This is a genomic window from Seinonella peptonophila (genome assembly GCF_900129355.1).
GTDB lineage: Bacteria > Bacillota > Bacilli > Thermoactinomycetales > Thermoactinomycetaceae > Seinonella > Seinonella peptonophila.
This window is the reverse complement of record NZ_FQVL01000002.1, coordinates 344,619-402,289: the sequence shown is the minus strand read 5'-3', so window position 1 is coordinate 402,289 and position 57,671 is coordinate 344,619. Positions and strand designations below refer to the sequence as shown.

The 57,671-nt window shown below is 40.4% G+C and carries 35 protein-coding genes (2 of these 35 cut by a window edge); 25 read left to right on the top strand and 10 right to left on the bottom strand.

The annotated features are described in order from the left end of the window. Positions 1-7,512, top strand: the 3' portion of a protein-coding gene (locus BUB71_RS06275) for a non-ribosomal peptide synthetase (RefSeq protein WP_073153963.1). It extends 90 nt beyond the left edge of the window; the window shows 7,512 of its 7,602 coding nt (coding positions 91-7,602); its start codon lies beyond the left edge, outside the window; it ends in the stop codon at positions 7,510-7,512. A gap of 15 nt (positions 7,513-7,527) precedes the next feature. Here BUB71_RS06275 and BUB71_RS06270 read toward each other — a convergent pair whose 3' ends face one another. After that, positions 7,528-7,878, bottom strand: coding sequence for a hypothetical protein (locus tag BUB71_RS06270; RefSeq protein ID WP_073153962.1), 351 nt, complete (start codon positions 7,876-7,878; stop codon positions 7,528-7,530). A 146-nt stretch (positions 7,879-8,024) separates the two neighbouring features. Between BUB71_RS06270 and BUB71_RS06265 the strand changes: the two genes are divergently transcribed. Then, positions 8,025-9,011: a hypothetical protein gene (locus BUB71_RS06265; protein ID WP_073153961.1), complete on the top strand. Its 987-nt coding sequence runs from the start codon at positions 8,025-8,027 to the stop codon at positions 9,009-9,011. Here the strand turns inward: BUB71_RS06265 and BUB71_RS06260 are convergent. Continuing rightward, positions 9,008-9,442 carry an ATP-binding protein gene (locus tag BUB71_RS06260; protein ID WP_073153960.1) on the bottom strand — a complete coding sequence of 145 codons (435 nt, stop codon included), beginning with the start codon at positions 9,440-9,442 and terminating at the stop codon, positions 9,008-9,010. The genes BUB71_RS06265 and BUB71_RS06260 overlap by 4 nt on opposite strands. Positions 9,443-9,453: 11 nt before the next feature. Continuing rightward, positions 9,454-10,194, bottom strand: a complete 741-nt coding sequence (locus tag BUB71_RS06255; RefSeq protein WP_073153959.1) for a tRNA(His) guanylyltransferase Thg1 family protein — start codon at positions 10,192-10,194, stop codon at positions 9,454-9,456. A 287-nt stretch (positions 10,195-10,481) separates the two neighbouring features. Between BUB71_RS06255 and BUB71_RS06250 the strand changes: the two genes are divergently transcribed. From BUB71_RS06250 to BUB71_RS06235, 4 genes are all read left to right on the top strand, one after another. Then, the gene (locus BUB71_RS06250; protein WP_073153958.1) at positions 10,482-10,778 is read left to right on the top strand and encodes a hypothetical protein; all 297 of its coding nucleotides are present in this window, start codon (positions 10,482-10,484) and stop codon (positions 10,776-10,778) included. 383 nt (positions 10,779-11,161) lie between these two features. Beyond that, a complete protein-coding gene (locus BUB71_RS06245) occupies positions 11,162-18,688 on the top strand; it encodes a non-ribosomal peptide synthetase (protein ID WP_073153957.1) in 7,527 nt (2,508 codons plus the stop codon). 255 nt (positions 18,689-18,943) lie between these two features. Beyond that, positions 18,944-20,776, top strand: a complete 1,833-nt coding sequence (gene asnB, locus BUB71_RS06240; protein ID WP_073153956.1) for an asparagine synthase (glutamine-hydrolyzing) — start codon at positions 18,944-18,946, stop codon at positions 20,774-20,776. 159 nt (positions 20,777-20,935) lie between these two features. Then, positions 20,936-31,480 (top strand): non-ribosomal peptide synthetase, encoded by a 10,545-nt coding sequence (locus BUB71_RS06235; protein ID WP_073153955.1) that lies wholly within the window; start codon positions 20,936-20,938, stop codon positions 31,478-31,480. Positions 31,481-31,513: 33 nt separating this feature from the next. Here BUB71_RS06235 and BUB71_RS06230 read toward each other — a convergent pair whose 3' ends face one another. Then, positions 31,514-32,395 (bottom strand): LysR family transcriptional regulator, encoded by an 882-nt coding sequence (locus BUB71_RS06230; RefSeq protein ID WP_073153954.1) that lies wholly within the window; start codon positions 32,393-32,395, stop codon positions 31,514-31,516. A 119-nt stretch (positions 32,396-32,514) separates the two neighbouring features. On the opposite strand from BUB71_RS06230, the gene BUB71_RS06225 reads away from it, so the two are divergent. The 5 genes from BUB71_RS06225 (at position 32,515) to BUB71_RS06205 (ending at position 39,131) form a co-directional block, all read left to right on the top strand. Continuing rightward, entirely contained in the window at positions 32,515-33,405 is an 891-nt protein-coding gene (locus BUB71_RS06225; RefSeq protein ID WP_073153952.1) for a DMT family transporter, read from the top strand. A 155-nt stretch (positions 33,406-33,560) separates the two neighbouring features. Continuing rightward, positions 33,561-34,805, top strand: coding sequence for an MFS transporter (locus tag BUB71_RS06220; protein ID WP_073153950.1), 1,245 nt, complete (start codon positions 33,561-33,563; stop codon positions 34,803-34,805). A 265-nt stretch (positions 34,806-35,070) separates the two neighbouring features. After that, positions 35,071-36,636, top strand: a complete 1,566-nt coding sequence (abc-f, locus tag BUB71_RS06215) for a ribosomal protection-like ABC-F family protein (RefSeq protein WP_073153948.1) — start codon at positions 35,071-35,073, stop codon at positions 36,634-36,636. 391 nt (positions 36,637-37,027) lie between these two features. Then, on the top strand, positions 37,028-38,236 hold the full coding sequence (locus BUB71_RS06210) for a CynX/NimT family MFS transporter (protein ID WP_073153945.1): 1,209 nt from the start codon (positions 37,028-37,030) through the stop codon (positions 38,234-38,236). A 406-nt stretch (positions 38,237-38,642) separates the two neighbouring features. Continuing rightward, positions 38,643-39,131, top strand: coding sequence for a hypothetical protein (locus tag BUB71_RS06205; protein ID WP_073153943.1), 489 nt, complete (start codon positions 38,643-38,645; stop codon positions 39,129-39,131). Positions 39,132-39,276: 145 nt separating this feature from the next. Here the strand turns inward: BUB71_RS06205 and BUB71_RS06200 are convergent, their stop codons facing one another. Next, a complete protein-coding gene (locus BUB71_RS06200) occupies positions 39,277-40,275 on the bottom strand; it encodes an HTTM domain-containing protein (protein ID WP_073153941.1) in 999 nt (332 codons plus the stop codon). Positions 40,276-40,298: 23 nt separating this feature from the next. Further along, positions 40,299-40,895, bottom strand: coding sequence for a DUF5819 family protein (locus BUB71_RS06195; RefSeq protein ID WP_073153939.1), 597 nt, complete (start codon positions 40,893-40,895; stop codon positions 40,299-40,301). Between the two features lie 387 nt (positions 40,896-41,282). Between BUB71_RS06195 and BUB71_RS06190 the strand changes: the two genes are divergently transcribed. After that, positions 41,283-41,708, top strand: coding sequence for a thiol-disulfide oxidoreductase DCC family protein (locus BUB71_RS06190; protein ID WP_073154106.1), 426 nt, complete (start codon positions 41,283-41,285; stop codon positions 41,706-41,708). On the opposite strand, the gene BUB71_RS06185 is transcribed toward BUB71_RS06190, so the two are convergent. Next, complete coding sequence (locus BUB71_RS06185; RefSeq protein WP_073153937.1) at positions 41,698-42,528, bottom strand: HAD-IIB family hydrolase; 831 nt, start codon at positions 42,526-42,528, stop codon at positions 41,698-41,700. The two genes, BUB71_RS06190 and BUB71_RS06185, sit on opposite strands and share 11 nt — an antisense overlap. 133 nt (positions 42,529-42,661) lie before the next feature. Here BUB71_RS06185 and rnhA point away from each other — a divergent pair, with 133 nt between their 5' ends. From rnhA to BUB71_RS19475, 9 genes are all read left to right on the top strand, one after another. Then, on the top strand, positions 42,662-43,081 hold the full coding sequence (gene rnhA, locus BUB71_RS06180; RefSeq protein ID WP_073153935.1) for a ribonuclease HI: 420 nt from the start codon (positions 42,662-42,664) through the stop codon (positions 43,079-43,081). Between the two features lie 57 nt (positions 43,082-43,138). Next, on the top strand, positions 43,139-44,254 hold the full coding sequence (gene queG, locus BUB71_RS06175) for a tRNA epoxyqueuosine(34) reductase QueG (RefSeq protein ID WP_073154105.1): 1,116 nt from the start codon (positions 43,139-43,141) through the stop codon (positions 44,252-44,254). 229 nt (positions 44,255-44,483) lie between these two features. After that, a complete protein-coding gene (locus tag BUB71_RS06170) occupies positions 44,484-45,029 on the top strand; it encodes a methylated-DNA--[protein]-cysteine S-methyltransferase (RefSeq protein WP_073153934.1) in 546 nt (181 codons plus the stop codon). Positions 45,030-45,033: 4 nt separating this feature from the next. After that, positions 45,034-46,164, top strand: a complete 1,131-nt coding sequence (locus BUB71_RS06165) for a hypothetical protein (protein WP_073153931.1) — start codon at positions 45,034-45,036, stop codon at positions 46,162-46,164. Between the two features lie 120 nt (positions 46,165-46,284). Further along, positions 46,285-47,196, top strand: coding sequence for an amidase domain-containing protein (locus BUB71_RS06160; protein WP_073153928.1), 912 nt, complete (start codon positions 46,285-46,287; stop codon positions 47,194-47,196). A 72-nt stretch (positions 47,197-47,268) separates the two neighbouring features. Then, positions 47,269-47,760, top strand: a complete 492-nt coding sequence (locus tag BUB71_RS06155; protein WP_175552302.1) for a tRNA (cytidine(34)-2'-O)-methyltransferase — start codon at positions 47,269-47,271, stop codon at positions 47,758-47,760. A 264-nt stretch (positions 47,761-48,024) separates the two neighbouring features. Beyond that, entirely contained in the window at positions 48,025-49,923 is a 1,899-nt protein-coding gene (locus tag BUB71_RS06150; RefSeq protein WP_073153925.1) for a PrkA family serine protein kinase, read from the top strand. Between the two features lie 35 nt (positions 49,924-49,958). Next, positions 49,959-51,110: a sporulation protein YhbH gene (gene yhbH / locus BUB71_RS06145; RefSeq protein WP_073154103.1), complete on the top strand. Its 1,152-nt coding sequence runs from the start codon at positions 49,959-49,961 to the stop codon at positions 51,108-51,110. Positions 51,111-51,353: 243 nt separating this feature from the next. Beyond that, positions 51,354-51,524 carry a hypothetical protein gene (locus tag BUB71_RS19475; RefSeq protein ID WP_175552301.1) on the top strand — a complete coding sequence of 57 codons (171 nt, stop codon included), beginning with the start codon at positions 51,354-51,356 and terminating at the stop codon, positions 51,522-51,524. Between the two features lie 84 nt (positions 51,525-51,608). Here the strand turns inward: BUB71_RS19475 and BUB71_RS06140 are convergent, their stop codons facing one another. After that, positions 51,609-51,986 (bottom strand): VOC family protein, encoded by a 378-nt coding sequence (locus tag BUB71_RS06140; protein ID WP_073153922.1) that lies wholly within the window; start codon positions 51,984-51,986, stop codon positions 51,609-51,611. Between the two features lie 99 nt (positions 51,987-52,085). Between BUB71_RS06140 and BUB71_RS06135 the strand changes: the two genes are divergently transcribed. Beyond that, a complete protein-coding gene (locus tag BUB71_RS06135; RefSeq protein WP_073153919.1) occupies positions 52,086-52,790 on the top strand; it encodes a TetR/AcrR family transcriptional regulator C-terminal domain-containing protein in 705 nt (234 codons plus the stop codon). A 95-nt stretch (positions 52,791-52,885) separates the two neighbouring features. Here the strand turns inward: BUB71_RS06135 and BUB71_RS06130 are convergent, their stop codons facing one another. Together BUB71_RS06130 and BUB71_RS06125 are read right to left on the bottom strand one after the other, a co-directional pair. Then, complete coding sequence (locus BUB71_RS06130; protein ID WP_084731168.1) at positions 52,886-53,980, bottom strand: sensor histidine kinase; 1,095 nt, start codon at positions 53,978-53,980, stop codon at positions 52,886-52,888. Next, positions 53,977-54,696, bottom strand: a complete 720-nt coding sequence (locus tag BUB71_RS06125; protein ID WP_073153916.1) for a response regulator transcription factor — start codon at positions 54,694-54,696, stop codon at positions 53,977-53,979. The genes BUB71_RS06130 and BUB71_RS06125 overlap by 4 nt, the downstream gene beginning before the upstream one ends. Before the next feature lie 183 nt (positions 54,697-54,879). On the opposite strand from BUB71_RS06125, the gene BUB71_RS06120 reads away from it, so the two are divergent. The 3 genes in view from BUB71_RS06120 to BUB71_RS06110 are tightly spaced (at most 29 nt apart) and all read left to right on the top strand, a layout consistent with a single transcriptional unit that may run on beyond the window. Further along, positions 54,880-55,764 (top strand): ABC transporter ATP-binding protein, encoded by an 885-nt coding sequence (locus tag BUB71_RS06120; RefSeq protein ID WP_073153913.1) that lies wholly within the window; start codon positions 54,880-54,882, stop codon positions 55,762-55,764. After that, the gene (locus tag BUB71_RS06115; RefSeq protein ID WP_073153910.1) at positions 55,761-57,326 is read left to right on the top strand and encodes an ABC transporter permease subunit; all 1,566 of its coding nucleotides are present in this window, start codon (positions 55,761-55,763) and stop codon (positions 57,324-57,326) included. The genes BUB71_RS06120 and BUB71_RS06115 overlap by 4 nt, the downstream gene beginning before the upstream one ends. Before the next feature lie 29 nt (positions 57,327-57,355). Next, positions 57,356-57,671 carry the 5' portion of a hypothetical protein gene (locus BUB71_RS06110; RefSeq protein ID WP_073153907.1) on the top strand. Its footprint extends 191 nt past the window's final position, so 316 of the gene's 507 nt are visible here — the first part of the coding sequence; it begins with the start codon at positions 57,356-57,358; the stop codon falls past the right edge of the window.

The window sequence follows — 57,671 nt, the reverse complement described above, 5'->3', positions numbered from 1 at the left end:
TTTCATGTACAACAAGCGCGCTTTTGCTTACAAGGTCAAATCGATCACTCGAACATGGAGCGAGGTCTCAAACGATTGACTGAGCGACATGATGTTTTACGAACCATTTTTGTCTATGAGAATGTAACAGAGCCTCTTCAAGTTGTACTCAGAGAACGGGATGCCTCATTCACCTATCATGATTACACCCATCTACCTATCGATCAACGTGAAGCTGCATTTGATCAGTTTCAATTACAGGAAAAGCAACATCGATTTGAACTAAGTCGCGATCATTTGGCACGATTTGCATTATGTAAAATAAATGAGCAAGATTATCGAATTTTGATCACCTTTCATCATATCATTTTGGATGGTTGGTCATTAGGAACCTTATTGACAGAATGGTTAGCGTTATATGCAGATATTGATACAGAATTACCCGCCCCTCCGGACTTTTCAGCATATGTGAGTTGGCTAGAAGCACAAACGAAAAAAGAACAGTTGGAATTTTGGGAACATTATTTAGCTGACTATGAGCACAATGTACAGTTACCAAGCAACATGCAGCAGATAGCACAACAAGAAGTAGATGAACAAAGATTTATCATTTCTTCAAGACAGACTCAAGCATTACATAGATTGGCTCAAAAGTATCAAGTAACACTCTATACCATTTTTCAAACTCTCTGGGGCTTGCTACTTCAGAAGTATAGTCGAACAGATGATGTCATCTTTGGAACAGTTGTTTCTGGACGTTCCGCGCATATTCCGCAGATCGAACAAATGGTAGGCATGTTGATTCAGACCGTACCAATGAGGCTGGCTACCTCAACAGAGGATCATTTCGTCTCGCTTATTCAAAAGCAGCAAGAAGCGACTCTAGCAGCAGAAGAACACCATATGGTTTCATTAGCTGAATTAGCAGTACCGACCTCGTGGATTGATCACTTGGTTGTGTTTGAAAATGCGCCCTTTCAACTAGACGAGATAGCAAATCAAACAGGTATTGTTGTCCAGAAAGCAGAAGTAGTCGGTCATACCAATTATGATTTGAATCTATTTATAGTCCCTGAACAGGATGAAATCACTCTGCAATTTCTTTATCGTACAGATAGATTCTCTACAGAAATGATTCATCGATTCTATCAGCATTTGGTTCAGATGGTTGATCAAGTGATTGAGCAACCTGAACGTCCGATTCGAACGATTTCCTTGTGCACTTCGGCAGAACATACAGAATGGCTTGTAGGGAATCAGCAGCAAAATGTAGCCTATCCAGCTGGGAAAACACTGCATCAAATGTTTTCCGAACGAGTCAAGGAGCATCCGGAGCAAACGGCAATTCGCTGTAATGGTGAGCAATTCAGTTATCTAGAACTTGATCAAATGTCGAACCATTTAGCATGGCGATTAAAGGAACAGGGAGTCAACCGAGAAACACGAGTTGCGATCATGATGGAAAAATCAATTGAGATGATCGTGACCATTCTGGCTATTTTAAAAGCAGGGGGCGCCTATATCCCTATTGAACCGCATGATCCTATTGAACGGAAGTTTCACTTGCTCAGCGATAGTGAAGCGAACTTGTTGCTCACACAAGCTGGGGTGTTGATCCCTACTGAATATGCTGGTGAGCGAATCATCCTTGATCATACACTGCTCAATCTAAGAGAAGCTAGATCAGTACCAATGATCAACCAATCGAGTGACTTGGCATATCTACTCTACACCTCAGGTTCAACAGGGAAGCCAAAGGGGGTTTTAGTTGAACACCGTCAAGTGACAAGGCTCTGGTTTCATGAAGGAAGTATTTGGGAGGTCGCACCGACAGATCGTTGGGCGATGTTTCATTCGTACTGTTTTGATGTTTCAGTTGGTGAGATTTTTGGCGCTCTGTTACATGGAGCTTGCTTAGTCATTGTTCCCACTGAGACCGCGAGAGACGCAAATCGATTGAGACGATTACTTATAGAAGAACAGGTTACATTGCTCTGTCAGACGCCTTCTTCATTTCGTTCGCTCATAGCAGTAGAGGAACTTCAATCAGAGCATCATCTTTGGGTGAAGAAGTTAATAATAGCGGGTGAAGCTCTTTATCCATCACAGTTAGCGAGTTGGAAAGCACGCTATCCAAAGACGAAAATACTCAATATGTATGGCCCAACAGAAGCAGCAATCTATGCAACAGTCAAAGAGATTGATCAAGAAGCAATCCAGCTAAATAAGAGTAATATCGGAAAACCCCTACCTACAGTTCGCGCTTATGTACTAGATTCAAATTTTCATCCCGTTCCAAAAGGAGTTGTTGGTGAACTTTTCTTAGCAGGTGCTGGCGTCACTCGTGGCTATTTAAATCGCGAAGAGTTAACTGCCGAACGCTATTTGCCTGATTTAATCAATCCAGATGAACGTATGTACCGAACAGGCGATTTGGTTCGTTGGATGGAAACAGGCGAGTTAGAGTATCTTGGACGGATTGATGATCAGATAAAGCTACGAGGGTATCGGATTGAGTTAGGTGAAATTATTGCTCAGTTACAGTCACATCCAGAGATAGCGGAAGCAACTGTCCTTGTGCGAAATGAACAATTATGTGCATATTTTATTGCCCATGACTTGAAAGCTGTTCAAATGTCATCATTGCAAGCGTATTTAAGGGATAAATTACCAGAATATATGGTTCCTACAGCATGGATTCCAGTCGATCACTTTCCACTCACAACGAATGGGAAATTAGACAAACAAGCATTGCCGTTGCCAGATCGGCATAAGGCGGAATATGTGCCTCCTGCTAATCATATAGAGGAGCGGTTAATTAAACTGTGGACAGAGATATTGGCGGTCGAAAAAGTTGGTGTGATCGATCATTTTTTTGCACTAGGTGGACATTCATTAAAAGCAATGCGCCTGTTGACCCGAATTGAGCAGGAATGGCAAGTCCAATTTCCATTAGCAACTATTTTTCGTCATCCAACCATAAGGGAGCAAGCAAAAGAGATACAACAAGCAACACAGCGTGAACTTCCCAGCATCAGGAAGGCGCCTGAGGAAGCTGCGTATCCTGTAACTTCTATGCAGAAAAGGCTTTATGTCTTACAGGGTTTTGAACAAGTAAAGACAGGCTACAACATTCCCCTTGCTTATTGGTTGGAAGGGCAGCTTGATTATCAAGCGTTAAGAGATGCTTTGCAATCACTTGTTAATCGTCAGCAAATTTTACGTACATCCTTTCATTTTGAACAAGGTGAAGTGGTGCAAAAAGTAGCCTCGTCTGTCCCGCTTGAGCTATCGATTGAGCAGACAACAGAAGAACAGTTGGCAGCTTGTATGGAAGCAGCGATTACTCCCTTTGAACTCAGCCAGCCGCCTCTTTTTCGGGTTAAGCTCTGGAAAATTAATGATCAACGCCATATGATCTTGCTTGATCTGCATCATATTATAGCGGATGGTCTCTCCTTACAGATCATTTGGCATGAACTATGGGAATTGTATCAAGGAAAAAAACTTGCTTCACCCACATTACACTATCAAGATTTTGCCGTTTGGCAGCAGCAATTTCGGGATCAAGATGGTTGGGAAGAACAAAAAAAATATTGGCTAAACCAACTTTCAGGAGAGTTACCTTTCCTTGAGTTACCAACTGATTATCCAAGACCTAAGATACAACAATTCCAAGGGGCTGTGATCCGGCGTTCGTTATCTGATGAATTAAGTAAACAGATCCGTAAATTTGCAGCACAGCATCAGATTACACTACATACGCTTTTATGTGCTGTATATGCTTTGTTGCTCATGAAATTAAGTGATCAGAAAGAGGTCGTAATGGGTTCTCCTTTTGCGATGCGACCACAAAAAGAGCTTGAAAATATGGTCGGCATGTTTGCAAATACGCTACCTTTGCGAATTCAAGCTCAGCCTGAACTCAGTTTTACAAAGTGGCTACATCAAGTGAAGGAAACTCTTTTAACAGCCTATGAGCATGGGGAGTATCCATTGGAAGAGATGTTAGAGCTTCTACAACTTGAACGAGATGTAAGCCGAAATCCGCTTTTTGATACATTGTTTATGGTTCAGGAGAAGACATTTACAAAACAGAGAGTAGCAAAATTACATCTAAACCCTTATGAGCAAGAACAGAAAATCGCAAAATTTGACCTGAGTTGGGTGATTGTCGAAAAGGAGCAACTTGAAGTAGGGGTTGAATTTCGAACGGATCTTTTCCGAAAAAAAAGCATCCAGCAGATGATTGATTATTACGAGCTACTGCTGATTCAACTTTTAGAGGAGCCTGAACAGCCGATTCGACAATTTAGTCTGTTAGACCCTGATCAACAAAGGCAATTACTTGACCAATCGCAGCCATTTGTTGCCTATCCTGAGGATCAAACATTACATGCGTTATTTTCAGAGCGGGCGATGAGTCAGCCTGATGCAGTTGCTGTACGCTGTGGAAATCAGCAGCTCACTTATCGCGAGTTGGAAATGCGGTCCAATCAATTGGCTAGGGTTTTGCGAACAAAAGGTGTTGCGCGAGAGTCGATCGTCGCATTACTGGTTGAACGATCATTGGAGATGGTGATTAGCATACTGGCTATTTTAAAGGCAGGGGGTGCTTATTTACCTATTGAACCCAACTATCCTGCTGAACGCATTCGATATATGCTTGAAGATAGTGAAGCAGAGCTATTATTGACAACTAGTTCAACGCAAGTACCAAATGATATAGCAACAGGGATCATCTTGCTTGATTCACTTCCATCAGATGAATTAGATGATACAGATATAGTATCGGTGAATCAATCTAGTGACCTTGCCTATCTGCTCTATACTTCTGGCTCTACAGGGAGACCAAAAGGTGTGATGGTGGAACATCGTCAAGTGACAAGACTTTGGTTTCATGAAGGAAGTAAGTGGGGTATCGATTCCAGTGACCGATGGGCGATGTTTCACTCTTATTGCTTTGACGTCTCAGTAGGTGAGATGTTTGGAGCATTACTACATGGTGCGACATTGGTCATTGTGCCTACTTGGACGGCAAAAGACCCCCAGCAGCTTCATCTCCTGTTGGAGCAAGAGCGCATTTCTATTCTTTGCCAAACGCCCTCGGCTTTTGCGCCTTTGTCCGCCTATGAGACGGAACAGCAAAAACACCGACTATTATTGCGCTTGCTACTTTTAGCTGGTGAAGCATTGATTCCTTCACAGTTACAAGCATGGCAGCAAATCTATCCGCAAACTCGACTTTTCAATCTATATGGACCGACTGAAACAGCCATCTATGCGACATGGAAAGAGATTGATCATAAAACGCTATCAAGTACAGCAAGTAATATTGGTCGACCTCTGCCAACTATGAGTGCTTATGTGCTTGATTCGGATCAACAGCTTGTCCCTCCAGGTGTGATTGGTGAACTTTATATTGGTGGCGCAGGCGTAACGAGAGGATATTTGAACCGCACTGAATTAACAGAAGAACGTTTTCTTCCTGATCCATTTGCAAAAGGTAATAAGATGTATCGTACAGGTGATCGCGTTCGTTTGTTGGCAAATGGAGATATCGAATACTTAGGACGATTTGATGATCAGGTGAAGATCAGAGGTTATAGAATTGAACTAGGGGAGATTACCACCCAGTTATTACAACATCAGCAAGTAGATGATGCGGTTGTCATCGTTCAGGAAACGGGAGACAATCTTGATCTCTGCGCCTATGTTGTGATTTCAGGTATTGAGCTTGACCAGCTTCGCGCTGACTTGGCAAAAAAATTACCTGAATACATGTTGCCTCGATATATCATGCCAATTGATCAAATGCCTTTAACAACTAATGGGAAGTTAGATCGTCGTGCATTACCTAAGCCAGTACTTATCCAAAAGTCAGGTGAGAAGATTTTACCGCGGACAGAATCAGAATCGATTTTGGCAGAGATTTGGCAAGATGTGTTAGGAATTTCGGAAATTGGAATCGATGAGCATTTTTTTACAATCGGTGGGGATTCGATACGAGCCATGCAGATTGCAGCGCGACTTCGTGAATCTGATTGGGAAATTACCATGCAAGATTTGTTTCAACATCCAACCATCAAAGAATTAGCACCAATCATGCGGAAACGATCTACTGAACACGAGCAGGGAATGGTGTCAGGAAAATTACCTTTAACCCCTATTCAACATTGGTTTTTTGAACAATCTTTCTTAGTCCCTAACCAGTGGAATCAGTCCGTATTGCTTGAACGACGACAGGGAAGATGGCAACTTCCACTGCTTCAAGAGGTATTGTCAGAGATCGTGAAGCACCATGATGCTTTACGAATTACCTTTCAACAAAACTTTAGTCAAACGCAAGCCATGCATCAAGAAGAGTGGGAAAAAGCGTTTCAATTTACACATTACGACTTTCGTCAAATAGAGGACTACAAGGATCGAATCATACAGATGGCAACTCAATTGCAGACGAAGCTCTCGCTTTCACAAGGCCCGTTGATGCAAGCATCATTATTTCAAACAGCAAAACGGGATTACCTCTTTCTATCTATTCATCATTTAGTGGTAGATGGTGTCTCATGGCGGATTTTACTTGAGGACTTAGCAAATGGATATGACCAATTGCTTCGAGGAGAGTCGTTACACTTCCCAGCCAAAACTACCTCCTATCAGACTTGGGCAACAAAACTTGAACAATCTACCATGAGAGGCGATTGGCAAAACCAGCTATCTTATTGGGAGCCTATTGCACAGGCAAAAGTTCCTGGATTACCGATCGATCAGGGAGTCGTTACAGAGCCAGCAGTTAGACGTAGTGTTGTGCAGATGCAGCTAGATCGCCAGAAAACAGAAGCACTCGTTCGTGACGCACACCATGCCTATCATACGCGGAGCATGGACTTACTACTTGCTTCGCTACTACTAACCATCCATGAATGGACCAATCAAAAGCAGATTCGTGTCCATCTAGAAAGCCATGGCCGCGAAGAACTCTTACCTGGACTTGATGTAACAAGGACAGTTGGCTGGTTTACAAGTCTCTATCCAATCTTGCTAGAATTACAGAAAGCCGAACCCGCAGAAGTGATTAAAGCAGTAAAAGAAGATTTACGTCGTGTTCCTCTGAATGGGATTGGCTATGGGCTACTTCGTTATTTGTCTAATCAAGCTCAACTGGTTGTACCTGCTGAAATTTGCTTTAACTTTCTTGGACAATTTGATGAACAGCTTCCCAATCAATTTGCACAGTTATCCACTTTACCGATTGGTGGAGATATTAGCCCGCAAAATCAACCCGCATATGCTTTGGAATGGAATTGTGTCATAGCGGCTGGACAATTTCAACTTAGCCTTACCTATGATTGTTATCTATTCCATCGCTTGACCGCTGAAAAGCTAGCGACTCGTTTCTGCTATCATCTTCAACAATTGCTTAATCATTGTGTACAGCAAGAGCAATCAGAGCGAACCCCGAGTGATTTTGCAGCAAAGCGCCTTAGTTTTGATGATTTGGAAACAGTTTTAAATGAGTTGGATAAAAGGTAGTGAAGGGTGGAGTCCTCATAGATATATGAGGGCTTCAGCTTGTAGACAAAGCTGAGTGATCAGCCGCTCGTGATCGTGGTTCTCGGCGATGCTCCGGCTCGGTCTTGCAAGGATGCAGAACTGTCCGCGTTCTGTCAACTTTCGCGGCTGGGCAAAACTCGCCTCCTCCGGCATCCGCCTGCGGAGACTCGAACAGTTTGCCCGAAAGGAAAATGCCGCTTCAGCTGCCATTCCGCTAAGTTGCGCCCGAAATGGAGCTTTTCCGATCACCTCTTCACTCGCTCCGCAGCGAAATATTGACTCCACGATTTCTCCTTCTTCTACCCAATTGTACGAACCTTTTCCTTTCATCAATTGGGTTTTCATCAGTCTGAGTCCTCACAATTATGTGAGGGCTTTTTTGTGTATTAGCAAAGCATTTTATCATGATTTTATGAAATAGTAGGACTTTTAAAAGCAATGATATAAAATGTTTTATAAAGTTTATTATCTTCTTAGAAAGGTGCATCTAGATGAATAAAATTCGTCATGTTATGATTTTGGTTTTGTCTATTATTTTTCCACTTAGTCTAGTTCCCATTCCTACACAAGCAGCGTCTGATGATCAAAATTTAGAAATAGCTTATCATTGGGCACCGATCCATTATCAAGATACAGATAATAGTCATGCTGATGCTGACTATTTAACAGGAGTCGATTATGATGGGGATTGGAATGCGCAAAATAACTGGGAGCATCAAGATGATCATCCTAATCAATTAAAAGGCGAGGTATATTATTCTGTTGTTGAAACAAAGACTCATTGGTTTATCGTATATAGTTTTTATCATCCAAGGGATTGGGAAGATGGCTTTCATTTTTTTGGTCGTACGACTCAACAAGAACATGAAAATGATATGGAAGGGGTGATGGAGATTGTCCGAAAGGATGATTCCAAATATGGAAAATTTGAAGGGATGGTTACCATCGCTCACTCGGACTTCTATTCATTTACACCAGCTGGAAGTCCGTTGAAAAAAGGAAAAGAAGATATCGATGGGAAAGCATATATGCAATATTTTGACCAGTCCGAACACCCAACCACATTTCAGGAAGCAAAAGGACATGGCTTAAAGGCATGGAATCATAAGGATTTCCCTGGTGGAGATGGGGTTATCTATTATCCTGATAAAGCAAGTGGGCAAGTGCCGAAAAACGGAAACGATCGCTTTGTGAAATATAAACTAGTCAATACATTTGCACCTAATGGCTTATGGGATCATCGCTTTGACCCTCAGACATTCGCTAGCTGGGGCAAGTTTCATGGAGATAATGGTAAACATAACGCAGCAAGTCCAGCTTGGCTCTGGGATGATCATGATGACAAACCAGGAGCGGGTGCCCTTGCCTTAGATCCAGCAGGACTTACGAAAGATTATTTTGATGGACATGGTGAGTTTAGTACTGAGTATCTATCAAATCCATATATACAAAGTGGCTTGCCCAATGTTAACCGTTAGTAATCGCAAATAATATAATCATTTCCTTGGATAGTCACTTGAAATAATTGATCAAACCCCTCATCAGAATGAGGGGGCTCTAATTTATTAAGTGTTCCTTTTATAGCGATCAGAGGGACTCTTTTCTTTTCCTCTCTTTGCTGATTACGGGTTGCCGACTCAGTTAACTGGGGAACAAAATAATAACCGACAGTTCGAAAATGATATTGCTTTGCGAGCTGAATATATTTTTTACGATCTTCTAAAGTAGGATTAGTATTATCAATCACAAGCGGTTGCTTTGCTTCTAAACATGCTTTTATGAGTAACAGCTCACGATGTCTTGTCTTCAGCATATCTAGATTGATTCGAATATGCGTATCAATAAACATCTTTTTATAAAAGGTAGATTTGCCTGATGCCTGTATTCCCGTAAAGATGATCATCTCCATCGCGTTTACCCCTATTCAGCCGTGTTTATATAAATGTGCTGATTGATATATGGTCGCTCTTGCAAGAAATCGGGTGTCTCTAAATCAACATCCCATATAGATCGAGTAGCATTGTTTTTGATATGTTGCTTTTTCACTAAACATACACCTCTTTGTTGCCAAATTGGTAAATCGGCCCAGTTTATATTTCTTTCGACTCTTAACTTCTCAAGCAATTGTTTTGTATTCAAACCATGTAGCTGTTTTGCTGAAAATTGACTCTGTGCAACCATCGAAATACTATTTTTTATCGCATCTTGCTGTCTCCATATAAAATAATTGTCCACTTCTTGTTGAGGCAAAATCCAAGCTCGACTATCAAAAGTAGCCAAAATTGGGTTGATATTCTGCCGTTGTATCATCTCGTTAAACTTAGCGGTTGCCAACGAGGCAGATACAGAAACGATTTTTTGTAGATTATTTCCAAACCATGACTCCGTATTCATTTTGTCATAATTTGTAAGTAATAAAGATAGTTCGTCACTTTGATGATAAACTAACTTACAGCCCATAATCTGTTGCCCCAGAAACTTACCTGTTTCCCAAAAGGCTTCAATGAGCTGCTCATCAAAGGGCTTTGTGAAGCTCTTTGTATACGAGTGAAAGTGGCAACCATCAATCCGAATCACAACAGGCATTCGCTTTGGAAGATAGAACCGAAAAGCATGCTCATACTCCTTCATACGCTTTCCAAAATCATCAAACTTTTTCATCCATACCCTCCTCATTGCATGTTTGAAATAAGTGTATGGTAAACTTTCATTTATGGAAAGAGTAGCTTTGATGAGGAGTTTAATCATTGCATAAAGATCAAGGAAAGCGGATCAGTTTGAGCAATAAAACAAGAGTTCGAGTTACAATTATGACAATTTCGGGAATATATAGGTAGATTGATATTCATATAGGGGGCTGAGGACTGACATTTCGGAGATGGTGGCAGCGTCAAAAGTTAAAGTTGGTAGAGTGGCTTTGTGACAATGGAAAAAAGAAAGGGGATTGCATGTCAACGTATAAACCGATCGATGTGGAGTCTACTGAAAAAGGTCATAAAGTGACGTTGCAAATATGTTTTGATTCAAGTTCCAGTAAACCATATAAATCAGATTTAAAATTATGCGATAATGAGCTCGCTCTAGAGACTGATTCGGTTGAACAGTCGGAACGGTTTGCTGGTCAATTAAGACAGATCCTAGAGGTTATCGAGAAAGATGTAGCTCAATTAAAATTAGAGAATAGTTTGAGAGAGAAGTATATTCTAACACCTCGTAAGCAAATCGATCATTCAGAGAGTGAATAGATGCTCATAGACCAAAGGGAAATCATATTTTACAGAAAAGTATGCGTTTTACTTTCTATATAAAGAAGAGGGGGTGCTGCCACATCCCTATCACAGCCTCTATTAGAGGACCTCGCCACTACATAGGATCAGTCGGCGATAACTTCCATGTAGTGGTGCATAAAAACGGTTGCTAAGATCGCAGCCGTTTTTATTGTGAAAAGTGCGATGAGGCTTAAATCTAAAAACTAGAAGTTCTTGAGAATAGCTCATGTGGCATTTGGTGAAAAGATCTTCATTGAGTCGTTTGAACAAGGATTTCTGCCATCAGGAGTGTAACCTTAACAAATTGGACTATCTCCACTGCTCTACGCATATAATCGATCAACGAAGAGGTGATGTTGATGGGTTTAAAGCAAGAGCAACTACAGGATATTTACGGTTTATCCCCATTACAAAAGGGGATTTTATTTCATGCAATAAAAGAAGATCAATCTTCAGTGTATGTAGAGCAGTTTACTTACCATCTCAAAGGTACAATTGATGGGTTTGTACTAGAAGAGAGTCTGAACGATTTATTTATCAAATATGATGTGCTGCGAACACTGTTTTTATATGAGAATTTATCTGAGCCATTGCAAGTGGTATTAACAGAGCGAAAATGTAAACTTCATTATCAGAATCTTTCCCGATTTGAATCGAGTGAGCAGCAAAGTCGGCTTGAGCAATTTTGTATCCAAGATCGTAGGAGAGGCTTTGATTTATCTCGTGATGTGTTGATTCGATTTGCCCTTTTTTATCTGGGAGAGGATCAATATCGATTGGTCTGTAGCTTTCATCATATTTTGTTAGATGGTTGGTGTATGGGACTTTTATTACGCGATTTGATGCAGTTTTATCAGCAGCGGATCGAGCAACAGCCAGTCTGTGTCACGCCTGCACCATCTTATAGCAAATATATAAATTGGCTGGATGAACAAGATCTATCGAAGGCGCAGTCGTATTGGCAGAAGCGATTAAGTGATTGTACGCGTCCGACGGGAATGCCTGCACCAGGGTATCAAGGAGAAAAGATGGAGCGTGCTGTATATTCTTTTTCGATCGATGAAACGATTACAGCTCAGTTAAAACGTTTAGCAAAAGAACATAAAGTAACCTTGAATCATCTCTGCCAAGCCATCTGGGCGCTGTTGCTTCATCGATATCATGATACAAATGAGATTGTTTTTGGCACGATTGTCTCTGGACGACCAGCGGCGATTCGTCAAGTCGAAGAGATGGTAGGGCTATTTATTCAGCCAATTCCATTTCATATTACAATCAATCCAGCGGATGATTTTTCAGCATTTTTAAAAAATGTTAGGCGAACGGCTTTAGAAGCAGAGCCTTATCAGTATTTGTCATTAGCAGATATGGGTGCATCTGCATTAGTCGATCATCTCTTTGCCTTTGAAAATTATCCGGTAGATGAATCGACCATTCGCAAGTTAGAACAGCAACTTGGCATTTCGATAACAGATGTAGAGGTTTATGAACAGACGCACTATCCCTTTACTGTTCAACTGATGCCAGGGAAAGAGTTGTTTTTTAAGTTTACATATGATGCATCACGGTATTCAGGAAATTTTATTGCCCGACTTGAGGGACATATACGGCACTTGTTTGGGCAAGTATTGACATATCCTAAGCGAGCGATTCGAGATTTTGCATTGATTACAGAGGTTGAACAAGAAAGATTATTGCAAATGGGTAGGGGAGAGCAACTAGCCATCAAGGATGAAACATTGGTGCAAAGCTGGGAACGGCAGGTTATGCAGACCCCCACAGCGACTGCATTAGTCGAACAGGATCGAAAATGGAGCTATCGGGAATTAAATCAACAGGCTAATCAGCTTGCTCATTTCTTGCGACAAAAGGGTGTAAAGAAAGGCACAGTCGTCGCATTATTGATGAAACGATCCCTTGAAACGGTGATGGGAATCATCGGTGTTTTAAAGGCTGGTGGAACTTATCTTCCGCTAGAAGTCGATTATCCAGAGGATCGTATTGCTTATATGCTAGAAAATAGTAAAACTGCTTTCCTATTACATGATCAGGTGGCAAAGATTCAGGTAGATTTTGCTGGAGAACAGATTCAGATCGATGACCCACAAATTCGCAAGCAAATGAAAGAAAATCCTGATTTTAGCTGCTTAGCGAACGATCTAGCTTATATCATCTATACCTCAGGGTCTACAGGTCGCCCAAAAGGGGTGATGGTGGAGCATCAAGCAGTTTTAAATCTAGTTGAATGGCATCGAAAGATGTATCAAGTGACGGCAGATGATCAAACAACACAATTGGCAAGCATTGGTTTTGACGCAGCTGTATGGGAACTTTTCCCTTATTTATTATCAGGAAGTACTGTCCATATCATTTCAAACGAATTACGGATGGATTTAGATGCATTAAATCATTACTTCGAGCGAGTTGGGATTACGATTAGCTTTATGCCAACTCCATTAGCTGAACGTTATATGGAGTTGGAGAACCATTCTCTGAGAGCTTTACTTGTAGGAGGCGACCAACTGAAGCAGCTAAAGAAGACGCGCTATTCGGTTTATAACAACTATGGACCAACGGAGAATACCGTTGTTTCTAGCAGTTGTCTGGTTCATGCAAGTAAGCGTCCCTTGTCCATTGGGTGTCCAGTTGCAAACCAACGTCACTATGTATTAGATCAGGCAGGACGATTACAGCCTATTGGGATTGCGGGAGAACTTTATGTAGGTGGTAAAAGCCTTGCGAGAGGCTATATTCATGACCCAGAGCAGACAGCGAGTTCATTTGTAATAAATCCATTTATCCCTAGTGAACGACTCTATCGGACTGGTGATCAGGTACGATGGTTAGAGAATGGTGAATTGTCATTTATGGGACGGCTGGATGATCAAGTGAGTATTCGCGGATATCGGGTCGAGTTAGGCGAGATCGAGGCACAGCTTTTAGCACACCCAGCAGTTGAAGCAGCAGTAGTGCTGGAGATGAATGAACGATTGATCGCTTTTGTCATTGCTGATCCATCACAAACAGATGCGCTACGAACCTATTTAGCTAATCGATTGCCAGATTATATGGTGCCAGATCGTATCACACAGCTCGATCAGTTTCCATTGACAGCACATGGTAAAGTAGATAAACAGTCTTTACTTGGTCTAACAGAAAATATAGCAAGCGAACGAAGCTATGTCCCGCCACAAGACGAATTGGAGGAGACACTTGTTCAGATTTGGACTGATGTTTTAGCGACTCCTCATTTAGGAATGGATGATTCATTTTTCCAAATGGGTGGACATTCGCTAAAGGCGATCATATGTCTAGCACAAATTCATAAGCATTTGCATGTCAAAGTTCCCTTAGCGGAGTTTTTTGCAAGACCGACCGTCAGGGAGTTAGCGCAGTATATTCGTTTATTGAAAAAAGAAATGTATCGTAAGATCGAACCAACTACAAATGTATCCTATTATCCAGTTACCTCTGCACAGAAACGTCTCTATGTGATTCAATCGTTTTCCGATGCTGGAACGAGTTATAATATGCCAATCGTGCTTCGCTGGGATGGTCAAGTTGACCCTATCCAGATTGAATCGGCATGGAGAACACTGCTTAATCGACATGAAATTTTGAGAACGTCATTTCAAATGGTTGATGGGGAACTCAAACAGATTGTCCATGATCAGGTATTGCTTAATTTTCAACAAATACAAGCCGATCAGGAAGAATTAGATAAACAGATTGCTTCCTTGATCCAACCAATAGATTTACAACAAGCGCCTCTTTGGCGAGTGAGGCTGATTCATCTACCTCAATCAGCTATTTTATTTGTCGATCTCCATCATATTCTGCTTGATGGTATGTCAGTCAATTTGCTCCTACAAGAATTTGCCACACTCCTTCGTGATGAAGCGTTATCATCAGTTTCATTGCATTATAAGGATTTTGCTGTCTGGCAACAACAAGCTGAAGAATCGGAGCATTGGCAGCATGATAGGCAATATTGGTTGCAACAATTTACCGAGCAACCACCAGTGCTAGAACTATCGACTGACTTTCCTCGTCCACCGATTCAATCATTTGTTGGTGATTATTATACTTTTAAACTAGAAAAAGAGTGGGCAGAGCAACTAAAACAGCTTGCTTTGCAAGAACAGACAACACCTTATGCGATCTTGCTTTCAATCTACTTCTTGCTACTTCATAAATATACTGCACAAGATGATTTTGTTGTTGGTCTGCCGCATGCTGGACGAACACATGCTGATATTGAACGGATGATGGGGCTTTTTGTAAATACGCTAGCGATTCGCTGTCAGTTTGATGCAAACTTATCATTTCGTCAGTTACTAGATCAAGTAAAAAGGAACTTGGTTGCGGCTCATCAACACGCTGATTTCCCTCTGGAAGAATTGATTGAACAGTTACAAATCCGGCGAGATATGAGCCGTCAACCACTGTTCGATACCATTTTTTCGATGCAAAATATTGATTTAAAAATGCCCGAATTACCCCATGCCAATTTAACTCCCTATGAATATGGGCGTAAGACAGCTCGTTTTGATTTGAGTTGGGTTGTACACGATGATGAACAATTGGAAATATCGATTGAGTATTGTTCTAAGCTTTTTAAAAGAGAAACCATTAAACGAATGGGGGCGCATTATCTTCACCTATTACAGCAAGTGATCACACAACCAAACCGGTCAATAGCCGAGCTTGTTATCGTAACTCCCTCCGAAAAAAATGAATTGTTGGATACTTTTCATCGTGTAGTTGTTGACTATGCTGATGTAAAAACGTTATCGGAGTACTGGGAAGAACAGGTACTACAAACGCCAGAAGCAATAGCCATTGTTGATCAAGAGCGCTGGATGACCTATCAAGAGTTAAACGGACGTGTCAATCAACTTGCTCACCGTTTGCGAAAAGAGGGGGTAAAACCAGGTGCAATTGTCGGACTGTTAACCGAGCGATCACTCGAAATGGTATTGGGAATTTTGGCAATTATCAAGGCGGGCGGCGCTTATCTACCCATTGAACCAACATATCCGCTTGAGCGAATCAATTATATGCTTGCCCACAGTCGGATTTCATTATTGCTAACGCAATCAACACTCCATTTAGCTATCTCTTACCAAGGTCAGCAATTGTTCCTCGATGATCAATCGCTAGATCAAGAAGCAGATCACAACCCAATCTTCGTGAATCATCCACATGATCTTGCCTATGTGATCTATACTTCAGGCTCAACTGGTCAACCAAAAGGTGTGATGGTGGAACATCGAGCAGTGCTTAATCTAGTGCAGTGGCATCGTCGATATTATCAAGTGACAACAACAGATCGCGCAACTCAGTTAGCAAGTGGTGGTTTTGATGCAGCAGTATGGGAGCTGTTCCCATATCTACTCTCAGGAGCAACAGTTCATATCATTCCAGATGCGATTCGAACTGATCTAGTGGCATTAAATCGCTATTTTGAACAACGCGGAATTACGATTAGCTTTTTACCAACCCCACTCGCGGAGCGCTTTATGGAATTAGAAAATCATTCATTGCGTGCATTGTTAACAGGTGGTGACCAATTACGACAAGTAAAGCCACAGCGATATACGATTTACAATAATTATGGTCCAACCGAGAATACAGTAGTTACAACATGCTTTCCGATAGACCCGGCACAGGGAAAATTATTAATCGGCTCACCTATCGATAATCAAAGATTATATGTGCTGGATGAAGCGCAGCGATTACAGCCAATTGGTATTCCTGGAGAGTTATATATTGGCGGAGTAAGTTTGGCTCGTGGATATTTGCATGATGAAGAACAAACCAACAAGCATTTTATCGATGACCCATTTATGCCAGGACAGCGTATCTACCGTACAGGTGATCGTGTACGCTGGTTGGCAAATGGTCAGTTGGAATATTTGGGGCGTGTTGATGATCAGGTAAGTATACGTGGTTATCGGGTGGAGCTAGCAGAGATTGAAGCACAGCTTCTCGCTCATGAGGAAGTAGAAGAAGCAATTGTGACTGTGCAGCAAGCAAAAGAGATAACATCGACCTGTGCTTATGTGGTTGGTTCGACACTCGAGACATCAGATTTAGCAGAGCTTCGTGCGTATCTGAGCACACGGTTACCCGATTATATGATCCCAACGCATATGGTTCGATTAGATTCACTACCGCTTACCCCGAATGGAAAGATTGATAAACGGGCATTACCGAGACCTGAGGAAGTACAATCTGTTCGCACCCAATATCGGATCCCAACGAATGAAAACGAACGATTATTGCTTCCAATTTGGCAAGAAGTATTAGGCAGATCCGAGCTTGGTATTGATGATAACTTTTTCGAACATGGTGGAGATTCTATTAAAGCGATTCAAATTATAGCTCGACTGCAACAGTTTGATCGTACATTGGAAATGAAGTCTCTCTTTACATCACCGACAATCGCTGAGTTGGCACCGCTGGTTCAGCCATTGAAAGCAGTCGCCGAGCAAGGCTTAGTTACAGGTGATGTTGCTTTGACTCCTATTCAGCGTTGGTTTTTTAGCCAGCCGTTCGCGCAGCGTGATCATTATAATCAAACGATGTTCCTCTATCGGTCGCAAAGATGGCAGCAGGATGCTTTAAGAAAAGCGTTAGAAAAATTAGTCGAACATCATGATGCACTTCGAATGACTTACCAGATCGAAAATGATGGTGTAACACAATATAACCGCGGGCTTGTAGGGAAACTTTTTCATCTAGAAACCATTGATCTTCGACAAGAAGCGAATGTGAGGCAGCGAGTAAAGAAGGAAGCAGAACGTATGCAAGGTCAGCTATCTCTTGAGCAAGGCCCGCTCATGCAGTGTGGTCATTTTCAATTGGCTGAAGGCGACCATCTCTTGTTTATCATTCATCATTTGGTTGTCGATGGGGTCTCTTGGCGCATCTTGATTGATGATTTCTCACTTGCATACCATCAAGCTGTGCAGGGAGAAATGATACAATTACCACCAAAAACAGATGCATATCAACGATGGAGTCAATCTTTATTCACATATGCAAACGATCCAAAACATCAAAGCGAATGGAAATATTGGAAAGAGATAGAAGAAAAGATGGAATCCATCCAGCAATTAAGCGCGTATAGTCGTCCCTCACAATCTTCAGCGATGGAAATGATCAGTTTTTCGCTTTCTGTTGATGAGACGCAGCGATTATTAACACAAAGCCATCATGCATATGGAACAAAGATCGATGATTTACTTCTAACAGCATTAGTTCGCTCCTTTCATCATTGGAAAGGAAATGAACATCTCTGTCTATTACTAGAAGGGCATGGACGTGAGTCAGCATTAGAGGGAGTCGATATTTCACGAACTGTTGGTTGGTTTACTTCGATCTTTCCTCTCATATTAAAAGGCGATCAATCAGAGGATGGGGCATTGATTAAACAGATTAAAGAACAGTTGCGACAGATTCCTCAAAAAGGCTTTGGATATGGCGTTTATAAGTATTTGTCTGCTCAAGGCGATGGAAAGATCGCACAGCCAGAAGTTAGTTTTAATTATTTGGGGCAATTTTCCTCTTCACATGTGTCGCTTTCTTCATTACCAGCAGGAACCTCAATCAGTCCAAAGGCGACTGCTTTGTCTCCACTTGAAATTACTTCACTTGTAGAAGAAAATAAATTTCATCTGGTTTTGCGTTATGATCGACATCGATATCAAGTGGATGAGATAACAAGGTTTATGTCTAACTACCGACAGCAATTATTAAGGATGGTTGAACACTGTATCAGTCAGGATAATCGAGAATTTACACCCAGTGATTTTACAGCACATGATGACTTAACGATGGATGAGTTAGAAGATGTTTTTGGAGAGTTAGAACAGGGATAACAAAATAAGTGCGATAAAACGAATGACTACAGGTCGTTCGTTTTTTTATTTAAATTTAATATCCACTATTATATATATTAAGTAAAATATTTTTTATAAAAATATTTACATTTGACTTTCTATAAATTAATTGGTTTAATCATCTTAATAAATATCGATTAAATATTTATCTAATATTTATCTAATATTTATCTAATATTTATCTACAATATTCTCTTTTCTTATAACTAGCACTTCGTTCAGGAGATGACAGCTATGTGTGGAATAACAGGATGGGTTGATTGGTCTAAGGATTTAACAAACGAAACAGCACAAATATATAAAATGACAAATGCATTGACACATCGTGGACCCGATGATAAAGGATACTGGATCTCAAAAACAGTTGGTTTGGGACATCGTCGACTGACGATACTTGATCCTGAAGGTGGACAACAACCGTTTGTCATTAATGAAGGAAATCGTAAATATGTAATGGTCTATAATGGCGAATTGTACAATTTTCTTGAATTGAGAGACGAACTGCTCCAAAAGGGTCATCGCTTTCGTACACGTGGAGATACAGAAGTTGTCCTCCGAGCATACTTAGAGTGGGGAATTGATGCTCCAAAGTATTTTAATGGAATTTTTGCTTTTGCCATATGGGATGAAGCCAAACAGGAATTGGTACTGGTTAGAGATCAAATCGGTGTAAAGCCGCTCTTTTATGCACAAAAAGGAGGCGCTTTAATATTTGGCTCAGAAATGAAAGCCTTGTTAGCGCATGTTGATATAAATCCTGAAATCACGTATGAAGGGTTAGCTGAAATATTAACGCTTGGCTTTCGGACACCAGGAAATGGTATCTATAAAGATATCCAAGAAGTGATGCCTGGGCAAGTCATTCAATATAACCAACAAGGTAAAAAGGAAACTACTTATTGGAAGATTGAGAGTTATGCTCATCCTGATGACCTTGATACGACAGTCTCAACCATAAGAGAGTATCTTTATGATATTGTGAACCGGCAACTTATCGCAGATACAGAAGTAGTAACACTTGTATCAGGTGGTCTTGATTCAAGTGGTCTAACAGCCATAGCTGCTGATTTATACCGTCAACAAAATAAGGGATCTTTGCACACATATTCAATAGATTTTTATGATAGTGAACAAGATTTTGCTACAGATTATATGAGACCTAGCTTAGATACGCCCTGGATTGAAAAAGTAGTGCAACATTGTCAAACTATCCATCACAAAATTGACTTAACAACATCCGATCTACTCGAATATGCTGCAACACCTTATCGTGCCCATGACTTACCTGGTTTTGGAGAATATGAAGTGTCACTCTATCTATTATTTAAGGCTATCAAACAGCGAGCCAAAGTGGCCATTTCTGGTGAAGCGGCTGATGAGATCTTTGGTGGTTACCCCTGGTATCACGAAGATAAGCGACTTCATATGCCTACTTTCCCATGGATTCATCTATGGATCGGTGACCGTCAATATAATCGTTTCTCTTATTTTTCAGAAGAGTGCCACCGCTTGCTTCGGCCTATCGAATATTTGCATGATCAGTATCAAGCTGCTTTAAATGATGTTCCGACGCTACCTGGAGAAGATCCTCTTTCAGCCGATATCCGCAAATTTAGTTATTTAAACATGACACATTTGCTATCCATGTTATTACATCGAAAAGATCAGATGAGTATGTCTGTGGGGCTAGAGGTTCGTGTACCATTTTGCGATCCAAGGCTTGTTCAATATGTTTGGAATATTCCCTGGAAAATGAAAAATACCGATGGAATGGAAAAAGGCATTCTTCGCCGAGCTCTTGCTGATGTACTTCCTGATGATGTACGCAGTCGGAAGAAAAGTGCATATCCACAAATGAAAAAGAAAGAGTATTATGCTGCGTTACAAGCTCAAATGCAGCAAATTTTAGATGATCCACAGTCTCCCTTACTTCCTTTTCTCAATCCAGAAGAAATTCAGCGTGAAATCATTGGACAAGCTGTTCCTTCATCCATGTCTGCACCGATTGAACGATTATTACAAATTGATCGTTGGATGAAGGAATATCAAGTGGAAATTCGACCTTAATCATTATGTATCATGACTTGAGCATACTTGGTGCCTATTGCTATCACTGACCACGTATTTTACGTGGTTTTTTGCTGTGTCTACTTGCTTGATTTGTTGCATATATTGAAAACAATATAGACGCGGTTTGTCCGTTAGTATGAATAGGAGTGATCAAATTTGTTTGATCGCAAAAATGTCCAAGATTTATATCGACTTTCACCATTACAACAGGGAATGTTATTTCACTATCTAAATGATCCACGTTCAACGGCATATTTTGAGCAAACATCTTTTCAGCTAACTGGAAAAGTGGATCAGCACTTGCTTGAAGAATCATTTCAGCATCTTGTCAATCAATATGAGATGTTGCGAACCGTTTTCTTATATGAGCATGTAACAAAACCGATGCAAGTTGTCTTAAAAGAGAGAAAGGTTCGGCTATATTTTCAGGATTTATCATGGTTAGGTCAGGAAGAACAACAGCAATACATAGAAAAATTTCTGACAGAGCAAAGAGAAAAAGGATTTGATCTTAGTAAAGATCAATTATTTCAACTTGCCTTATTTCAATACAGTCATGATCGATTTGAGCTGATCATTCAATTTCACCATATTTTGATGGATGGTTGGTGTTTGGGGATATTGCTTAATGACCTCCTTGAAAATTATGAGCGAAAAAAGGAGGGGTTACCTTTTCTCCAGAAGCATGTACCACGATATAGTCAATATATTCGTTGGTTAGCTGAGCAGGATGAAGAGAAAGGACAACGTTTTTGGCAGCAGTATCTTGATGGATTTGAGCAAACTATCACGATTCCAGAAGAAAAGAGTATTGACCAACCCTATCAATTAGGTGTAAAGAAGTATGTTTGTAGTAAGGCAATGACAGAACAGTTAAATCAATATGCTCGTAAGTTACAAGTGACGCTAAACTCTGTTGTACAAGTTCTTTGGGCGCTTCTGCTACAAAAATATAATTTAACGGATGATGTCTTGTATGGGATGGTTGTGTCAGGGCGTCCTCCTACTATCTCTGGAGTAGAGAAGATGGTGGGGCTCTTTATCAATACCGTTCCCTGTCGAGTGCAAAGTCAGGGTGATGAGTCAATCCAACAATTGATTCAACGGATTCAGCAAGAGTTATTAGAGACAGAGCCTTATCACCACCTTTCATTAGCTGATCTATTGCCAAATCAAGAAATGATTCGCCATCTCATCGCTTTTGAAAATTATCCTTTTGATGAGTCGATGTTATCAAGAGAACTTGGTTTCCAGATTACAGATGTACATGGCTTTGAACAGACGCATTATGATTTTAACTTAGTCGTAGCAGCAGGTGAGCAGCTTGCTTTTACATTTCGATATAACCGCTCCGTCTATTCAACATCAACCGTGGATCGTATATGGAATCATTTGCAATTCATCATGGAACAATTGATTAATCAGCAAGACATGAAAGTGAAGGATTTATCCCTAGTCACCCCTGAGGAAATTCATCAATTAGAAAGCTGGAATCAGACAGAAAGCGATTTTCCAGCACATCAGACGATCCATGAGCTTTTTGCATTACAAGTGAATAAGAGACCGCGGCACATTGCTGTAATAGATGGAAATAAGGAAATCACATATGCCCAGTTAAATCAGCGTGCGAACCGACTGGCCTATTTGCTACAAAAACAAGGTGTGAAGGGTGAGACCATCGTAGGTGTTTTGGCGCGACCGTCTATCGATTGGGTAGTTGGCATCTTAGCCATTTTAAAAGCTGGTGGTGCGTATTTGCCTATTGACCCTGCTTATCCGGCAGATAGAATCGCCTACATGCTAAAGGACAGCAGCGCTAGATTGTTGCTTTGCCAAGAAGGATTCGGTCCACCTAAGCAGTATGATGGCAAACATTTAATCATAGATGAGGAAGGAGTGGAAAAAGAGCTAACAGATATTAACGGGGACGCAAAGAATCTCGCATATGTGATCTATACTTCCGGTTCGACTGGTTTACCAAAAGGTGTGATGGTCGAACATCGTTCGCTCATCAATCTCGCTTATTGGCATCAGCAACAATATCAACTGACAGAGCAAGATTGTTGCTCTAAATACGCAGGATTGGGCTTTGATGCCTCCGCATGGGAGTTATTTCCTACGTTGTTAAGCGGTGCTTCTCTGATCATTGTTCCTGATGAGCTGCGTCACGATCCGATGGCTTTAAGTCAGTTTTTTGAGCAACATGGTGTCACGATCAGCTTTTTACCAACACAGATGGCCGAGCAATTTATGCAAGTGGGAAATCAATCCTTACGTTTCCTGCTAACAGGAGGGGAAGAACTTCAACAAGTATCAAAAACATCTTATACACTTGTGAACCATTACGGGCCTACAGAAAACACAGTTGTCGCGACTGCTACATCAATCACAACAGAGACAAAACCAATTTCGATTGGTCGGCCAATCGCCAATAATCGTGTCTATCTCCTTGATCATCATCAACAGTTACAATCGGTTGGGCTACCTGGTGAACTTTGGATTGGAGGGGATAGCCTAGCACGAGGCTATTTACACCGAGCAGAACTGACAGCTAAGCGATTTATGGACTGGAACGGGGAGCGGCTCTATCGAACGGGTGACTTAGCACGCTGGTTACCAGATGGTAGATTAGAGTTTTTAGGTAGAGTCGATGATCAAATACAACTTCGTGGCTATCGGATCGAACTAGGAGAAATCGAGGGGCAGCTATATCAACATCCCTTGGTTACACAAGCAATCGTATTGGTACATGGGAAACGTACGTCCCAGCAGCGCCTTATCGCTTATGTTGTCCTTAAACAGCCCCAAGTGATCCAGGCAGATCAATTGCATGCATTTCTAAAAAAGCAGTTGCCATCCTATATGTTGCCAGCACAAATTGTGGAGCTTGATCAATTACCTATCACAGCAAATGGGAAAGTAGATCGTCAAAAACTTCTTTCATTCGCTATATCCAAGGAAACAGCCCTCTACGAAGCGCCCCGTAATCGAACTGAAGATCGGTTGGTCGATCTATGGGAAGAAGTATTAGAAGTGCCACGAGTAGGGATTCATGATCATTTTTATGCATTGGGTGGTCATTCGCTCAAAGCGATCTTACTTCGAGCGCGGATTCAAAAAGAGTTTGGGGTTCACATTTCGATTCGCGAGATTTTTGACCGACCTACTGTTGCAGCATTAGCAACCTATATCGATGAAGCAGAAAAAGAGGGGGCAGTTTCATTTGAACAATTGCCCGAGCAGGCTTATTATCCTGTGTCATCGGCGCAAAAGCGAATGTATATTTTGCAGAAATTTGAAAATGTTGGCGTCGGATATAATATTCCACTTGTTTTCTCCTTGGATGGACAGCTTAATCTAGCGCGTTTAAAAGCAGGGATTCAGCAATTGATTCAGCGACATGAGGTATTGAGAACTTCTTTTCAGATGATTGATGATGAGGTCTTACAGAAGGTTCATGCTGATGCCACACTCGAGATAAAGCAGGTCAAAGCTAACACGGAGGAAGAGGCACGTAAGTATGTTGAACAGTGGATACAACCTTTTGACTTGTACCAAGTTCCACAGATTCGAGCTGGACTGGTCGAACTCGCAACAAATCGCTCTATCTTATTAATTGATGTCCCTCACATCATTGCAGATGGTGTTTCGATCAATTGTTTGATTCAAGAATTGATCATTTGTTATCAAGATGGTGACCTAAAGCCATTACCTTATCAGTATAAAGAATTTGCATATTGGCAACAGCAATGGCTGAAGACAAAGCAAGCAAAACAGCAGCAAGCGTATTGGCTTGATCAATTGTCAGGAGAGCTACCGAAATTAGAATTGCCTACTGATTATCCAAGACCGACAGAGCAACAATTTACAGGTGACATTTATCAATGGTCATTGCCAGATGAACTGACAAAAAAATTGAATCAACTCGCTCAAGATGAGAAAAGTTCGCTGTATATGGTTTTAATGGCTGCATATAGTGTTTGGTTAATGAAGATGAGTGGGCAACAGGATGTTTTGATTGGTACACCTTTTGCTGGTCGGACACATGCGGATATCACGCAAATGTTAGGGATGTTTGTCAATACGTTGCCAATCCGTCTGAAACCCGATCCTACATTTACGTTTCGTCAATTGATTCACCAAGTAAAAGAGCAGCTTTTTGCGGCATATGAGGCGGGAGACTACCCATTAGAAGAAGTAATTGCACAACTCCCTTTACAACGGGACCCAAGTCGGAATCCATTGTTTGATACCATGTTTATCTTGCAAAATCATCAGCAAACCCAGCTAACTTTACCAGATGTAGACATCGCGCCTTTTCCTATGCAAGCTACTACAGCTAAGTTTGATTTGACATGGACTGTGATTGAGCGAGATCAGTTAGAGATGACGATTGAATATGCGACACATTTATTTCATTCTCGTAGCATCAGCAGCATGGCAGATTCTTTTACTCATCTGCTAGAACAATTAATGGTGCATGATACGCGGTTGATTAAGGAGATCTCCTTGCTCACCAAGGATCAAAAAGCAATGCAGCTTGCCCAGGCAGGGCAGCTTGTTCCCTATCCAGCCGAGAAAACATTACATCAATTATTTGAAGAGCAGGCGCAAAGAACGCCAGATGCAATTGCTGTTATAGTTGAAGATCAGCAGCTTAGCTATCAGGAACTAGATCAGCGTTCTACCCAACTGGGTTGTCTGTTGCGTGATCAAGGTGTCTCGCGTGATTCAATTGTTGCCCTACAAATGCAGAAATCAATTGAGATGATCGTTGGCATCTTAGCAATTTTAAAAGCTGGAGGCGCTTATCTTCCGATTGAACCCACGTATCCAAAAGAAAGGGTCGAGTATCTACTTGAGGATAGCGAAGCGGCTCTCCTACTCACTACTTCTTCGGTAGAGCAGTCAGTCGCATATACTGGCAAGATTTTATGTATCGATGATCCCAAGCTATATACGGGGAATCATGTAGAACTACCATTAATCAATCAATCAAGTGACTTAGCATATCTGCTCTATACTTCTGGTTCTACAGGTAAGCCAAAAGGCGTCATGGTTGAACATCGCCATGTTACTCGGCTCTGGCTATATGAAGGAAACCAGTGGCAAATTCAGCAAACGGATCGTTGGGCGATGTTTCATTCATTCTGCTTTGATGTCTCAGTTGGAGAAATATTTGGTGCTTTATTACATGGGGCTGCACTTGTATTGGTAACAAGCGAAGTCGCTCGGCATCCCCAGCAGTTGAGAGATTTATTAGCGCAAGAACAGGTGACGATTCTCTGTCAGACTCCATCAGCATTTATTCCTTTACAAGCAATAGAAGAAGATCAAACAAAGCATGATCTTTCGCTACGTAGGATTATATTTGCAGGTGAAGCGCTTGCTCCAGCTCAATTAAAAGCATGGCGCAAATGGTATCCAAACACAGAATTGCTCAATATGTATGGCCCCACGGAAGCAGCCATTTATGCCACAGTGAAACAAATTGATGATCAGTTGATTACATCCAATCGCTCCAATATAGGAAAACCATTACCAACCATGCGCGCCTATGTACTGGATGAGCATCAGCAATTCGTGCCGACTGGTGTCATTGGCGAACTTTATTTAAGTGGGGCTGGTGTAACGAGAGGCTATTGGAAACAACCTCAATTAACAGCAGATCGCTTTTTGCCTGATCCATTTTTACCAGACACCCAGATGTATCGAACAGGCGACCGTGTGCGTTGGCTTAACAGTGGAGAATTAGAATATATGGGGAGAATCGACGACCAGGTAAAAATACGAGGACATCGAATCGAATTAGGCGAGATTACAACTCATCTGCTGACACATCCGAGTGTGAAAGATGCAGCAGTGATTGTCCATCAAGGTGAATTATGTGCTTATCTGGTTGGTGGATATGTAGCAGAGATAAGGGCTTACTTAGCAAAGAGGCTTCCTGAATATATGTTGCCCAGCTACTATATTTCCTTAGAACAGCTACCGCTTAACACAAATGGAAAGCTGGATCGTCATGCATTACCAGAACCTACTCAAAACTTTAGCCGTGATGCTGCCTACATAGCACCGCGCACTGATCTTGAGAAGAAATTGGTCTCGATTTGGGAAGAAGTACTTCAGATAACGAATATTGGCATTGACGACAACTTTTTTTCATTGGGTGGTCACTCCTTAAAAGGGATCGCTTTACTGGCACGGATCGAGAAACAATATCATGTATCACTCTCACTACGCGATTTGTTTGCACATCCAACCGTGCAGTCACTAGGTGAAGTGATCCAAAGTACAGAAGCATCAATTGCTCATTCCATTGTGCCAGTTGAAGAGAGAGATTTTTACCCGGCTACCTCTGCACAACAACGAATCTATCTATTACAGGGCTTTGAACAAGTTGGCACCAGTTACCATATTCCGATGATCATGCAGATTGAGGGTGAATTGGATCATCAGCGATTAGAAAATGCGCTTGATCAATTAGTGCGTCGACATGAGACGCTGCGCACTACTTTTCATTTAGATGGGGATCAATTGGTGCAAAGAGTCCATCAGCAGATAGAAAGTAAGTTATTAGTGGCAACGGCTTCCTCGGAATCATCAGCTAGAGGTATTTTAGAAGAATGGATTCAGCCTTTTTCGCTGGATCAACCTCCATTATTTCGAGCAGGATTGATAAAATTGCCCCATCATCGATCCCTGTTTTTACTCGATTTACATCACATCATCGCCGATGGGGCTTCCTTGTCAATTTTCTGGTCAGAATTGATAGATATTTACCAAGAAAAAGAATTGGCACCTTTATCTATTCAATATAAAGACTTCGCTGTCTGGCAACAAGAACAGTTAGATAAAGGGAAATTGAAGAAAGATCAATCATTCTGGTTAAAGCAATTGGAACAAGAATGGCCCGTTCTTCAGTTGCCAACAGATGATCCACGCCCTCCGATTCAACAATTTGATGGGGCATCCTATTTTGTCACTTTTTCGAAAGAATTAAGCGAGGCGATTAATCGTTTATCAGTAGAACTTCATGTAACGCCGTATATGCTTTTATTGGCAGCCTATTCATTGCTGTTAATGAAGTACACCGAACAGACGGACTTGGTCATCGGTTCGCCACAAGCTGGTCGACAACAAGCAGAAGTGGAACCATTGGTGGGTATGTTTGTGAATACTTTACCGCTTCGTCTACAACTGAATCCAGCCAATTCCTTTGCAGATTGGGTTCAGCAAGTAAAGGAGCAGATGATTGCTACAAATGAACATGGTGATTATCCAATTGAGCATTTGATTGATCAACAGACAGTAAGACGTGATTTGAGTCGAAATCCGCTTTTTGACACAGTATTTTCGTTGCAAAACTTAGCCTTTGAACAGAAAAATATACCAGGACTTCACTATCAACCATACGAACGAGCAGGGGTTACAGCAAAATTCGATTTAAGTTTTATCATGGTGGAAGAAGATTATTTCCATCTATCCATTGAATATGCCAGCCATCTGTTCAAGGAAGAGACAATTGCTCGAATGGCTGCTCATTATCAGCAATTGCTGACTCAGATCATCGCTGCTCCTGGTCGATCCTTACATGAATATTCCTGTCTCACTGTTGATGAAGAGAAGCAGCTATTGGCTTATGCTGATGGAGGGCAACAAATCGGAAGCAGCCATCAAACATTAGTCGAGCGATGGGAGAGACAGGTGGAGCAGACTCCTCAGTCGATCGCACTGGTCGATCAAGGGAGAAGCATGACCTATGAAGAGCTAAACCAGCGTGCCAATCAGCTTGCTCATCGATTGAGAAGAGAGGGTCTTCAGCGAGAGCAGCTTGTCGCCATCTGGACTCAGCGTTCCCTGGAATGGGTGGTGGGAATCTTGGGTGCATTAAAAGCAGGTGGAGCCTATCTGCCCATTGATCCCCACTATCCCCCAGAGCGAATCATGTATATGTTAAAGCAGAGTCAAGCGAGTTATCTCTTGGTGTCTGCGAATCAATCAGTTCCTGAATCTTTCTCAGGTCTAACCCTGCATGTGGATGATCCTACGCTTCAACAGGAAGAGCAAGGAAATCCCAGCTTAATCAATCAGCCCCATGACCTTGCCTATGTCATCTACACCTCAGGTTCAACGGGTCGTCCCAAAGGGGTGATGGTGGAACATCGTGCAGTATTGAACCTGGTGCAATGGCACCAAGAAGCGTACCAAGTGACAGAGAAGGATCAAGCGACGCAATTTGCCAGTGTCAGTTTTGATGCAGCTGTCTGGGAGCTATTCCCTTATCTGCTACAAGGGGCAACGGTTCATCTGATCCCTGAAGAGTTGCGACTCGATCTAGAAGCATTGCATCACTATTATGAACAGACTGGCATCACGATTAGCTTTCTGCCCACCCCTTTGGCTCAGCGATTTATGGAGCGGGATAATCGCTCCTTGCGTGCCCTGCTGGTGGGAGGCGATCAATTGCGCCATGTGAAGCCACAATCTTACCAGATTTACAATAACTATGGGCCAACAGAGAACACAGTAGTCTCCACTTATTGCTGTATTGACCCTACACAACATAGGCTGCCCATCGGTCGACCCATTGCAAATCAACAAGCTTATGTTTTGGATGAACAACAACGATTACAGCCGATCGGTGTACCAGGTGAACTTTATCTGGGAGGAGCAAGCTTAGCTCGTGGTTATTTACACGATCCTGAGCAAACATCTGCTCACTTCATCCCTCATCCCTTTCAACCAGGGGAGCGACTCTATCGGACAGGAGATCGGGTAAGATGGCTAGCCAATGGAGAGTTGGAGTATTTGGGCAGAATCGATGATCAGGTGAGCATTCGAGGCTATCGGGTAGAGGTGGCAGAGATTGAACAGACATTGCTACGGCATCCAGCAGTCCAAGATGGCGTGGTCATCGCACGAACTGAAGGAGAGCAGACAGCACTTGCCGCTTATCTGGTTTGGGCAAATTTAGATGAAGCGATCACCCTACAGGAGCTACGAGCCGATCTATTGGAACAATTGCCTGACTATATGATTCCTGTTGATTGGATGGTATTAGATGAATTGCCCCTCACACCAAATGGAAAAGTAGATCGTCGTGCATTACCGATGCCTACAAGATCAGATCGAATGGGGCAGAAGTATGTAGCACCTCGCAGCGATCAAGAGAAGTTGCTGGTTGAAGTGTGGCAGGGAATTTTACCTGGGGAACAATTTGGTATTTATGATCACTTTTTTGAACAAGGCGGTGACTCGATACAGGCGATGCATGTAGTGGCAAAACTAAGAGAGAAATACTATCACATCTCGATGAAAGATATTTTCCAAGCACCAACAGTTGAGCAACTCGCTTTGCGCATGCAGCAGATCGATAAAAACCATCTCAAAAAAGAAAAGATGGTTACCGGCGAAGTCATGTTAACGCCGATACAGCAGTGGGCATTTGAACTCTCTGCCAATATTCATCATTGGAATATGGGTCATATGCTGTACCGTGCAGAAGGTTGGAACGAACAGATTGTAGAACAAGTCTGGACAAAAATCGTACAGCACCATGATGGACTTCGGATGATTTATCAATGGACTGATACGGGCGTTTTACAACGAAACCGGGCGATGGATGAAGGAATCTATTTTACATTAGAAGTGATTGACCTTCGTCAAGTAAGAGAGCCAAGGGAACGTGTACTAGCTGAGGCAAATCGTCTTCAACAAAGTATTCGCCTTGATCAAGGACCGTTGATCCGCTTAGCCATTTTCAGAACCAACCATGGAGACCATTTGCTTTGGGTGATTCATCATCTGGTTGTGGATGCAGTCTCTTTGCGAATTTTAGTAGAGGATTTTTATACAGCATATGGACAGCTACTGAATCAACAAGTGATTACACTTCCACCTGTAAGTGATTCTTTTCAAACGTGGAGTCGACAATTGGCTCAGTATGCAAATAGTCAAGAATTGATTCGGGAAATTCCCTATTGGCAGCAGTTGGAGCAACTTAACGTTTTACCACTTCCAACAGATTTTCCAACTACAGAAACCTATGCAATAGGAGAAGGAAAAATCGTTTTGATGGAACTAACCTCAAAAGAAACGAATGCCTTGCAATCAATTGGGTACGAGGTTCAAACAGTATTATTAGCAGCGCTAGTGTCAGTTGTCAGTGAATGGGGTGTAGGAGATCGTGTGGCTATCTTGATGGAGGGGCATGGTCGCCAAGATATCTTATCAGAAATTGATGTGACAAGAACAGTAGGTTGGTTCACAACTTTATATCCCATGATATTTCAGCGAAATGCTTCATCAACTCAACATTTGCTCAAAAGTATCAATGAACAGCTACGCTCAGTCCCTCATCAGGGAATTGGCTATGGATTGCTAAAATATCTAACAAAACCGTCATTACGTTCAGCTCTCTCGTTTCAACTACAACCGGAGATTTCTTTTAACTATTTAGGCAAGATGGATTCTTATCGTTTGGATGCAATGCCTGTCGGGTACGCTGTAGACCCTCAGACACAGATAAAAGAGAAAATAGAGGTGAACAGTGCGATCACAGGAGAAGGGAAACTGGTTCTATCGTTCCGCTATTCACCAAAAGCATATCGACAAGAGACGATGGAGCGATTGATGCAACAGTACAGAGAACAACTACTCAAAATCATTCGATATGCAAATCATGTCACTCATTCCTAATATAAGAGCCACTCCAACAATAAAGGAGTGGCTTTATAATTTGTTAGCATATATCTCTACTTCTTGTTGTATGGGGAGCATCTCGATCAAGGCGGACAAAGCCTTACTGATCGTTGAATTTTTACGCATGATAAATTGACTAGGTTTATAGCGATAGGGATCAGGCATTTCAAAAGCGTGAAGCTTGCCCTGTGCAAAGTCATGTCCAATGACCGATTTAGCCAATAGCGAAATACCGAGTCCCGCTTTAACGCCACCCAAAATTGCCTCTAAAGTACCAAATTCCATGATAGTGGGTGAAATGCCTTTTGATTGCGCGAACTGCTCAAGTGTTTCTCGATAAGAGCAACCGTTGCTAAAGACAAGGATTGGTTTGGTAAGGGCGATCTCTAAATCAGTAATATCTGGAGCTGAGACCAAAAGTAATTCTTCTTCATAAATATTGCTCACCTGAAGATCAGGATGATGAAACGCTGTTCCAATGATTGCAGCATCTAATTCATAATGAAGAACTTTGTTGATCAGCTTTTGTGTAGGAGCCGTTATCAATGAAAGTTGTACTTTGGGGTACTTGTGATAATAGGCACTTAAAAGCTTAGGTAGTCGGACAGCCGCTGCTGTTTGAGTGGAGCCGATCTGTAGAGAACCACTTGGCTCATGAGTTGATGAAAGGGCTTGTGTAGCTTCATTGATCAGACCAAGAATTTTATCTGTATATTGAAGTAGAGCAATACCGCTTGAGGTAAGTTTCATTCCACGATTGTGTCGATAAAAGAGTGCTGTTGATAACTCAGATTCTAACAATTGAATGCGGGTTGTCACATTTGATTGTACATAACCGAGCTGTTCAGCTGCTTTTGTAATTGAACCAGCGCGGGCAACCGCTTGGAAAATGCGTAAATCTGTACTTTCCATTTTTCCTTCTCCCTATTCTCTGATATCATTTTATTTGATTGCAAATATCAATAATGATCATTATACATAAAACCAGACTTACTATACAATAAAATTACATAATAGTTGGAGGTCTGGTCATGAATCCTTTTGTATATATAGGATTACTACTTCTCACCACATTTTTTATGGGTAGTGCCTTTCCCATTGGAAAAATAGGTTTATCATATGCACCTCCCTTTTTCTTGATGGGTATACGATTTTTAATAGCTGGTTTCTTACTCTCCCTCTTTGTAATCAAAAGATCACAACCTCAAAGCCTAAAACAGTGGTTACAAATAATCATAATCGGTCTTTTTCAATCAACAGTTGTATTAGGATGTGCGTACTATAGCATGAACTGGATTCGTTCAGGGGAGTCGGCAATCATTATATTTACCAGTCCATTATTAGTCATCATTTTAAGTTCTCTATTCCTGGGCAAAAGTTATCGATTTGCACAATGGTTTGGTGTAGTAGTCGGAATCATAGGTGTTGTAGTCATATTTGGTTTACAGCTCAGTTTTCAAGTGGGTACCCTGATCGGGATTGTGGGTGCAATTAGCTTTGCAATTGCAACATTATTGGTTAAGCGTTGGGGTGCTTCTTTTGATCAAATGGTACTAAATGCCTATCAAATGATTGCATCAAGTATTTTCTTTTTTATTATCAGTGCTTGTGTAGAGCAGCCACATCTTGAGATGAATCGGACTTCGCTTTTCGTGATCTTATACTTGGCTCTATTTAGTTCTATTGGGCAGTTTTCCTTATGGTTTTATTTATTGAAAAATGGAGATCCTGCAAAGACAAGCGCATTTCTATTTCTAGCACCGCTCTTTGGCGTGCTATCTAGCTGGTTTTTGCTACATGAACCGCTAACTATGTACACAGGAATAGGAGGATTACTAATTTGTATAGGCATCTTTTTAATCAATTGGCAAAGAAATCAATCACTCAGTCCATCAATGGAAGAAAAATTAGCAGCGCATTAATAAATTAAAGTCTGAAATAGCGGGATAATCCGCTATTTTTTTTATTTTGTACTAGAAATTGTATATATTGAAATGTTAATAATATAAATAGTTAAAAATGTTAATAATATAAATAGTTAAAATATAATGAATAATGGAGGAAAAGGAGCTATCAAATGAAATCAGAGGTAAGCACCAATCATGCGAGTCTATCAACTGAGCAACCATTAATGCAAAATCAACGCTTTCTCTTATTATGGTTTGCCAGTATTTGCTCTGCTTTTGCTTTTCCCATGTATGTGTTAGCAGAACAATGGTATGTTGTGAAAGCACTTCATGCTTCGTATTTGCTCGGTTGGGTGATGATGGCAACAGCTTTGCCTAGGGTTATTTTTATGCTATTAGGTGGCGTATTTGCAGACCAATGGTCAAATAGTAAAATGATGGCTGTCACAAGTCTATGTCGTTCCATTCTACTCATTGGCATGTTAGGTTTATTATTTTTTCATTCCCTTAACTTTAGTTGGTTGTTCGTTTTTGCCATCTTGTTTGGATTATTAGATGCCTTCTTTTGGCCAGCAAGTGAGTCGATCATTCCTCATTTGGTGAGTAATGAGCAGATTGTTCGAGCAAACTCTATTCTACAGACAACACAGCAATTAAGTTTAATCATTGCACCCATCATTGGCGGTTGGATTATCTATAAGTTTCAATTTGTGGGTATTTTTATTGCCTGTGCATTATTATTGCTCATATCGAGTGGTTTTGCTTTTCGCATTCAGGAAGATGAAAAAGAGGTGCATGAAAAAAACAATTTGCGCATGGAATTGTTGGAAGGGTATCGTTACATAAAAAATTCCCCTTTTTTATTAGGTTTGCTAGCTATTTTAATCGTAGTTAATTTCTTTATTAGTGGGCCGATCTCGATGGGCATTCCATTAATTGTAGATCAGTTGCTTCATGGCGATTCGTTAGCATTAAGTTATTTACGCAGTGCTTTTGGGATGGGATCATTACTAGGAGCGATTCTCGTGGGGATTCTTAATATTCGTTCTAAACGCGGGCCATTATTATTCAGTATATTGCTTTTGATCGGTTTCTTCATTCTGTTACTAGGAGAAATTAACTGGCTTTGGCAAGGCATGATCTTATTACTTTTGATTGGTGTCGGCTCCATTTTAATCAATATTCCTTTAGTAAGTATGATTCAGGAGGGAACTGAAACATCAAAGATGGGCCGGGTGATGAGTCTGGTGATGACCATTTCAATTGGTTTGATGCCCTTGTCCTATGCACTATGTTCAAGTCTGCTTTCGAGTGGGATGACCATTGGATATTTGTTAGTTGGGGCTAGTTGTCTGGTCATATTGTTTACTTGTTTTGCCATATGGAAGTTTCGTGAGGTTCGTCAATTGGATTGATCAGACATAACGTTGATTATGGATCTACTTGACAAAATGGTTTTTTATTGCTATTTTGTAGTGAATGTATTTGAAAGGGTGAATATTGAGCCGATGATTTACTAATCCAATCCTGATAAAAAGTATGAATTTCATTTCATTATTTTTCTGGATGGGGTTAGTATGGGCTTTTTTATATATTGGGCATTCCTGACGGTAGGAGGGGATGCCTCTCTGCCTGTGTTTTGCTATACCCTCGTTCAGAATGAATTGGGGGTATTTTTTTATGCTATTACTGGAAGCAAATCAAATAGAAAAGCGATTTGGGGAACGGTTGCTCTTCTCAATTGAGCAACTACGGATTCACGGTCAGGATCGTATTGGGCTGATTGGGCTCAATGGTGTTGGGAAATCGATGCTACTACAGATTTTAGCAGGGAATGAACCGATTGACCAAGGTACGATCACGAGGGAAACGTCAATTGCTTTGATTCAACAATTAGGAGAGGGAGACGAAAGTCAATATAGTGGAGGAGAGCAGACAATACAGCGGATTCGGCAAGCAATGCAGCAGAATCCGGGCATATTGTTAGCCGATGAACCAACAGCTAATCTTGACCTCGATCATGTAGAGTGGTTGGAGCGAGAGCTTGATCAGTTTAATGGTGCTGTAGTGGTCGTATCGCATGATCGTGCTTTTCTGGATCAAATTTGCACGGAGATATGGGCGATTGAAGGTCGAAAGATCAAAACATACAAAGGCAACTATGGTCAATATCAGTTGCAAAAGGAACAGGAAGATGCAAAACAGCAACTCGCGTATGAGTTATATCAGAAGAAAAAGCTACAGTTAGAACAAGCGATCCAACAGAAAGAACAAAAAGCTGTGAAAATGGTGAAGCCTCCTACAAAGCGGATGAGCACTTCTGAAACGAGAGCATGGAAGATGCACAAAGGTGTACAACAAAAGAATATGCATCGCTCAATAAAGGCATTAGGAACCAGAATAGAAAAACTAGAGAAAGTAGAACAGCCAGAATCACTACCAACAGTAAAGTTAAATGTACCACATGATCGTTTATTAAAAAATCGAACCCTTCTTCGCATAGAGAACCTCCCAGGTAAAATCGGCGGAAAAGTGCTTTGGTCAGAGGCAAATTTTGCGATTCGTAATGGGAAGAAAGTTGCCTTAATCGGAAAAAATGGCTGTGGAAAAACGACATTCATTCGAAAGATTCTAGAGCAAGTCGATGGAGTTCAGCTAGCTCCTAGTGTGAAAATTGGTTATTTTAGTCAACAGCTTACGATTTTATCTGAGGAAGATACGATCTTGGAAAATGTGAAGCAAACATCGGTTCAACCTGATGAAATGATTCGCACTGTTTTAGCTCGGTTACTCTTCCGTGGTGATGAAGTATTGAAGAAGGTAAAGGTACTGAGTGGTGGTGAACGGGTAAAAGTTGCCTTTGCAAAAATCTTTCTGAGCGACATGAACTTTTTGCTATTGGATGAACCGACCAATTACCTTGATATTACAACATTAGAGGCATTTGAATCATTGTTGACTGGCTATCAAGGAACGGTTTTATTTGTATCACATGATCGCCAATTTGTACAAAATGTTGCAGAGCAAATTGTGCATATCGACCAACAGCAAGTTCATTTTTTTGATGGAACTTATCAAGCGTATCAATTGAGCAAAGTTGAAAAAAAATATGATTCAGCAGCAGAGGAATTGTTAACCATTGATTTACGGATCACAGAGCTCCTAGCAAAACTGAATGAACGACCAACGGCAGAACTAGAAGCAGAGTTTCAAAGTCTGATCAAGCGAAAGAAATTACTTCAGTAAAGAAAGGGCATGTTTAATTGCATGCCTCAGAGTGTAGACAAAGTAAAAGTTCCGTCAATCTTTCACGCTTTGCCTCCATTTCAGGCTGCGAAGAAGTCTTCAAGGCGCCTCGACTACTTGCTCAGGGCGGTATCAACTCGGCTAACGCCTCAAACAGTACTACCGCCTATTCTTCGCTTCATAGTCGAGGCTTTGTAGCGCCTGAAAGTCGCTCCGCAGCGAAATATTGACTTCACGATTTCTCCTTCTTCTACCCAATTGTACGGCATTGTCTTTTTAACATATAGGTTTTTCATCAGTCTAGGGCATGCATAGTTGCATGTCTTTTCATTTATAAAAACTTGCTTTTTTACAGACTATGTATAAAGATATACAAAAAAAGGTGTTTATCATGAATCAAAATACAGAAGCTACTTCAGTCAAACCACTACATTCAGTACCCTTTCTATTATTGATAGGGATTTTTTTTGTTGCTGCAAACATGAGGACAAGTATTACATCGATTGGACCATTAATTAATGATATACGTGTAGAATTAGGGCTTTCTAATACCTGGGTAGGGTTGCTGACTACATTACCTTTGTTTGCCTTTGCTCTCATCTCTCCACTTGCACCACGATGGTCACGAGATATTGGAACTTCTAAAACAATTTTTTATAGCCTATTTGTATTATTAGCTGGGATTTTGATTCGTCCTTTTGGAATCGGTGGCTTGTTATTTGGAACATTTATCATTGGAGTTGCAGTAGCCGTTTTTAATGTTTTAATGCCTAGCCTTGTCAAAGAGCGCTTTCCAGAGCGGATCGGATTAGCAACAGGGTTTTACACGGTTTCGATGACTAGCTTTGCTGCTTTAGCAATTGGATTAAGTTTACCCCTTGCTGAGAACTTGGGTAGCTGGAAATGGTCGCTTGTGCTGTGGGGTGTGTTAGCCGTTTGCGCAATGTTTGCTTGGCGGCCTCAGCTAAAAGGAATGCAGAAGACGGTTCAAATAAAACAGCAAAAAATTAGTCGTGCAACAATGTGGAAGTCTCCAATTGTATGGGCAGTTACTCTTTTTATGGGACTTCAATCATTTGGATTTTATGTCTTTATTACTTGGGGACCTGAATTTCTATTATCAATTGGCATTCCGCGAACAGAGGCTGGTTGGCTCATGTCGATTGGTCAGATTCTGGGATTACCCGCTTATTTTGCAATCCCTTTCTTTGTCGATCGTAGCAAGGATCAAAGATTGATTACATTGATGGCTTGCCTGATTACCATTGGAGGATATATCGGTTTACTTAGTGGTAGCTCATCTTTGATTATGATTTGGCTTACACTCCTGAACCTCGGTCAATCGGCTACGCTTGGACTTACTTTTATCCTATTTGCCAAACGAACGCATAACGCTGTTCAAGCAGCTCAAATTTCAGGAATGGCACAATCAATCGGTTACCTGATCGCCGCAATCGGACCCTTGTTGATTGGTGGGATTCACGATCTTACCCACACATGGACTACACCGTTTTTGGTGCTGATTGGTTCGGCGTTATTCATGACAGTAACAGGATACTTGGGAAGTCGAGATCGTTATATTGAGTCGTCATTCGAGTGATTAGGATGAATTGACAGAATAAATTGTTCTATTATAAAATATCTATAATTAGATTTCAGATAGTAAGTGTGGTCACTGGACATAGATTTGAGCATCATGCTCAAATCGTGTCTAGGATCTGAACACTTACGTCTGTTCATCTTTTGCTTGATCTTGCATATGGTAAGAGGTCTCAATAGAATGCGGTAGAGTCTTCAAGCAAGTCTCGCCCATTCATTGCTTCTGCTTCGATATGTAAGCAAACAGTGGATGTGTACATTGACAATATGAAAACTGCCATGTAGTGGCTGGTGTGTTCCATTTGGGGAACGTTTTTGCATTTGGAACCATCAGCCAAAGGATAGATCCTTGGTGGTTTCTTTTGCATGGCCAGCTTCCATGGTAAAAAAACATGGAGGTTTTATCTATGACTAAAAGAAAATCATCAAGAAAACAGAGAAATTCCTTACGGGTTGTGAGTAGACAAAATATTTTATGGGGTTTATTCAGCAAAGAGACAGAAGTCAATCTGGGTGATCAATGCCAAGTAGGAACAGCAGATGAGATTGCAAAGGCGGTCAAGTCAGTGGTAGAGCCAACTCGATCCTCTGAAGAAACGGTTTTGTCGCAGGATTCAAGCGCATCCTCCAAAACAACGGCTTCGTCGCAGGGCCAACATTCGTTTCCAGCCAGTCCGTCCGATATGAATTGGCGACAAACCATTGTATTTACGATGGGACTTGGCTATGTCACAAACCAGATCCCTGCTGTTCATGAATTATACCAAGACATTGTCTCTGGGCTCGTTGAATTCTTCCACATAAAAACGGCCACTGTAACAGCAGCCGCTTTCATACCCGACTACATGGTTAGTGTTTCGAGCCACATCCATGCAGTCATATCGTCTCTAATCTAGAGACAACGAAAGACGTTGGCGCGTCTTTCGTCTTTTTTTATTATAGCAAAACCAGACTTTTCTGCAAAGTCTTTTGTTTATATAGATGAGATTTTGCTTACACGCTGAGGGCTATCCTTGTACTTCTGGGATAGCCTTCCGTTTATCATTTGGCTTGTTCAATTGTGGTAGCAATTTGAACTTCTTTTTGCTCAGACGAGGCTCGAAAACGTTTTCTGATTTGCCGGCTATAATCACGCAAGCGATAGAAATCTGTATTGGTGAGTAGCATCATTTCACAACCAATCATGATCCAAGAGAAATCAACGAGTCCCATAAAGGCAGCGATTCCAATATGAAGCATACACGCTGATAAGATGGCAACATACTTGGTAAATCGATTTAGAAGTAGGAATGGAAAAGCAACTTGAAAGAGAACTGTTCCATATGACATGAGAATCATGATCAGATCAGATTTCCATAGCAGCGGGGTCAGATCAGGGTTAAAGAAATCCTGCACCCGGCTGGCATAGTAGAGTCCGGTGCCGTTTTGCCATAAGCTACCCATAATTTTATATGAACCTGAAGAGAAGTACATAAAGACTAACTGAATCACGCAAGCAAGCCATGCAAAATTATGGATTACAGCTTTACTATCTGTTAAGAGTTGAGAGCGAGATAACCATGAAGGGGGCTTTGCTTTTTTTTCTCGCCTTTTTTTCAACCACTGATCAACAGAGAAGTAACGACCTACACTGGTAAACATGATATAAAGCAGTAGGATTCGAAGGATATTATCCCCACCATGAGTAATATCTAGATTACGCATATAAAGGGAAAACATAATCACAAACATGAGTACACCCATGATGCGAGTTTGAAAGCCGATTATGTAAAGGAGACAAATCAGAATCCCCCCAAAAATCACCAAATCAACCATCCATTCAGTAGGGGAGAGATCAAAAATGGTCCAAACATGTCGTTCCATCATATCTGCGCGGTATTCTGCGAAAGGAACAAGCCCTTTAGGCCCCCATAATAAATAGCGGATCGGTATATTGATGAGTAATTCATAAAGTAAGGCAATCCCAAAGAAAATGCGGGTGATACTCAATCCGATGAGTGCATGCTCTTTGGTTAAAAAACGCATGATTTTATCCATCATAGTGGAACTCCTTTACTGATTCATTAGCCTTTATAAGGTAGCCAAATCGTCTCTCGATACCAAAATTCTCCTTTGGAGTCGGGCTGATTGCGTTTGTCAAATCGAGGAAATTCATTTACTTCGACTCGTAATTGGTAATGGTCAATCTTCCCATTTACTTTAAAGTTTTCAGGATAACGTTGTAACATTTGATTGGTAAAACTTTTTAGCGAATGGAGTGCAGCTTGTTGCTGTTTATTTTTTTTCCAAACATAATCATGTACGCCAGCTCCTAGATACTCAGATAAACGAGCGCTTGGTGAAAGATGATAGAAAGGGAATTTTTGTAAATCTTGTATAATCGGTTTGGAAACTTCTAACCACGGGCTGGTTTTTGTATAACCATTTGCATCTGTATAGCGAAGACGAACTTGTAAACTTTCATGTCGATTTACGGGATTAGGAGCAAATAAATTCCAATTTTGTGTAAAAAAAGGAGACATATACTCATTCATCACATTCCAATGCTTGGTTCGGAATGAATTATCAGGAGAAAGATAAATAAACGTAATCGCGAAATGAATAAATAGAATGATTGACAGGGCTGTACTTAAACCAATAATAAACTTTTTTCGAAACAAGGAGCCCTCTCCTTTCAGCTTCAATTTCTTACTCTTATATAAAATAGCATATTTTTATTCGTTTGAGCGGTTCATTGCATGGATCAAGGTGATTTATTCACTCGCAAGTCTGACCATTTTTTGTTAAACTTGCAGTGAGAATGACACCTTCAGATCCAGACTGATAAAAACCCAACTGATGAAAAGAAGAGGTATACAATTGGGTAGAAGAAGGAGAAGTCGTGAAGTCAATATTTCGCGGCGCGCTGAAGATATCAACATAGCTAAAGTGGAGGCGAAGCGTGAAAATTGACGGAACTACTACCTTTGTCTACAAGCTGTTCAGATCCAAGAACTCTCTTAGTACGTGAATATCGAGTATCAATGAATGGAAAGGGAGTCTGTCAGATGAAACATCATGATTCTACGAAACACCCCATTGTGCTCTTTGATGGTGTTTGCAATTTTTGTAGTGGCTGGGTTCGATTTCTGATTGAACGAGACTCAAAATCAGTACTTCGATTTGCTTCTCTACAATCTGAAATTGCCAAAGAGTTGCTTTCTGAACATCAGATTTCCCATCCGAATTTGGATACAATTGTTTTGATTGAAAATGAAAATATATATACAAGATCAACCGCTGTTTTGCGTATTCTGGGTCATTTGGATGGGGGATGGCGATGGTTTAAGCATTTAAGTTGGATTCCACGTCCCGTGCGGGATTTAGGATATCGCATTTTTGCTAAGTATCGCTATCGCTTGTTTGGGACGGAAGAAAGTTGTCTGTATCCCTCTAGAAATGTTCGTGAACGTTTCTTGGAGATTACAAATTGAGAAGATGACGGATAAAGTCGGAAAACCCATCTTCGTCATTGCTGCGGACAAGGATATTTGCCCGGTCCATTACTTCCATTTCTCCATTTGCCAATGAAGCGAAACATCCCACGAGGTCAACCATTGGAAGATCGTTTATATGATCGCCAATCGCTGCTACACGATCTAGTGGATGGTTCAATTGTTCACAGACAGTGCGAATTCCGTGCCCTTTTGTGGCATGGACGGCCGATAGTTCAATAAACTGATCTGAATAGGCAGTGCCATATAAATCGGGTTGCTTTTGATACCAATCATGAAATGGCTCGGTTGCGTTAAGATCAGCAATATAGATGACGGCAGTGATCAACTCAGCAGTGGAAGGAATATTTCTAAAGGATGGTAAAATCGTAAAAGAATATGACCATTGGGCGCAAAATTGACGAATGATTGGAAGGTCGTCAACACCATAAAAATGGTGGCTTCGATCAATCGGATTATAACATGCGAAGTAAACATATATTTCTTTGCTTATTAGATGACCTTCCTCTAAAATCTGCTCTCCTTGTAAATGGGTGAGGCTCGCAAGAACCTGTTCTTCTTCCCTAATCGGGTCATATAGCATGGCTCCATCACAGAGTATAACAGGAATATTGATTCCTAGTTCATGGATTAAAGAGTGGGTCTGCATATAATTCCGACCAGTGGCTAAAGAAAAGATACCACCAGCGTTACGATATTCATTAATACTTCTTCTGTTATTGGCACTGATGCGCCTTCTTGAATTCATCAATGTGCCATCGATATCAGAGAAAAGCATATTATATTGCAATTCACTCATTTGAATCTCTCCCTATTTATTTTTATTGAAATTATAAAACACACCCATATGAAAAAGAGAAGAAAATCAATTCTGAATGGAGCGACTTCAGCTATGTTATGAAGTCTAAAAGAAACAAGAATTAGGTGAAGGAATGAAGAAAGTAGAAATATACACTGATGGAGCATGCTCAGGTAACCCAGGCATTGGTGGATGGGCGGCTGTACTTCTTTATGGTCAGCATCGTCGTGAAATATCAGGCGGTGAAAGCGAAACGACAAATAATCGGATGGAGCTTACAGCTGTAATCGAGGCCTTAAAAAAATTAAAAGAACCATGTGCAGTAACGATTTATTCAGATAGTGCCTATATTGTGAACTGTTTTCATCAAAAGTGGTATAAGAAGTGGGAGCAAAAAGGTTTTAAGAAAAATCCCGATTTATGGAAAGAGTTGCTTGCCTTAGTACAAGCCCATGAAGTAAATTTTGTCAAAGTAAAAGGACATAGTGATGTAGAGTTAAACAATCGTTGTGATGAACTTGCCAGAGCAGAAGTCATGAAGTTAAAACAATAGGAATACAAGGGATTGGAGAGAATCACTGTGAAAGGGCAAAGGCTGAAGGACTGGATTATGAAACAAGCAGCAGATATTGGGATTGATCAAATTGGTTTCGCCTCAGCCGATCCATTTGATGAATTGCGCCAACGATTGGTTCAGCATCGTGAGTTAGGTTATGAATCAGGTTTTGAAGAATCAGACCTAGATTTACGAACTTCTCCAAGTAAGAATCTCCCTTCGGTTAAGACGATTATTGCGATTGCTTTGGCATATCCAAGTCGAATGAAAAATCCTCCCCAGTCAGCTCCCGGTGCCTATCGCGGTATTTTTGCAAGAGCTTCTTGGGGAAAAGACTACCATCATGTGCTACGACAAAAACTAGACGAATTAGCAAATCGGATCAAAGAACGGATTCCTACGGCTGAATTGATGTCAATGGTCGATACAGGGGCTTTATCAGATCGAGCCGTTGCTCAGCGAGCTGGAATTGGCTGGAGTGGGAAAAATACTTCGATTATTACTCACAAATTTGGCTCATGGGTTTACTTAGGTGAGATGTTGACAAATCTATCTATTCCACCTGATCAACCGATTGAAGATGGCTGTGGTGACTGTAATCGATGTATTGAAGCATGTCCAACCGGCGCACTTGTTGGACCAGGTCAGTTAAATGCTAAGGCTTGTATCGCTTTTTTAACACAAACAAAAGAGTCTATTCCTACAGCCTGGCGTAAAAAAATAGGGAATCGCTTATATGGGTGCGATACTTGTCAAACTGTATGTCCAAAAAACCGAAAATTATCTTTTACACACCAAAAAGATTTTGCGCCTGACCCTGAAAGAGTAAAGCCATTGTTGAAACCATTACTCAAAATGAGCAATCGGGAGTTTCGACAACAATATTGTGAGATGGCGGGTTCATGGCGTGGGAAAAAACCAATTCAACGCAATGCCATTATTGCGCTTGCCCACTTTCGAGATCAATCGGCTATTCCTGATCTTGCCGAACTGCTCGCTTATGATCCTCGGCCTGTGATCCGCCAAACGGCTGCTTGGGCGTTAGGAGAGATTGGGGGAAGTCAAGCAGAGAAGGCTTTAAGGAAAGCCGAGCATGAAGAAGATGAACAAGTTGTACGTGAGGAAATTAATCAAGCATTGCAAACACTAGAGCAGCAGAATGAGAAATAGCATGATACTGTAGACAAACCCCACTACCAAGTCCAGATCGATGCATCGGCATACATCATGATCACGAGCAGATCAGATGACTTTGTCTACATGTGGGTACTTTCTTATCTGCTGCTTTAAAAATCTAGTGTATATATATAATTTTACACCTTTTCTCCATGTTTTGTCTTGTATATCCATGATAGCTTGATACTAGAAATTTATTATGAATAGGAAGGGAATTGTATAAATGGCTCAGGAACGGTTTGTATGGGATGTTTGGGACTCGCCAGTAAGTCGGCTGGTTTTTGTTGTTTCTACGCAAGGGCTTTATCGATTACAGTTTTCGTCCCAGACTTCACTGGCATTGATTGAGCAGGAGCTGCTCGACATATTGCCAAGCGATAGTAGTTTGGAGTATGACCAGGAAACAGTTGCCCCTTTTCTCCAGCAAGTTAAAGAATACTTTGCTCATAAACGGAAAACGTTTGATTTACCTTTGCATATGGTAGGCACTTCATTTCAACGTAGTACATGGGAAGCACTTCAGCAAATTCCTTTTGGACAAGTTTGTTCATATAAAGATATTGCTGTGCGTATTGGAAATCCAAAAGCAGTACGGGCGATTGGTGGTGCGAATAATAGAAACCCGATCCCTATCATTGTCCCATGCCATCGCGTCTGTGGCGCAAATGGGGATCTGGTGGGCTTTGGGAGTGGGATTGATCGAAAACAGTTTTTACTTGAGCACGAAGGGTTTGTAATTGAGAAAAACCGTTTGATGGAGGGAACTTGATAACATGAAAGTTGAATTAGAATATGAAAAGACAAATGGTAAAAATCCCTTACACTTGCTGCTCGATGTTGAAATCCCTTTTTCTGAAAAAGTAAAAGAACAGGTGGATCGTTTATGGGAACAGAGCCTGGAAGATCCAGAGAAGCGTCATCTTTTTGATGCAGATCGATGTGTAGTCGTTGATAAGCAAGAAATAAATGGGCGAGAAATATTTGTGCTAGCCAAGGTGAAGTATCGCTATATATATGTTTGGGAAAATTATGTTCTTAAAACAAAGGAGTCTGCTATTCAAGGATTAGGACCATTTGAGCATGCGAACCCAATCGGTAAGCTCTATCTACCTTTAGAAATGGACAAGGGCAATAGTGGACTTGGTGTAATGGACATAACAAACCGTTATACAGCATTAGGTGGATTTATAGATATTACTGATTGTACACAAACCAAGCTGCCGTCTGGGGATCATGCTTTGGTTCCGTTCAAGCCAAATGTACCTCTAGAATCAAGTCAATTTTTTCAACTTGCTGGCACTTTGAAAAAAATTGATTTATGGAAAGCAATTGATCGAAAAAAGCTCTCTCATATGGTACGTAAGCTGGATGAATGCGAACAGAATGGATTACCCATGATGACACCTGCACAAGCAAGTGTCATTCGAGAAGGGGGAGAAGAGGCAGGGATTAGCTGTAAAACTTATATGCCGATTGGGAAAGTAAACCTTATCGAAGTTGCATTTGGGAGAAAAATAAGACAATATGAATCATGGTATGTTTATCGACTGGTTCCTGAAAAAGAAAAGACATCAGATGAAGTGATAGAAGCATTTCGGAGATTTAGAAATTCAAAAAGTAACGAAGAGAAGGAGTTAAAAGAGTTAGATATCTTTCCAGATGAACTTACAGAATTAATAGTAAGAATGAAAAGAGAGCCAAGTCGTATGAGTGCACAAGCTGTTTTATTAACAATGATCAAGAATCTAGAAAATTCATCTATTCATCAGATATCAAGTAATTTTACTCAATCCAGATCAACAGATCCTGATTTAACAGCAGCTGTTGAGCAAGCATTAAAGAAAATGAAGCAACATAAACCGAAATCTCTCAACTTTGGTTTAGATGGAAAGGAACGAATATAAGCGATTTTTTATATCATCCTGCCCGATTGCCTTGATAATAAATCTCTTTAAAGTATGCATAATCAGTCGTCTATTTCTGTTCATTCGCTCATAGGCTTTAGCATGAGGAGTGTGAGCGTGATGGAACAAGAAGCATTACGAACATTACAAATGTGGTTAGAAAAAGTGGATCAGTGTTGGTTACACAGGGGAGAGTCGCTTGAAGGGCTAGAGCCAAAGTGTTGGAGTGATCAACTACACAAAACTCAGAAAAAAAGGCAAATTACCCCTTTAAAAGCGGAAACCCGGGTATTATCGTTAGATCAAACAACCCCTAAAACTTTATTAACCAAGATTGAACATCATCATCTCTATCAACAACAAGGACGAGTTTTTGAAGAGGCATGGCAAGAGTGGATTCAACTCGTCTATGCAAAAGAACGTGGGTTATGGGAGATTGTTTCTTTAGCAGGTGAGCAGCCCCTGCAAGGAAAAGCAACTTCTCAATTAGTACAACTCGCGATCATTGAACCTGCTGAAAAGGTTATGATTAGTCGCTATCGCCCTGATGAAGCGATCTCTTATGCAGAGACATATTGGAACACCTATAATTCTGATTACCTTTACTTCTCTGTAAACGATTGCACCAACTTTGTATCACAATCGCTGTTAGCTGGTGGCTTCCCAATGGAATTTTCCCGAAATCAAAACCGTGGCTGGTGGTATCGTCGGTCAGGAAAAAAACATACATGGAGCTATAGTTGGGCCGTTGCTCATTCTCTCTATAATTATCTACATCAAAAGAGTACGGGCAGACAATTGGTTCGTCAAATGTCCAGTCCGTTTGAACTTCAATTAGGGGATGTCATTTGCTATGATTGGGAGGGTGATGGGCGATGGGATCATAATGTCATCATCACTATGAAAGATGCTGAAGGAGCACCACTTGTAAATGCACATACCAATAATAGTCGCCGTCGTTATTGGGAGTATACCGACTCTGCTGCATGGACTCCGCAGACTCAGTATGCTTTCTTTCATATTGTCAGGTAATTGCCTCAACATCTTAATCATCACCATGATATACTATTTCAACAAGACTAACACAAAGGGGGATCAAAATATATGAATATCCCCAATCCTTTACCCGAAAGCCAGATCCATATTGTTCTGGTAGAGCCAGAGATTCCACAAAATACGGGGAATATTGCCCGCACCTGTGCAGTTACAGGGGCGACATTACATTTAATCCGACCATTCGGTTTTACCCTTGATGATCGAAAACTAAAGCGTGCCGGAATGGATTATTGGCATCAATTGCCCATTCATTATTATGATTCATTCCAAGAATTAGTTGATCGTTATCCAACAGGTAGATTTTTTTGCGCAACAACAAAAGGGGATAAGTTTTATACTGATTTCCATTATGCACCTGGAGACTTTTTTGTTTTTGGGAAGGAATCTAAGGGGTTACCAGTAGAAATATTGACTGCTCATCAGGATTCGCTTATTCGAATTCCCATGCGGAAAACATTACGTTCATTAAATCTAGCTACTTCGGTAGCCATTATTTCTTATGAAGCACTTCGTCAACTTAGTTTCCCAGATTTATTATAATGGGCAGTTTTATACATGATGTTGGAAGGGCTTTCAGACAAATTATATCCAATCAGATGAAATCTTGGGAAAAATATCCCAAGGTTTTTCTACCTTTCTTCCCTGAAATCTGATAATATTAAAGTAACAATGTAACTTTTACAGCATAATATATTGGAACATCCTTTATTTCTACCCTGCTTCAATCGTTATTTGAGTCCTTGTCCGAGTTATTTGTTTCTGGCGTCTAGTTTGTAAGATTGGACAGAGGGAGAGGAGGCTTCCATGGATATTTTACAGCGGATTGCCGAGTATCGTGACCGTGAGCAAAAGTTGCAATGGGAAGGAACATTTGCAGAGTATCTGGAAGTCGTAAAAAATCATCCTCAGGTAGCGCAAACTGCGCATTCAAGAGTTTACAACATGATTGCAAAAGCTGGAATTGATCAGGATGCGCAAGGAAGAAAAAAACACCTCTTTTTTAGCCAAGAGTTATTTGGATTAGATCGTGCCATTGAGCGGTTAGTAGAAGAGTATTTTCATTCTGCTGCAAGGCGACTTGATGTGCGAAAACGAATTTTGCTGTTAATGGGACCCGTTAGTGGCGGGAAATCTACAATTGTCTCCATGTTAAAGAAAGGTTTAGAAGAATATTCGCGGACAGATGAAGGCGCATTATACGCCATTAAAGGCTGTCCAATGCATGAAGAACCATTAAACCTCATTCCTCAAGAACTACGCCCCGAATTTGAACAAGAATACGGTGTTCGTATTGAAGGTAATCTTTGTCCCTCTTGTCGTCTACGGTTACGCGATGAATATGATGGAAAGATAGAAAATGCTATCGTTGAACGTATTTTGCTGACTGAAGATGATCGTGTTGGGATCGGAACCTTTAGCCCCTCAGATCCCAAATCTCAAGATATTGCTGATTTAACAGGAAGTATCGATTTTGCAACGATAACAGAGTACGGCTCTGAATCTGACCCACGAGCTTATCGTTTTGATGGAGAATTGAATAAGGCGAATCGTGGATTGATGGAATTCCAGGAGATGTTGAAATGTGATGAAAAATTTCTCTGGAATTTGTTATCTCTAACGCAGGAAGGGAATTTTAAAGCAGGGCGCTTTGCTTTGATTTCAGCCGATGAGTTAATTGTGGCTCATACAAATGAATCAGAGTACCGTTCATTTATCGCAAATAAAAAGAATGAAGCACTGCAATCTCGGATTATTGTTATGCCCGTTCCCTATAATCTCAAAGTCTCTGAAGAAGAACGAATCTATGAAAAGTTAATCCAACAAAGTGACCTAGTAAAAGTGCATATTGCCCCACATTCACTGCGTGCTGCTGCAATCTTTACCATCTTAACGCGGTTAAAAGAGTCGAAAAAGCAAGGTGTCGATCTACTGAAGAAGATGCGCATCTATGATGGTGAAGTCGTAGAAGGAATGAAAGATATCGATATAGACGAGTTGCAGAATGAATTTTTAAATGAAGGAATGTCAGGCATTGATCCGCGTTATGTGATTAATCGAATCTCAAGTGCTTTGATTCGAACAGATGCTGATTATATTACTGCTCTTGATATCCTGAGGTCATTGAAAGATGGATTGGATCAACACCCATCAATTACGGATGAGCAGCGAGAAAAATATCTGCACTTTATTTCAGTTGCCCGCAAAGAATATGACGAACTGGCGAAAAAAGAAGTCCAGAAAGCATTTGTTTATTCATATGAAGAATCGGCTAAAACCTTACTTGATAACTATTTAGATAACGTAGAAGCCTATTGTAACTGGTCGAAAATTCGTGATCCGATCACTGGAGAAGAACTAGAACCTGATGAAAAATTAATGCGTTCTATAGAAGAACAGATTGGTATCTCTGAAAATGCTAAGAAGGCATTTCGTGAGGAGATATTGATTCGGATCTCTGCTTTTGCTCGGAAAGGAAAACGATTCGATTACAATAGTCATGAGCGTCTACGGGAAGCGATTCAGAAAAAATTGTTTGCCGATTTGAAAGATGTGGTAAAAATAACTACATCGACTAAAACACCTGATGAAAACCAGCTCAAAAAGGTGAACGAAGTGATTGCCCGGCTGGTAGAGGATTATGGTTATACGCCAGCAAGTGCAAACGAGTTGTTGCGTTATGTAGGTAGCTTGCTCAATCGCTAGCCGTTTGAGACGAAAAACGGGAGGTGAAGATGAAAATGAAGCACCCCCTTTTTATCGTTTCCCAGGAGGATTGGTCCCTGCACCGCAAAGGATATCAAGATCAGATGCGTCATCAAGAAAAGGTAAAGGAAGCCATTCGCAAAAATTTACCCGACTTAGTCAGCGAAGAAAGTATTATCATGTCCGATGGTAAGCAGGTTGTAAAAATCCCCATCCGTTCTATGGAAGAATACCGTTTACGCTACAATATGAATAAAAGTAAGCATGTAGGTCAAGGTGACGGAAATAGTAAGGTTGGAGATGTACTCGGACGTGAGCAAACTAAGCAGCGGGGGCCTGGGAAAGGTCAAGGAGCAGGTGACCAAGCTGGGGTCGATTACTATGAGGCTGAAGTGTCTGTTGAAGAGCTTGAATCCATCCTATTCGCAGAGATGGAACTACCTCATATGAAACAAAAAGAGCAAGATGAAATCACTGTTGAAAAAATTATGTTTAATGATGTTCGAAAAAAAGGCCTAATGGGCAATATCGATAAAAAAAGAACGCTGCTTACAGCGATTAAACGAAATGCAATACATGGGAAAAAGAAGGAAATTCGACTCTCAGTTGATGATTTACGCTTTAAGACATGGGATGACGTGATTGTCCCCCATTCAAATGCAGTTGTCATTGCCATGATGGACACAAGTGGTAGTATGGGCGTGTTTGAAAAATATATCACACGTAGCTTTTTCTTTTGGATGGTTCGCTTTCTTCGTACGAAGTATGAAAATGTGGAAATTGTTTTTATCGCTCACCATACTGAAGCAAAAGAGGTGAGTGAGGAGTTATTCTTTACCAAAGGGGAAAGCGGTGGAACAATTTGTTCCTCAGCCTACAGGAAAGCATTGGAGATCATTGGTGAACGCTATCCGCCAAGTCGGTATAATATTTACCCCTTCCACTTCTCTGATGGAGATAACCTCACTTCAGATAATGAACGTTGTATGAAACTTGTTAAAGAGCTGATCGACTGTTCGAATATGTTTGGCTATGGTGAAGTGAACCAATATAATCGTAGTTCGACTATCTTACAAGCATTTCGCCACATCCAACACCCGCGTTTTATGCATTATGTGATTCGTGAGAAAGGTCAAGTCTATCATGCGTTAAAGCATTTTTTTCAGAAGAAGGAAAAAGTAGGGTAATAAAAATCGCCTTCTCTGTGCAAAAGGGGGAGGCGATTTTTTTTCGTCTTACTGATGCGAACATCCCAAAAATTTGACGTTATCACACATGTGGAGTGTCAATGATCAAATGATGTAAAGAATACATCTTTTAAGATCTGTTTTGCTCTTCTTAAACTACTTTTAGATAAGACAGAGCGACGTTTCACTTGTCTCTAGATTTACGATATCTCTCCATATAAATAAATCCTAATGATCTCAAGATTGTTTTGGCTGTATCCTGGACAGTTATATCAATACAACCGTTCCAGCGCCATTCTCCAAGCATTTCACCGTATCCATCATCCGCGTTTTATGTACTATGTGATGCGTGAGAAAGGTCAAGTCTATCATGCATTGAAGCATTTTTTTAAAAAGCAGGAAGCTGCTGGTTGATGAAGTATATGGAGATCGCCTTCTCAAATCATGTTTAAGAAGGCGATTTTTCTTTTGATAGTTTTCTATCAATGAATATAGTTTCTAACTCGCCTTATCTAAATAGGTGATCTCAAACAGAATTCCATCCAGTGCTCTGAAATAGATGGTATAACCACCTCTCATATTTCTTGGTTCACTGTCTATTTCAATACCAGCAACTTCTTGAAGGCGTCTGTACATTTGATCAACTTCATCTGGTGTTTCTACAAAAAATCCAACATGAAAATCTTTCGGATACTCAGGGGGCTCATTACCAAAAGCTTTAGGATTGCTTAGTACGAGAGTGAAGCCATGATCATCATTCAAAACAGCAGTAGCTTCTCCCCTTCTAGCTAATGTTTTAAAGCCGAAAAGATTCTCGAAAAAATTCTGTGATTCAGTTATGTCTGTTACACAAAGATTTAAATGTTGTAGTTTCATTCATTTGTCTCCTATTAATTGAACTATGTTTAATTATAATTGAACATTGTTATATTATTTGATTATGATATGATTGTCAAGAAAAAGGAGATTGGAGCTTTGGCTAGACGAAGAAGAAAAGAGAATGAGCCACTTCTTGATCAAAGACGAATTGTTATAGTAGCTTTAGAACTGTTAGATAAAGTTGGACTTAATCAATTAACCATGAGAAAGTTAGCGGAGTCTTTAGGAATACAAGCAGGAGCCTTATATTGGCATGTGAAAAATAAAGAGGAACTTTTAGAGTTACTCGTTGATGAGATTAGTTCAAAGATTATTTGGTCTGACGATGAGATTTCATGGAAAGAAGTAATTACAAGCTGGGCACAGAGTTTTAGAGATGTACTACATGCTTATCGAGATTCTGTGGAGATATTTAACAGTAGTACCATATCAACAAGTTATAGTCGTTTTCAACAAATTGAAAACTTATTTCATGTTTTATCTAAAGCTGGATTTCATGATGATGATATTCCTTGGATGGCTTCAATGATTAAAAACTACATACTTGGGTTTGTTTCAGAAGAGGTTCGATTTCAAAAGATTATAGAGAGAAAAGGACAAACTGTTGAGGAATTAGGAGAAGATACAAATAAAATGTATCAAGCTCTGCCAAAAGATTCTTTTCCATTTATGAGACAATTATCTCCATATATGACAAGTCCAAATTGGGAACGAGAGTTTAACTTGGGAATAAGCGTGTTACTAGATGGATTTACTGTAAAACTTAAAAACGATTCTAAAAAGGGACAATCTGTGCGATAAGTTTTTTTATACGCAAATAATATGATCTTATGATTTATGTTTTGTCTTCATATAGGGTGATTAGGGCTGGTTTTGATTCTACTAGTAGAGTTCTATTACTGTTTCAGTGGAAGAGAAATAGAGATGGTGGTGCCCTGTCCCTGCTGACTGGTTACCTCAATATTTCCATTGTGTGCAAGGATTAGCTGTTTTGAGATCGCCATTCCAAGACCAGTCCCTTTGATTGAGCGTAAGGTTGTTTTCGCTCGGTAATATTTATCAAATAAATGCTTCTTTGTTTCTTCGTTCATGCCTATCCCATTATCTTTAATGGTGATATAAAGGCAATCCGCTTGGTAGATATGAATACAGATTGTTGTTTTAGGAGGATTATGTAGTACTGCATTCATAATCAGGTTATATAAAATTCGTTTTAATAGCTTTGGATCAAAGTCTATATCAATCTGACCTTGTTTTACTTCAAACTGAAAACAATGCTCTTTCGAGAGTGGATCATTTGCGATATCGACAATGATACGTCTTACAAATTCAATGATATTATATGTATCTGTGTTCAATGGGATTTCTGAATCTTCCAACTGGAAGGATATATTCAGATCATCTATTAGTTCCTCTAAAAGCATCGATTTTTGTTGAATTCGTTGAACAAAATCTCTCTTCTCTTGGTTGCTCCAAACATATTGAGCAGACAAGTACATGGAGGAATAGCTGGTGATATATGTGAGCGGAGTTTTTAAATCGTGTGAAATGCCCGCTCCCCAATCTTTTTTGAGCTGGTCGATCCGTTCTTGTTCTCTTTGGTTTTTTTGTAAAACTTGTGTAAGTTTATGCATATGAGTAAAAACATCTTCATATAAGCGGAAATGGATTTTCAGTTTTCCGTTTCTTTGATAGAATTTCTTCATATCAGAAGGATATTGATAATGATTGTTTGCTAAATTGGAAATCCATAACATTAAATGGATGAGTGGTTTTCCAAGGAACCATACATACCAACCACAAAAAAGTAAAATGCCAGAGAAAAAAGTAAGCATAAAAAAGAGATCGCCTTGTCCTTTTTCCAAGCCAATTAATGTTTTTCCTTTGTCGATAATGATTATGCTTGTAATTCCGATTACTACTATCATAGTGAATAGTAAAGATACAATAAAGAAGATATGAATCCCTATGCGAAAGTGTAATTTGCTCATTGGTCACCTCTGCTGGGTGGTATGAATTTATAGCCTAAGCCCCTTAGATTTACGATGATCTGCGGTTTTTTAGGGTTTAACTCAATTTTTTTGCGCAGTTTGGAAATATGCATCACAACTGTTTTTTCATCGCCTACATATGAATATCCCCAAACAGTTTCATATAGTTGGTTTGTAGTAAATATACGGTTAGGGTGTTTGCAGAAAAAAGTAAGCAATTCAAATTCTTTAGCTGTATGTGGAATTTCTTCTCCATTGACGATGATTCGCCCCTCGTCTGGATAAACGATTAAAGATCCATAATCCCAAATCGTAGTAGCACTTGTCTGAGAGGATGCTTTGTATATGTTTTGTCTACGTAATTGAGCATGGATTCGTGCCATTACTTCAAGTGGATGAAATGGTTTTGTAATATAATCGTCTCCACCTATTCCAAATCCCGTTAACTTATCTAGATCACTTGAACGAGCGCTTACAAATAGAATCGGAATCTGTGTATATAAACGAATTTGACTACATAATTGAAATCCATCCATGTCAGGAAGTGATACATCTAATATGATCAAATCTAACTTCGAATTTTTTACAATGGATAATGCTTCTTCACCCGATGTAGCTGTTTTAATCTCTTTGAATCCTTCCTTTTTCAGTAAAATGTTGAATATATCTAAGATCCCTTGCTCATCGTCAACTAATAAAATTTTTTCGTTTCTCAATCTACACCATCCTTTTAAACACCAAATGAAAGAAGAGACCCCAGATGGAGTTTCTTTTTTTTGATCAGCAATTAGTAGATTTTATTTAAATTTGGTTTCTGTTTTACTTTGATTTTACTTTTAACACTTACAATTGATAGAAAGTAAAACATATCATACATCTTACATGATGGAGGGCAATAAATGGAACTACATATCGATCGTGTTTCAAAACGATATAAAGGAAATGTTTTGGCAGTAGATCAAGTATCATTGTGTTTGCAACCTGGGGTAATCGGATTACTTGGGCCAAATGGAGCTGGTAAATCATCATTGATGAGAATTTTGACTACAGTTATGAAACCGACTGACGGACAAGTTTTATGGAATGGCGTGGATGTAACCAAAAATCCTAACGAATTACGGAAAGTACTCGGTTATCTACCCCAAGATTTTGGCGTGTATCCGCATTTAAATGCAGTAGAATTTCTACAATATATGGCCGCAATAAAAGGAATTTCAAGTCGTCAAGCAAAAAAACGTATCAATGATCTTTTACAGCTTGTTCATTTGACTGAATCATCTAGAAGACCATTGGGGGGCTATTCTAGTGGGATGCGTCAACGTGTTGGTATTGCCCAAGCATTGTTAAATGATCCAGCACTATTAATTGTGGATGAGCCTACTGTAGGTTTGGACCCTGAGGAAAGAGTTCGTTTTCGAAACCTACTCTCTGATTTATCAGGTGATAGAATCGTGCTTTTTTCCACGCATATCGTGTCTGATATTGAATCGACAGCTAATCAGATAGCTGTGATGCAAAAAGGAAAAATACTTTCACATACTGATCCAGAAACAATGTTGGAGGAAATTCAAGGGAAAGTATGGGAGATGATCATTCCGAGCGATAAAATGCTTGAAGCAAAGAAAAAATGGTTAATTAGTGGAACCATTCGACGAACTGAAGGAATGCAAATTAGGGTTGTCAGCCATGAGACACCGACAATGGATGCAATAAAAGTCTCTCCAACGCTCGAAGATGCCTATCTGTTTAAGATTTCAACAAGAACCATGAGGGTCGCATCATGAACACGGTTATTCAGATCGCCTATGCTGATTTTTTAGAAAGAGTGAGGAGATCTAATTTTCTACTAACAGTGTTTATAACAATTATATTGGCCTATGTTTTTTGCCCGCCACGAAATGGTGGCTATGTTACTTTGATTTTCGGCGAGAATTATGTGGGACTTTTTAACTCAGCATGGATGGGTACTTCTGTTGCGATATCGATATCAATATTCTTTAGTTTGATCGGTTTTTATGTGGTATCAAATGCATTACAAGTAGATTTGGAGACCAAAGTAGGGGAAATGATCGCTGCATCTCCACTTCACAAAACCAAGTATCTGCTCGCAAAGTTTTTAAGTAATCTTGCAATCCTAAACGTTATTGTGTTGATTACCATGCTTACAGCGATTGCGATGCAATTAATAAGAGGCGAAGATTACCATGTACACCTATGGGCTTATTTTGCTCCTTTTGTATTTATGCTTCTTCCAGGTATGGCGGTAATAGCAGCAATTGCCGTTTTATTTGAAGGGATACCTTTATTACGTGGAACGATTGGCAACATTTTATATTTCGTTGTCTGGGGATTTATTATATTCTCAAGTTTTAAACCCATTTCACTTACTTCATTGATAACAATAAGTGATTTATTCGGTCAAGGGATTGCAATCACTGACATAGTAGCAACGTTGCAAGAAAAGTTTCCAAAGTATAGTGGGCTTTTCTCGAATGGTTTGACAACAATCGACCAAAAGGCAGATGTCTTTATTTGGCAAGGTGTGCATTGGAACTTTTCTTTGATAATGGGTCGTTTTCTATGGATTTTATTCGCTGTTATTCTAGTACTCATTACATCACTGTTTTTTCATCGTTTTCAACAGGGTCAAATACTGAATAACAAAAGAAAGAAAGATAATTTAGATAAAAATAAGGTAGATGCATCTACATCAACTGTGTCATTCTCTATCATTCGTTTAACGCCGGTAAAAAAACAATTCTCAAATCTATCTATTTTGTTTGCAGAGTTGAAATTAATGCTTCAAGGATTACGGTGGTGGTATCTAGTCGCCCTTGGTTTAGTTGTGTTGAGTTTCATCTTACCATTTGCGTTTGTAAAAACAGTTGTCTGGCCAGTCCTTTGGCTATGGCCATTATCTATCTGGTCAGCAATGGGGACTCGAGAGAAAAAGTACAAAACAGAAGAACTGATCTACTCTTCACCTAACATTATGACAAAATTATTCCCGAGCACTTGGTTTTCAGGTGTTGTTATTACTGGTTTCATTAGCTCAGGGATTGCTGTCCGGTGCATTTTGGAAGGTGACATGACAGGATTATTCGTCTGGTTAGTGGGAACTTTCTTTATACCAACACTTGCATTAACTTGTGGAGTAATCACTGGTAACAGCAAATTATTTGAAGTCATATACCTGAGTATTTGGTATATGGGGCCCTTAAATCAATTGCCTATCTTTAATTTTTTAAATACAAAAGTATCGATAACTGCATTGGTTTATCTGATCATCACTATATTCCTATTATTAATCTCTCTTTTCTTAAAAAAGAGGAAACTGAATTCATAAATTCGTAGCATGAATGGAGGTTGAATATAATGAGAAAAGGGAAAGCGTCTAAGCTCATTCTAACATGTATTATTTTGGTTACCACTGGATTGGTCGGCTGCTCTTTGAGCACAGATCAAGTGAATATGATCAAAGAGGAGTCTGGGGAATCTATTAGGCAAGTGAAACTAGATATCACTGATGCAGAGCTTTTAATTAAAGAAAGCAATGACTTAAACGTACATGCTCAGTTATCTGGTTCAAAAGCTAGTGCAGATCAAGCAGTATTAACCACATCTGTAAAACATTCAATTCTAGAGGTAAAAGCTGCCTATGTAGAAGGTTCTTACATTGATTTAAATAAGG

Coding starts and splice junctions, on each gene's coding strand:
- BUB71_RS06270 (WP_073153962.1), bottom strand. CDS start 7,878: ATGAAAACCCAATTGATGAAAGGAAAAGGTTCGTACAATTGGGTAGAA.
- BUB71_RS06265 (WP_073153961.1), top strand. CDS start 8,025: ATGAATAAAATTCGTCATGTTATGATTTTGGTTTTGTCTATTATTTTT.
- BUB71_RS06260 (WP_073153960.1), bottom strand. CDS start 9,442: ATGGAGATGATCATCTTTACGGGAATACAGGCATCAGGCAAATCTACC.
- BUB71_RS06255 (WP_073153959.1), bottom strand. CDS start 10,194: ATGAAAAAGTTTGATGATTTTGGAAAGCGTATGAAGGAGTATGAGCAT.
- BUB71_RS06250 (WP_073153958.1), top strand. CDS start 10,482: ATGTCAACGTATAAACCGATCGATGTGGAGTCTACTGAAAAAGGTCAT.
- BUB71_RS06245 (WP_073153957.1), top strand. CDS start 11,162: ATGGGTTTAAAGCAAGAGCAACTACAGGATATTTACGGTTTATCCCCA.
- asnB (WP_073153956.1), top strand. CDS start 18,944: ATGTGTGGAATAACAGGATGGGTTGATTGGTCTAAGGATTTAACAAAC.
- BUB71_RS06230 (WP_073153954.1), bottom strand. CDS start 32,395: ATGGAAAGTACAGATTTACGCATTTTCCAAGCGGTTGCCCGCGCTGGT.
- BUB71_RS06225 (WP_073153952.1), top strand. CDS start 32,515: ATGAATCCTTTTGTATATATAGGATTACTACTTCTCACCACATTTTTT.
- BUB71_RS06220 (WP_073153950.1), top strand. CDS start 33,561: ATGAAATCAGAGGTAAGCACCAATCATGCGAGTCTATCAACTGAGCAA.
- abc-f (WP_073153948.1), top strand. CDS start 35,071: ATGCTATTACTGGAAGCAAATCAAATAGAAAAGCGATTTGGGGAACGG.
- BUB71_RS06210 (WP_073153945.1), top strand. CDS start 37,028: ATGAATCAAAATACAGAAGCTACTTCAGTCAAACCACTACATTCAGTA.
- BUB71_RS06205 (WP_073153943.1), top strand. CDS start 38,643: ATGACTAAAAGAAAATCATCAAGAAAACAGAGAAATTCCTTACGGGTT.
- BUB71_RS06200 (WP_073153941.1), bottom strand. CDS start 40,275: ATGATGGATAAAATCATGCGTTTTTTAACCAAAGAGCATGCACTCATC.
- BUB71_RS06190 (WP_073154106.1), top strand. CDS start 41,283: ATGAAACATCATGATTCTACGAAACACCCCATTGTGCTCTTTGATGGT.
- BUB71_RS06185 (WP_073153937.1), bottom strand. CDS start 42,528: ATGAGTGAATTGCAATATAATATGCTTTTCTCTGATATCGATGGCACA.
- rnhA (WP_073153935.1), top strand. CDS start 42,662: ATGAAGAAAGTAGAAATATACACTGATGGAGCATGCTCAGGTAACCCA.
- queG (WP_073154105.1), top strand. CDS start 43,139: ATGAAACAAGCAGCAGATATTGGGATTGATCAAATTGGTTTCGCCTCA.
- BUB71_RS06170 (WP_073153934.1), top strand. CDS start 44,484: ATGGCTCAGGAACGGTTTGTATGGGATGTTTGGGACTCGCCAGTAAGT.
- BUB71_RS06165 (WP_073153931.1), top strand. CDS start 45,034: ATGAAAGTTGAATTAGAATATGAAAAGACAAATGGTAAAAATCCCTTA.
- BUB71_RS06160 (WP_073153928.1), top strand. CDS start 46,285: ATGGAACAAGAAGCATTACGAACATTACAAATGTGGTTAGAAAAAGTG.
- BUB71_RS06155 (WP_175552302.1), top strand. CDS start 47,269: ATGAATATCCCCAATCCTTTACCCGAAAGCCAGATCCATATTGTTCTG.
- BUB71_RS06150 (WP_073153925.1), top strand. CDS start 48,025: ATGGATATTTTACAGCGGATTGCCGAGTATCGTGACCGTGAGCAAAAG.
- yhbH (WP_073154103.1), top strand. CDS start 49,959: ATGAAGCACCCCCTTTTTATCGTTTCCCAGGAGGATTGGTCCCTGCAC.
- BUB71_RS06140 (WP_073153922.1), bottom strand. CDS start 51,986: ATGAAACTACAACATTTAAATCTTTGTGTAACAGACATAACTGAATCA.
- BUB71_RS06130 (WP_084731168.1), bottom strand. CDS start 53,980: ATGAGCAAATTACACTTTCGCATAGGGATTCATATCTTCTTTATTGTA.
- BUB71_RS06120 (WP_073153913.1), top strand. CDS start 54,880: ATGGAACTACATATCGATCGTGTTTCAAAACGATATAAAGGAAATGTT.
- BUB71_RS06115 (WP_073153910.1), top strand. CDS start 55,761: ATGAACACGGTTATTCAGATCGCCTATGCTGATTTTTTAGAAAGAGTG.